At 57.3% G+C, this 50,797-nt stretch carries 38 protein-coding genes and 2 pseudogenes; 26 read left to right on the forward strand and 14 right to left on the reverse strand.

Going from position 1 to position 50,797, the window contains the following annotated elements; translation table 11 throughout:
• Positions 1–363: 363 nt before the first annotated feature.
• The gene (locus O9H32_RS31235; protein WP_269870002.1) at positions 364–1,320 is read right to left on the reverse strand and encodes an aldo/keto reductase; all 957 of its coding nucleotides are present in this window, start codon (positions 1,318–1,320) and stop codon (positions 364–366) included.
• Between the two features lie 566 nt (positions 1,321–1,886).
• Between O9H32_RS31235 and O9H32_RS31240 the strand changes: the two genes are divergently transcribed.
• The 6 genes from O9H32_RS31240 (at position 1,887) to O9H32_RS31265 (ending at position 10,014) form a co-directional block, all read left to right on the forward strand.
• Complete coding sequence (locus O9H32_RS31240) at positions 1,887–3,230, forward strand: lytic polysaccharide monooxygenase (protein ID WP_406627433.1); 1,344 nt, start codon at positions 1,887–1,889, stop codon at positions 3,228–3,230.
• Positions 3,231–3,398: 168 nt separating this feature from the next.
• Positions 3,399–5,213 carry a cache domain-containing sensor histidine kinase gene (locus tag O9H32_RS31245; protein WP_269870003.1) on the forward strand — a complete coding sequence of 605 codons (1,815 nt, stop codon included), beginning with the start codon at positions 3,399–3,401 and terminating at the stop codon, positions 5,211–5,213.
• Positions 5,191–6,750 carry a response regulator gene (locus O9H32_RS31250; RefSeq protein WP_269870004.1) on the forward strand — a complete coding sequence of 520 codons (1,560 nt, stop codon included), beginning with the start codon at positions 5,191–5,193 and terminating at the stop codon, positions 6,748–6,750. The genes O9H32_RS31245 and O9H32_RS31250 overlap by 23 nt, the downstream gene beginning before the upstream one ends.
• A gap of 99 nt (positions 6,751–6,849) precedes the next feature.
• Entirely contained in the window at positions 6,850–8,190 is a 1,341-nt protein-coding gene (locus tag O9H32_RS31255; RefSeq protein WP_269870005.1) for an ABC transporter substrate-binding protein, read from the forward strand.
• Between the two features lie 14 nt (positions 8,191–8,204).
• A complete protein-coding gene (locus O9H32_RS31260; protein ID WP_269870006.1) occupies positions 8,205–9,083 on the forward strand; it encodes a carbohydrate ABC transporter permease in 879 nt (292 codons plus the stop codon).
• A 28-nt stretch (positions 9,084–9,111) separates the two neighbouring features.
• Complete coding sequence (locus tag O9H32_RS31265) at positions 9,112–10,014, forward strand: carbohydrate ABC transporter permease (RefSeq protein ID WP_269870007.1); 903 nt, start codon at positions 9,112–9,114, stop codon at positions 10,012–10,014.
• A 95-nt stretch (positions 10,015–10,109) separates the two neighbouring features.
• Here O9H32_RS31265 and O9H32_RS31270 read toward each other — a convergent pair whose 3' ends face one another.
• A complete protein-coding gene (locus O9H32_RS31270) occupies positions 10,110–11,810 on the reverse strand; it encodes an alpha-amylase family protein (protein ID WP_269870008.1) in 1,701 nt (566 codons plus the stop codon).
• A 457-nt stretch (positions 11,811–12,267) separates the two neighbouring features.
• Here O9H32_RS31270 and O9H32_RS31275 point away from each other — a divergent pair, with 457 nt between their 5' ends.
• Genes O9H32_RS31275 through O9H32_RS31285 form a run of 3 tightly spaced genes read left to right on the forward strand, consistent with a single transcriptional unit; the run spans position 12,268 to position 16,649 of the window.
• Positions 12,268–14,529 (forward strand): EAL domain-containing protein, encoded by a 2,262-nt coding sequence (locus tag O9H32_RS31275; RefSeq protein WP_269870009.1) that lies wholly within the window; start codon positions 12,268–12,270, stop codon positions 14,527–14,529.
• A gap of 28 nt (positions 14,530–14,557) precedes the next feature.
• Entirely contained in the window at positions 14,558–16,207 is a 1,650-nt protein-coding gene (locus tag O9H32_RS31280; protein ID WP_269870010.1) for a thiamine pyrophosphate-binding protein, read from the forward strand.
• Positions 16,208–16,244: 37 nt separating this feature from the next.
• Positions 16,245–16,649, forward strand: coding sequence for a carboxymuconolactone decarboxylase family protein (locus O9H32_RS31285; protein ID WP_269870011.1), 405 nt, complete (start codon positions 16,245–16,247; stop codon positions 16,647–16,649).
• Positions 16,650–16,825: 176 nt separating this feature from the next.
• On the opposite strand, the gene O9H32_RS31290 is transcribed toward O9H32_RS31285, so the two are convergent.
• The 4 genes and pseudogenes from O9H32_RS31290 to O9H32_RS31305 all read right to left on the reverse strand — a co-directional run.
• On the reverse strand, positions 16,826–17,218 hold the full coding sequence (locus O9H32_RS31290; RefSeq protein WP_269870012.1) for a carboxymuconolactone decarboxylase family protein: 393 nt from the start codon (positions 17,216–17,218) through the stop codon (positions 16,826–16,828).
• A gap of 11 nt (positions 17,219–17,229) precedes the next feature.
• Positions 17,230–18,903 (reverse strand): thiamine pyrophosphate-binding protein, encoded by a 1,674-nt coding sequence (locus O9H32_RS31295; RefSeq protein ID WP_269870013.1) that lies wholly within the window; start codon positions 18,901–18,903, stop codon positions 17,230–17,232.
• A 37-nt stretch (positions 18,904–18,940) separates the two neighbouring features.
• Complete coding sequence (locus O9H32_RS31300) at positions 18,941–20,536, reverse strand: ATP-binding protein (protein WP_269870014.1); 1,596 nt, start codon at positions 20,534–20,536, stop codon at positions 18,941–18,943.
• Positions 20,537–21,091: 555 nt separating this feature from the next.
• A pseudogene (locus O9H32_RS31305) lies at positions 21,092–22,273 on the reverse strand (transposase); the annotation flags it as partial.
• A gap of 220 nt (positions 22,274–22,493) precedes the next feature.
• On the opposite strand from O9H32_RS31305, the gene O9H32_RS31310 reads away from it, so the two are divergent.
• The 6 genes from O9H32_RS31310 to O9H32_RS31335 all read left to right on the forward strand — a co-directional run bounded on the left by O9H32_RS31310 (position 22,494) and on the right by O9H32_RS31335 (position 27,321).
• Positions 22,494–24,425 (forward strand): methyl-accepting chemotaxis protein, encoded by a 1,932-nt coding sequence (locus O9H32_RS31310; protein WP_269870015.1) that lies wholly within the window; start codon positions 22,494–22,496, stop codon positions 24,423–24,425.
• A 177-nt stretch (positions 24,426–24,602) separates the two neighbouring features.
• Complete coding sequence (locus O9H32_RS31315) at positions 24,603–24,965, forward strand: PadR family transcriptional regulator (protein WP_269870016.1); 363 nt, start codon at positions 24,603–24,605, stop codon at positions 24,963–24,965.
• Entirely contained in the window at positions 24,928–25,752 is an 825-nt protein-coding gene (locus O9H32_RS31320; RefSeq protein WP_269870017.1) for a permease prefix domain 1-containing protein, read from the forward strand. The genes O9H32_RS31315 and O9H32_RS31320 overlap by 38 nt, the downstream gene beginning before the upstream one ends.
• 1 nt (position 25,753) lies before the next feature.
• Positions 25,754–26,473 carry a hypothetical protein gene (locus O9H32_RS31325; RefSeq protein WP_269870018.1) on the forward strand — a complete coding sequence of 240 codons (720 nt, stop codon included), beginning with the start codon at positions 25,754–25,756 and terminating at the stop codon, positions 26,471–26,473.
• Positions 26,474–26,500: 27 nt separating this feature from the next.
• Positions 26,501–26,776 (forward strand): hypothetical protein, encoded by a 276-nt coding sequence (locus O9H32_RS31330; protein WP_269870019.1) that lies wholly within the window; start codon positions 26,501–26,503, stop codon positions 26,774–26,776.
• Positions 26,777–26,829: 53 nt separating this feature from the next.
• Positions 26,830–27,321, forward strand: a complete 492-nt coding sequence (locus O9H32_RS31335) for a hypothetical protein (protein ID WP_269870020.1) — start codon at positions 26,830–26,832, stop codon at positions 27,319–27,321.
• A 113-nt stretch (positions 27,322–27,434) separates the two neighbouring features.
• On the opposite strand, the gene O9H32_RS31340 is transcribed toward O9H32_RS31335, so the two are convergent.
• Both O9H32_RS31340 and O9H32_RS31345 read right to left on the reverse strand, forming a co-directional pair.
• The gene (locus O9H32_RS31340; protein ID WP_406627434.1) at positions 27,435–28,367 is read right to left on the reverse strand and encodes a glycoside hydrolase family 43 protein; all 933 of its coding nucleotides are present in this window, start codon (positions 28,365–28,367) and stop codon (positions 27,435–27,437) included.
• 322 nt (positions 28,368–28,689) lie between these two features.
• On the reverse strand, positions 28,690–29,136 hold the full coding sequence (locus O9H32_RS31345; RefSeq protein ID WP_269870022.1) for a GNAT family N-acetyltransferase: 447 nt from the start codon (positions 29,134–29,136) through the stop codon (positions 28,690–28,692).
• 363 nt (positions 29,137–29,499) lie between these two features.
• Between O9H32_RS31345 and O9H32_RS31350 the strand changes: the two genes are divergently transcribed.
• From O9H32_RS31350 to O9H32_RS31370, 5 genes are all read left to right on the forward strand, one after another.
• Complete coding sequence (locus tag O9H32_RS31350; protein ID WP_269870023.1) at positions 29,500–30,456, forward strand: ABC transporter permease; 957 nt, start codon at positions 29,500–29,502, stop codon at positions 30,454–30,456.
• A gap of 55 nt (positions 30,457–30,511) precedes the next feature.
• Positions 30,512–31,408, forward strand: coding sequence for a carbohydrate ABC transporter permease (locus tag O9H32_RS31355; RefSeq protein WP_269870024.1), 897 nt, complete (start codon positions 30,512–30,514; stop codon positions 31,406–31,408).
• An 85-nt stretch (positions 31,409–31,493) separates the two neighbouring features.
• On the forward strand, positions 31,494–33,149 hold the full coding sequence (locus tag O9H32_RS31360) for an extracellular solute-binding protein (RefSeq protein WP_269870025.1): 1,656 nt from the start codon (positions 31,494–31,496) through the stop codon (positions 33,147–33,149).
• A gap of 329 nt (positions 33,150–33,478) precedes the next feature.
• On the forward strand, positions 33,479–35,044 hold the full coding sequence (locus tag O9H32_RS31365; protein WP_269870026.1) for a response regulator: 1,566 nt from the start codon (positions 33,479–33,481) through the stop codon (positions 35,042–35,044).
• A gap of 28 nt (positions 35,045–35,072) precedes the next feature.
• Positions 35,073–36,860, forward strand: coding sequence for a sensor histidine kinase (locus O9H32_RS31370; RefSeq protein WP_269870027.1), 1,788 nt, complete (start codon positions 35,073–35,075; stop codon positions 36,858–36,860).
• Positions 36,861–37,084: 224 nt separating this feature from the next.
• On the opposite strand, the gene O9H32_RS31375 is transcribed toward O9H32_RS31370, so the two are convergent.
• On the reverse strand, positions 37,085–37,972 hold the full coding sequence (locus O9H32_RS31375) for a LysR family transcriptional regulator (RefSeq protein ID WP_269870028.1): 888 nt from the start codon (positions 37,970–37,972) through the stop codon (positions 37,085–37,087).
• A gap of 122 nt (positions 37,973–38,094) precedes the next feature.
• Here O9H32_RS31375 and O9H32_RS31380 point away from each other — a divergent pair, with 122 nt between their 5' ends.
• The 5 genes from O9H32_RS31380 (at position 38,095) to O9H32_RS31400 (ending at position 44,514) form a co-directional block, all read left to right on the forward strand.
• The gene (locus tag O9H32_RS31380; protein ID WP_269870029.1) at positions 38,095–39,180 is read left to right on the forward strand and encodes a branched-chain amino acid aminotransferase; all 1,086 of its coding nucleotides are present in this window, start codon (positions 38,095–38,097) and stop codon (positions 39,178–39,180) included.
• 504 nt (positions 39,181–39,684) lie between these two features.
• On the forward strand, positions 39,685–41,301 hold the full coding sequence (locus O9H32_RS31385) for a copper amine oxidase N-terminal domain-containing protein (RefSeq protein ID WP_269870030.1): 1,617 nt from the start codon (positions 39,685–39,687) through the stop codon (positions 41,299–41,301).
• A gap of 261 nt (positions 41,302–41,562) precedes the next feature.
• Positions 41,563–42,870: a homocysteine synthase gene (locus O9H32_RS31390; protein ID WP_269870031.1), complete on the forward strand. Its 1,308-nt coding sequence runs from the start codon at positions 41,563–41,565 to the stop codon at positions 42,868–42,870.
• A gap of 196 nt (positions 42,871–43,066) precedes the next feature.
• Positions 43,067–43,957, forward strand: a complete 891-nt coding sequence (locus O9H32_RS31395; RefSeq protein ID WP_269870032.1) for an alpha/beta hydrolase family protein — start codon at positions 43,067–43,069, stop codon at positions 43,955–43,957.
• Between the two features lie 305 nt (positions 43,958–44,262).
• Positions 44,263–44,514, forward strand: a complete 252-nt coding sequence (locus tag O9H32_RS31400; RefSeq protein ID WP_269870033.1) for a hypothetical protein — start codon at positions 44,263–44,265, stop codon at positions 44,512–44,514.
• 86 nt (positions 44,515–44,600) lie between these two features.
• On the opposite strand, the gene O9H32_RS31405 is transcribed toward O9H32_RS31400, so the two are convergent.
• The 5 genes from O9H32_RS31405 to O9H32_RS31425 form a co-directional block, all read right to left on the reverse strand.
• A complete protein-coding gene (locus O9H32_RS31405; protein ID WP_269870034.1) occupies positions 44,601–45,839 on the reverse strand; it encodes a hypothetical protein in 1,239 nt (412 codons plus the stop codon).
• A 14-nt stretch (positions 45,840–45,853) separates the two neighbouring features.
• Positions 45,854–46,651 carry a hypothetical protein gene (locus O9H32_RS31410; protein WP_269870035.1) on the reverse strand — a complete coding sequence of 266 codons (798 nt, stop codon included), beginning with the start codon at positions 46,649–46,651 and terminating at the stop codon, positions 45,854–45,856.
• Positions 46,648–47,337 (reverse strand): ABC transporter ATP-binding protein, encoded by a 690-nt coding sequence (locus tag O9H32_RS31415; RefSeq protein WP_269870036.1) that lies wholly within the window; start codon positions 47,335–47,337, stop codon positions 46,648–46,650. Before O9H32_RS31415 ends, O9H32_RS31410 begins: the two co-directional genes overlap by 4 nt.
• Before the next feature lie 12 nt (positions 47,338–47,349).
• A complete protein-coding gene (locus tag O9H32_RS31420) occupies positions 47,350–47,727 on the reverse strand; it encodes a GntR family transcriptional regulator (RefSeq protein ID WP_269870037.1) in 378 nt (125 codons plus the stop codon).
• A gap of 349 nt (positions 47,728–48,076) precedes the next feature.
• Positions 48,077–49,753: a ribonuclease J gene (locus tag O9H32_RS31425; RefSeq protein ID WP_269870038.1), complete on the reverse strand. Its 1,677-nt coding sequence runs from the start codon at positions 49,751–49,753 to the stop codon at positions 48,077–48,079.
• A 158-nt stretch (positions 49,754–49,911) separates the two neighbouring features.
• Here O9H32_RS31425 and O9H32_RS31430 point away from each other — a divergent pair.
• Positions 49,912–50,619: pseudogene (locus O9H32_RS31430) on the forward strand (manganese catalase family protein); the annotation flags it as partial.
• Positions 50,620–50,797: the final 178 nt, after the last annotated feature.

Genomic DNA, 50,797 nt, shown 5'->3' on the forward strand with positions numbered 1-50,797 from the left:
TCGGGCAAACCCATTTTGAGCCATTAAAAAAGACATCTGCTCCCTAAAAAATGGAGGCAGATGTCTTTTTTGTAACTTCTATGAGACTCCCGATGAAAAAGCGTTAGTTCTTCAGTGGCCTCCGTGTGCGGCGGGCTCCTTTTTTTGCGTAATTGCGCGCCTAGCCAAGGTAGGCACGTTCGAGCCGGTGCAAGTCCGGTCGAGGGAAGAACCTAGTCGCCTCCCAGCTGCGCGAAGGCTATGGTATGCGTGAAGACCTCGGAATCGCAGGGCGGAAGAACCTGCGGTATAAGGGGGAGCTCTCAAGCGCCTCCACACCAACCGTTCCCCCGATACAGCCTATCGAACTGCTGCGGCTGGTGGTCAGGTGCGGCCGGGAAAACGGGAGCCCGCAGCGATGCCTTTCGGCGAGATGCGCTCGATCTCCGCCAGATCGTCTGGCGTGAGGGAGATCTGCAGCGCACCGAGGTTCTCCTGCACCCGATCAAGCCTCTTCGTTCCAGGAATAGGAACGATTTGCTCGCCTTGCGACAGAAGCCACGCCAAGGCGAGCTGGGCAGGGGTGCAGTTCTTGCCTGCAGCCAGCTCTTCGATCAGGGAGACGACCTCCAGGTTTTTGGCAAAATTCTCGCTTTGAAACCGCGGGTAGAGGCGGCGGTAATCGTCCTCCGGCAGATCGTCGAACTTCTTGATCTGCCCGGTCAGGAAGCCCCGGCCCAAGGGACTGTAAGGCACGAAGCCGATACCCAGCTCCTGCACAACCGGCAGGACTTCATCTTCCACTTCCCGGCTCCATAAGGAATATTCGGTCTGGACGGCCGTAACCGGGTGGACCGCATGCGCGCGCCGGATCACTTGGGCGGGAGCTTCCGACAGGCCGATATACCGGATCTTCCCTTCCTTGACGAGATCGGCCATCGTGCCGACGGTCTCTTCGATCGGGGTGTTCGGATCCACCCGGTGCTGGTAATACAGGTCGATATAATCGATCCCGAGATGGTAGAGGCTCGCATCCACGGATTTTTTGATGTAAGCCGGATCTCCCTTGGGGCCCTGGGTGTGTGTGACCCCGAATTTGGTTGCAATCACGGCCTCATCCCGGCGGCCCTTGAGCGCCCGGCCGACCAGTTTCTCATTGCCTCCGAACCGCTGCAGCGCGTATTCTTCGCCGTACAGATCGGCTGTGTCGAACAGCGTGATGCCGAGATCCAGCGCTCCGTGTATCGTACGCACCGATTCATCGGTATCGGGCATCATCATCGTGCCGAGCCCGAGGGCCGACACTTCGAGTCCGGCATGTCCCAGTGTCCTCTTTTGCATGGTAAAGCACCTCGTTTCTCTAGAATGATGAAGGGTGGAGCATTAGCCCATTCTAATCTCCCCGCCGGGAGTCAGCCACAGTATGTTTATACTAGTATTCGGATTACCCGGAATAAGGAGAGGACGTCCGTCCGGCGGAGGACATTGGCAAGGCCGCGTTTAGAGAACAGCGGAGCAGAATTTGAATATTATATATTTTACGTTGTCTAATTTGTTGTATTATGTATAATATGAATTATGTTACAGTAAGTACAATGTCAATGTTATTATTATAATACAGTGTAAGCATTTTTGGAATCGCTTTCCTACAATGCCTCCTGCATGCAGTCAAGGTATAAGCTCCACCGGAGTTTATATATCGATACCCCTGGAAGAAAGGAGGCGTACGTAGACGGCCGGTTCAGCAGTAGAAGCTGCAGGTTCCGGTCCTTGTTTGGAATGAAGGGTTTGCCGCGGATAAGGGGTGGACCTGCGGATAAGGGAGGTGATGCGGGTATTGGCTGCCATTCGTTTTGGCGTAAGGGGTTTAGGGATCTCATTTATTCATTAAAAGGAGGAAGTTTACATTGACTACACTGCGTTTGTCTTCATTATCAAGCGGGGCACGTGCCCTGGCTGCCGGCGGCATCATGACGGTAGCCGCTGTTGCTGTGCTATTGGGATTCGGGGATCGGGCTTCCGCCCATGGCTACATCGATAATCCATCCAGCCGGGCCGCGCTGTGCGCCAGCGGTACGAACAAAAATTGCGGATTGATCATCTACGAGCCTTACAGCCTGGAGGCGGCTAAAGGGTTCCCGGCAGCGGGACCAGCCGACGGTAAAATTGCAAGCGCTAACGGCTTGTTCGCCCCGCTGGACGAGCAGTCGGCTTCCCGTTGGACCAAGGTGAATGTGAAGCCGGGACCGACCACATTCCACTGGACGCTGAAGGTTCCCCATGCCACCGCCTCCTGGAAGTATTACATGACGAAGCAGGATTGGAATCCGAATGCTGCGCTTACCCGCGCTTCCTTTGACCTGACGCCGTTCTGCAATGTGCCTTACCGAGGACAACCCGGCAATTCTTACTCGGATACGTGCAATATTCCAGCCCGCACAGGCTACCAGGTGATTCTCGCCGTATGGGAAATCTCGGACACGGGCAATGCGTTCTATAATGTCATTGATGTGAATTTCGGCGGCGACGTGGACAGCTCGGCTCCGACGGCTCCCTCCGGCGTGACGGCTTCCAATGTCGCGGCAACCAGCGCCACCGTGACATGGAAGGCAGCCACGGATAATGTAGGCGTCACCGGCTACCGTATATTCAACGGGACTACGCAGATCGCTTCGACGAACGGTGCGCTCAGCGCCAATCTGACGGGCCTGACCGCAGCTACGGCTTACAATATTACGGTCAAAGCGGTAGATGCCGCAGGCAACGTATCGGCTGCGAGCAATGCGGCTTCGTTCACGACGCCGAATGTGACGGGGCCGGATACCGCCGCACCAAGCGCCCCGACAGGTCTGCACGTGATGGGCGCGACGACGTCCACTTCCGTGCCCCTGATGTGGAGCGCTTCCACGGATAATGTGGGAGTGACCGGCTACCAAGTTTACCGCGGGACCACGCTGGTCGCTACCGTCTCCGGCTCGACGCTCGATTATGTTGTGACCGGACTGACGGCGAATACGGCGTACGCCTTCACCGTCAAAGCGGTGGATGCCGCAGGCAATGTGTCGGGGGCAAGCTCCACGGTGAACGTGACGACGCCTGCCGCTCCTGCGTCTTATCCGGCATGGAACGCGTCCACCGCTTATGTGGGCGGCAGCAAAGTGACGTACAACGGCGTGAACTACGAAGCGAAGTGGTGGACGCAAGGCGAGACGCCTGGATCCGGCTCCGATGTATGGAAAGTGATCCCTTAATCGATTGTACTTTATCCTCTCTGGAGAGGGCTGCCGTGTGCAGCCCTCTTTGCCGTGCTCATCAGGGGTTGGACATCGTTCATCACCTTACTGTCAAGCAGGAGTTTGGGGGCTTTCATCCGAATCCAAGTTACATTCAGTTACATTCTATACATATGGAGGGAAAGCATGCCAACTCCCCGATACTCCGAAGTCAAGCCCCTGTTCCGCCGGTATGTCAAAGGCTTTCATTCCATTGCCGTACAGCTGTATCTGCTCTTCTTCATCTCGATCCTGATTCCGGTGCTGATCGGCGGGTATCTGTCTTACCAGAAGTCGGCGCGGATGATCGAGGAGCAGGTGAATCATGTGGCCACGCTTACGATCAAGCAGGTACGGGATAACCTGGACTTCGTGTTCAAGCGGCTCGACGACACGTCCATGCGGCTGTTCAGCTCCCGGACGATCCAGGAGGCGCTGCAGGCCGAAGCATCCGAGCCCTTCGAGCTCTATAAGAAGAATGACGAAGCGAAGCAGTTTCTCTACCAGCTCATCATGAACATGCCGGAGATTATGGATATTTACATCCTCGATGTGAACCGCCAGAACTCAGTCATCTCCTCTTCGATCCAGAGCTTGACGGACCCGTGGACATCGGAGTGGTACAGGAGGGTGGTGGCCGCGGACGGGATGACGGTGTGGTTCGGGCTCTCCAACACCTCTTATCTCAAGGGCATCGATATGGGCATTCCGGTCTTCGGGCTGGGACGGGCGATCAAAGAGGTGGACACCGGCCGGATTATCGGGGTTATGTTCATCGAGGTCCGGGGCAAGATGCTCACCGATACGCTGGATGAGCTGCGGTTCGGCCGAACCGGGTATACCTTCCTTGTAGACGAAGGAAACCGGTTCGTCTACCATGGGGACGCATCCCTGTATGGACAGCCGTCGGATCTGCGGCTGCCTTCGCAGACGGAGGTGCTCGAGGTGAAGGGCCGGGAGCAGATGGTCATTCCTGCCGTTCTCGGCAACGGGTGGAAGGTGACCGGTATCGTACCGCTCGAGGAGCTGGTGGCCGGCACCGTGGAGATCCGGGATCTTACGGTGTGGATCGCCCTGGGGTCGGGACTGACGGCCCTCATCATGGGCTACTATGTCGCCCAGCGCATCGGCCGGCCGCTGGTGCATCTGAGCCAGCTCATGCACCGCGGGGAAGCGGGAGACCTCACGGTCCGCTCCCCGATCCAGGGCAAGAATGAGATCGGACGGCTCAGCCGAAGCTTCAACAAGATGATCGCACGGATCCAGCAGCTCATCGAGCGGATTGCCGAAGAGGAGAGCGAGAAGAAGAAGGCGGAGATCCGGGCCCTCCGCTACCAGATCAACCCGCATTTTCTGTACAACACGCTCAATACCATCCGGTGGATGGCCAAGCTGCAGCGCACCGACGATGTGGAGAGCACCATCTCGACGCTGGTCCATATTCTCGAGGCGAGTCTGGAGCGGACCGGACCGATCGTGACGCTGGGAGACGAGCTTCAGCTGCTCGAGAAGTATATGGTTATCCAGCAGTACCGTTACAACAACGGGATCACGCTGAGCGTGCAGTGCCCGCCGGAACTCTCCGGCTTGACGATGCCCCGGATGCTGCTGCAGCCGGTGGTGGAGAATGCAATCTTCCACGGCATCGCGCCCCGGGACGACAGGGGGGCGGTAGGGATCACGGTGTACCGGGATGGGGGAGACGCGGTCGTGGTGATCGAAGACGACGGGGTGGGCATTCCCGCTGAGAAGCTGCCTTACCTGCTCGGAGGGGCGGTAGGGAGCCGGACGGGCGGCATGACGCGTATCGGCTTGTCCCACGTTCACCAGACGCTGCAGCTGTATTACGGAAAGAAGTACGGCGTACAGGTGGAGAGCCGCGAGGGCTGCGGAACGCGCGTACATCTTACATTTCCGATCCAAAAAAAGGAGGATGCTTATGTACAGAGTGCTGTTGGTTGACGATGAGCCTCTGGCGAGGATGGGACTTCGGGAGACCTTCGACTGGGAAGGCCACGGCTACCGGGTCGTCGGCGAAGCGTCGAACGGCCGCAGTGCGCTGGCCTGGATCGAGCGGGGCGAAGTCGATATTCTCATCACGGATATCGCGATGCCGGTTATGGACGGGATGGAACTGATGCGGGAGGCCCGCGGGCGGTTTCCCTCGGTCAAAATCATTCTGCTCAGCTGCCACAGCGACTTTGCCTATGTCCGTGAAGGCATGCGGATGGGGGCCACTGACTATCTGCTGAAGCCTACCATGCAGCCCGAGGACCTGAAGGAGGTGCTCGGGAAGGCCCGGAGCCAGGCGGAGGAAGAGCGGGGGATCCGGGAGCTCATGGAGAGCCGGGAGCAGGCCCGGCGCCGGGAGGAGCTGGAGAAGAGCTTCACGCGGCTGCTCCTGGGGGAAGCGGCGGATGTGCCGCCTTCTGCCGGGCTCTCCTGGTTCGCGGAGAGCTACCGGGCTGTCGTCGCCGAGCTGGACGGGGCGACGAAGCTGCGGTCGGAGGAGGGAGGAATCTATACCGAGATCATGCTGGAGGAGCTGCAGGAGAGCTGGTACGAGGTCTGCGGGGAGGAAGGCATCGCGCTGCGGGCCGGTGCCGAACAGCTCATCCTGGTCGTGCGCAGCATCGACCGGCTGGAGCGGTTCCAGGCGGGGGCGGCCGGGCGAGGCTGCTCGCTGACCCTCGGCGTAAGCGGGCCGGCTTCCGGGAGCGGGGCATTCCGCCAAGCGGTCCGGGAGGCCAGGGCGGCGGCCCGCCTGCGGTTCTACGAGGGTCCCGGGGCCATCCGGCATTACGGGGAAGCGGATGCCGTGAACCCGGGGAGCGGGACGGCGGCCCAAGAAGCGGCCCTGACCCGGCTGGAGGCTGCCTATGCCGCGGGCCGGCCGGAGGAAGCGCAGGCCTTGCTCGAGGAGCTGGCCGCCTCCTGGGCGCGGCACCGGACGGCGCCCTCCGAAGTGAGGCGGCAGGCCCGGTGCCTGCTGGCGGGACTGCGCAGCCCGGCGGAAGCGGGGAGCAGGGCCGCCGAGCGCATCGAATCGATCCCGGGGCTGGAATCGGTCGAGGAAGTGCGGCAGCTGCTTCGCCAGGCCCTCGAGCCGCTCCGGGAACCGGAGGCTCAAGCGGGAGGGGCCGAGGAGGCCGGGCTCCACCGGCGGATTGTCGCGCAGGCGCTCACCTACCTGAAGAGCCACTATACAGGCAATATCTCGCTGCAGGATGTAGCAGACCATGTGGCGGTGAGCCGCAATTATTTTAGCGAGCTCTTTAAGAAGGTGACGGGACACAATTTCATCGACCACTTGATCCATCTGCGGCTCGAGCATGCGTGCGGGCTGCTCAGAACCACAACGCTGCGGGTGTATGAAGTGGCGGAGCTCTCCGGCTTTAATGACGTCAAATATTTCAGCAAGGCGTTCAAGAAGGTGATGAAGGTGTCGCCGGCGGATTACCGGGAGAAGGGGCAGGGGGGCGGGGAAGGCGCCTCCTAATCTAAGGAAATCAAGACACCATTTCGGAATAAAAGAAGTTACATGCAAGAGGACCGGAGGGATATACTGAAAGCGTATTCAAAAACAGGGGTCGAAAGGATGATCGGGATGAAATGGAATGCACGCGTACCGTTTGTGATGGGGGCAGCCGTTCTGGCTCTACTTCCGCTGCTGCAGGCTTGCGGCACCGAAGGAGGTTCGGGAGGCCAGGCGGATTCGGGCTCGGGCTCCGGTTCGAAGGTCAAGATCAAGTGGTCGACTTGGGGCAATCCGGGCGAGCTCGGACGGTTCCAGGAATTCACCAAGGACTATAACGCCAAGCATCCGAACGTCGAGGTCGAGCTCATTCCGATTCCGGCGGATTACGACCAGAAGATCCTGACGCAGCTCAGCGGCGGCGCGGCTCCGGATGTGTTCTATGCCGGGGATGCGGCCATCGTCAAGATGATCGATAACGGGACGGTCGCGGATCTTACTACATATATGAAAGAAGATAGCAGCAAAATCAAGCCGGAGTCCTTCTTCCCTGGTCTGTGGGGGGCGGCAAAGAAAGGGGAACAGATCTACGGGGTCCCCGTCGACTGTAACCCGATCATCCTGTGGTACAACAAGAAGCTGCTGCAGGATTCGGGCGTCAGCGTTCTTCCGGCCGACCTGCACGAGAAGGGGGAATGGACCTGGGCGGCCTTCCAGGAGGTGCTGGGGAAACTGCGCGCGGCAGGCAAGCACGGCTTCGTACTCGATAATTCTTGGACGAACTACTACAGCTTCGCCACCTCCAACGGCGGTTCGATCTACAACGAGAAGGGGGAGTTCGTCGCGGACAAGGATCCGAAGACGGTGGAGGCGTTCAAGTTCCTGTATGATAACGTCAAACAGAAGAACATGACCTTCGCAGGCACACTGCCCAAAGGCCAGGGCGGGGATGCGATGTTCATGTCGAACCAGGTGGGCTTCGTCACAGCCGGCCGCTGGTACCTGCCGATCTTCAAGCAGAACAAGGACCTGCAGTTCGATATTGTGCCGTACCCGACCAACACGGGCAAGAAGATCGAGCCGGCTGCGGTAGCCGCAGCTTACATGGTCATGAACAAGAGCACGAAGCACCCGAAGGAAGCCTTCGACTTCATCAACGAATATATCGCCAAGGAAGGCCAGACCTTCCGTCTGCAGGGTGGCGGCAATGCGGTGCCATCCGTAGAGGGAGCCGACGAGGTGGTCATGGAGGGCAACCTGCCGGAGCATGCCAAGTACTTCCTTGACACGCGGGGGATCGGCTATGCCCTTATGCCGGCCGAAGCGGGGGTACCGGGCCTCAGCAAGGTCATCACCGATGAGATGGAGACGCTGTGGCTCAAGGACGGCAGCTTGGACGGAACGCTGAAGTCTCTCGGTACGAAGGCGAACCAGAAGATCCAAGAATACAAGTCGGGCAAGTAACGGAGGATGAGGCTATGAACAAACGCGTATCGGAAGGGCTGTGGGGATATCTGTTCATTCTCCCCCAGTCCCTCGGCCTCCTGGTGTTTGCCCTGATCCCCCTTGTCTCCGCTTTTATGCTCAGCCTGATGAAATGGGACGGCTTCGGGAGCAAGCAGTTTGTCGGCCTCGATAACTTTGCCGCCCAGTTCGCTTCCGAGGATTTTCGGCTCTCGCTCTTCAATACGCTGTGGTATACGGTGCTAGTCGTCCCGACGGGCATTCTCCTGGCGATCCTCGTCGCCGTAGCCCTGAACAAGGTGCGGGGGAAGGTGATCTACCGGCTGTTCTATTATATGCCGGTGGTCACCGGCTCCATCGCCGTCTCGATGGTATGGCTGTGGCTGCTCAATTCGGAGTTCGGCATCATCAATGTGTATCTCAAAGCGTGGTTCGGCATCCAGGGGCCGAATTGGCTGACCGACCGGGCGATGGTGATCCCGTCGATCGCTCTGCTCAGCGTCTGGTGGGGCCTCGGGGGCAACATGGTACTCTTCCTCGCCGGGCTGCAGGGCATCTCGTCGAGCTACTACGAAGCGGCCCAGATCGATGGGGCCGGCAAGTTCCGCCAGTTCTGGCATATCACGCTGCCGCTCTTGTCGCCGACCACGTTCTTCGCGACGATCATGACGATCATCGGTTCATTCCAGGTGTTCGACCAATCGTTCGTCATGACCGGCGGGGGTCCGGCCAAGGCCAGTTATACGATGGTATACCATATCTACCAGTTGGGCTTCGTCGACTTCACCTTCGGCAAGAGTGCGGCCGCGGCCGTCCTGCTCTTCCTGCTGATTCTGACGCTGACGCTGATCCAGATGTATACCTCGAAGCGCTGGGTACATTACGGCGATTAACGAACCGGAGAGGAGGAGATGATTACTAATGGAAGCCAATATGGAAATGCAATCGCCGCGCAAAAGCAAAACCGCTTCCGCCGGCCTGCTCCGGACGGACCGCAGCGGGGCGAGCCCGCTGGCCGGCCTCCTGCTGCATGCGGTGCTGATCGCCGGAGCCGTGCTCATGACCGGGCCGTTCATCTGGATGATTCTCAGCTCGCTGAAGCAGTTCCACCAGATTTTCTTAATCCCGCCCCAGTGGATACCGGATCCTTGGGAGTGGGGGAATTACAAGCGCTCCTGGGAGGCGCTGCCATTCGGGCGCGCGTACTTTAACAGCACGTACATCGCCGTCATCTCGGTGGCCGGCAAGCTCCTTACCTGCTCGATGGCGGCCTATGCGTTCGCGAAGATCCGGTTTCCGCTGCGCGAGCCGATCTTCGTCCTCTTCCTGGCCACGATGATGGTGCCGGGACAGGTGACGATCATTCCGCTCTATCTCATGATGAAGAGCATCGGCTGGATCGACAGCCATCTGTCGATCATCGTGCCGGAGACGCTGTTCAGCGCCTTCGGGGTGTTCATGCTCCGCCAGTTCATGAAGAGTGTTCCGGACGAGCTGGCCGAAGCGGCCGTCATGGACGGCGCGAACCGCTGGACGATCTACTGGCGCGTCATCCTCCCGCTGGTGCGGCCGGCGCTGGCAGCCCTCGGTATCTTCACCTTCCTCGGGCTGTGGAACAATTTCTTCGGCCCGCTGATCTTCCTGAACACGCCGGAGCAATTCACCGTGCCGCTGCTGCTCAACATGTTCCGCGGCATGTACATCACCGACTGGACGCTGATGATGGCCGGCTCGGCGATCGCCGTCGTTCCGGTACTTGTGGTCTATATCATCGGCCAGCGGTATATTATCGAAGGCGTGACGCTGACCGGAATCAAGGGGTAGCGCAGCGCAGACAAGCTGAATATCAGCACAAACAAGAGGCGAACCGGCACTGCTGCCGGTCCGCCTCTTTGCTATGGGCACTTCCTGCCGAACGGCTATTTCCCCTTAGCCTCCGCCGCGAGGAACGGGGCCTCGTAAGGTGCCTGTTTGCCGAGCAGAATGGAGTAGATGTTCTTGTGGGTCTCCATCACACCGGACAGGAAGGTCTTATATGGCCGGTCCGTCACGTTGAGCAGCCCGAAGTTATAGCTCTCGCCGCTGGGTCCTTCGAACCAGCGGCCTGTAGCCGGCTGGTCGAGATAAGAGAACCAGTGGGTGCCCACCACATATCCGAGAGAGGCTGCTTCCTCCACATAGGAGCGGTAGAGCTGGGCACGCTGCTCCTCGTCGCTGGCGAGCAGCGGAGCAGTGAGGCCTTGTTCCCGGGTGCCGTAGCCGAATTCCGTCAAGAGGATCGGCCTTCCGCCGGACTTGTCATACACATCCCGGAGCATCTCCCGGTCGAGCTGCCTTGCATAATGATTGATCGAGATGACATCCATATACTTCCCGGCGGCCTCGGCGAGCATACCCCGGATCTTCGGATGGTTCGACGGTGTGGTCAGCCAGCGGTCCCCCAGCAGCAGATGGTTGGGATCATATTTGCGGAATACCCGCTCGACCGTACCGTAATAGGTATCGAGATACAGCTTCATGAAGTCATCCATATCGCTGCGCGCCTGAGTTGACGAAAGCGGGAGGGACGCTTCATAGAGGGCGTCGAAGCCGTTGTACTCCGTTTTCCAGGCGGTATTGAACCGGTCTATGCTTCCGTACCGGGACTTGAGCAGTTCCACCAGCTTGCGTTTGGAGGGGGCCTGGCTGCCCTTCAGCTTGGGCAGCTCGTTGATGATGAGATGGTAATCGGATTCATTGCCAAGGAAATAACCGACAATGTACGGGTTATCCTTGTTCTGGGGCAGGTTCTTGGCGAAGAGAGCATCGATCTTGGCTTCGGCCCCCTCGGCGAAAATATCGAAGATCTTCAGTCCGTCCACCTGGGCTTCGGGAATCTCCGAGAGCGGGAGGAACGGGAAGTGAGGCACCTTGAACTCTTGGGCATAGTTGGCCGGTGACCAGCCGCCTGCGCTGTTGAATCCCCACTTGCGGATGCGGGAGATGCTCTCCTCGTAGAATTCGCGGGAGGAATACGGTTGACCGGTTTTGCGGATGCGGTTCGCCACATAGAAGGAGAAGGTGTCTTTGGAGTTCAAAAAGGCGGAGCGGTACTCCCCTTCGTAAGGGGGCATCCATTCGAAGCGATCTTCCTGTCCTTTCAGCTGGGTATAGGTATCGTTCGCGGTCAAGCCGTTCACGCCCAGAGAGAAATACAGCGTTCCGGCCGGCGTCACCATGACTTTGCGGTTCTGCAGCGCTTCGATGTGGTAATAGCCCGTCGCCTTCAGCCCGTAGGTTTCGCTGCTGCCCTTCAGTCCGCCGTACGCGTCCCAGCCCGGGGCCTTCAGGCTTCCGTAATAAGCGTCATCGGGCTGCGTGTCCCCCTTCAGCGACGCCTCGCCGGCTACCTTGCCGCTGAAGGTGACTCCGGCGACCTGGCCGAACCGATCAACGTGTATGGGGCCTGTCTGCTCCTTGGCGCCGGGGTCTTTTTTGCCGTCATCGTCAGAGACCGCTGCCCCCGGTGCTCCGCCGCCGGGCAAGCCGGGGGGCGAGGTGAGCAGGCCGGCGGCTACCGCAATAGCTGCAAGGGTAACGACGCCGGCGGTAAACCCGACGGCCGGTAATTTGAATGGCATATAGGCTTTGGATAATGATGCTCTTATTAAAGACACTTTCGATAACGCCCTTTCTCGCTGCATGGAGTAGTGACTCCATTTTACCAAAAAAGATCCGTAATGTTCCAAAAAATTAGGGGGGTACGGGGAGTCGGAACCCATGAAAATCAGATAACGCTCACATCGGGTGATAGGAAAAGAAATGTGCAGCAGTGAAAGGTCTCCCCACTCGGAGAGAGCAGTTGTTAGTCGTCTAGGACCAGCAGGTATAGTTTAACAACGAAAACAAGACCAATTTCCTACTTTCTCGATGTTTTCATCCTGATATGGGAAAAAATTCTTGGAAAATAGACAATTCCAATATTTGATCATAAAAAAATACACGTTTTTGCGACAAAAACAGTCATTTGGTCTATAATATACCCAAAGAGATGGCGAAATAGTAGAGAGAAACGTCACATGAAGGTAGGACTATATGATGAGCGGCATACCTAAAGATTACAGTACAGCATCCAAGCGATTCTGCGCAGAAGCCGGCATGGACTCCAAGGTTATCCCTGCACCTGCCGTGGTGATGACGCAGGAAGAACTTGAAACCAAGCGCAAAGAATACGACGAGATTCTTTCCGTCGTCCAGTTTTTTGGCAACAAGGTGCTCCACTCCCTGAAAGGGACGCCGCTGCTGCTTTCGGTAGCCGACGAGAAGGGTTTTATCCTTCATATGATGGGGGACGAAACGATCCGGAGCATGGTGAGCGAGCTGGGGATCCGTCCGGGGGTGCAGTTTACCGAGGAAACGATGGGCACCAATGTGGTGAGCCTCTCTCTCAAGCACAGCGGGCAGCCCATCGAGCTGATCGGTCCCGACCACTACCACGAATATCTGCATGCAAGCGCTTGTTATGCTGTGGCCTTCCGGTATACGGATAATAACAATCTTCTGGGCTCTGTCTCGATTATGACGGCCATTGAGCTTCAGAATCCCCTGATGATCACGATGCTGACGACCACGATTGATTCGATTGAAAGGGAGCTGCTGCTGCGCAAACAGAACCGGAAGCTGAACATCATGAATCAGGTCATGCTTCAGAATACCCGCAACGGAATCATTATCACAGATAAAGAGGGTGTTATAACGGATTTCAATCAGTTTGCCAGAGAGCTTACCGGCCTTACGCTCGAAGAGACGGTGGACAGGCCGGTTCTGTTCCTGGATCCCATGGGAGGCTTCATCCACTCGGTCATCCAGGAAGGCAGACAGTACGAGGATATCCAGATTGAATTCGGAGGCAGGGACGGAAAGCGCAAGACGGTCTGTCTCTTCGATGCCTTCCCGATCTATGACGAGTATCGCCGGATTGTCGGCGCGTTCGGCCAATTCCGCAATATTACCGACCGTTATGAAGCGGAGGAGCGGTACAATTACCTGGCCAATCACGACGATCTGACGGATATTCCGAACCGGCGGTATTACAAGACCAAGCTGAATACGATGCTCGAGCAGGCTAACCAAGACCTTCATCCCTACCGGATTGCGGTTCTCTATCTCGATCTGGACCGGTTCAAGCTTGTGAACGACACGCTGGGCCATACTCATGGCGATCTGCTGCTGAAGCTGGTCGTCGAACGGCTGACGGCCCTGCTCGGTCCCGAGGATGTCATTGCCCGGATGGGCGGGGACGAGTTTATGTTCATGTTCCCCCGCATCCGGGACGCGGAAGATGTAACCCTCCGGGTGGAAGAGATTCTGAAGATCTTCCATCAGCCTTTCAATATGAACGGCTATGAATTCCATATTACGGCGAGCATCGGGATCTCCATGTATCCGAGCGACGGTCTGGACAGCGACAAGCTGATGATCCACGCGGACACGGCGATGTACAAGGCCAAGGAGCGCGGCAAAAACCAGTATCTCCTGTATTCTGCAGAGATGCAGACCAAATCGCATGAGAAAATCCGCATGGAAACCTCGCTGCGGAAGGCCATCGAGAACGAAGAATTCGTCCTCTATTACCAGCCCCAGATCGACCTGCGCTCCGGCGGGGTCAAAGGGGTAGAAGCGCTGATCCGCTGGCAGCATCCGGAGCGGGGCATCGTGTCGCCGTATGAATTCATCCCGCTGGCGGAAGAGACAGGGCTTATTATTCCGCTGGATCAATGGGTTCTCCGCACCGCCTGCCACCAGAACAAAAAGTGGCAGGACATGGGGCTCCCGCCGCTGCGGATCGCCGTGAACCTGTCTTCCCAGCAGTTCGCCAAGGATTCGCTGGTCGATATCGTCCGCCATGCCCTTGAAGAAAGCGGGCTGGCCCCCGAATATCTGGAGCTGGAGATCACCGAGACGATGACGATGGATGTGGAACACACCATTCCTACGCTGGAGAAGCTGCATGCGCTGGGGGTTCAGATTTCCATCGACGATTTTGGCACCGGCTACAGCTCGTTGAATTACCTCAAGAAATTTTCCATCGACCGCTTGAAGATTGACCAATCCTTCGTACGCGATATCATGTTTGATGCCCATGATTCCGATATAGTCGGTACCATTATTGCAATGGCTCACGGAATGGGGCTGGAGGTAATTGCGGAGGGCGTCGAAGAAGCGGGGCAGCTTCAGTTCCTAAGAGAACAGAAGTGCAACGAAGTTCAAGGATACTATTACAGCAAGCCGATCCCCGCAGAAGAGTTTGAAGCGAAATATGAACACCTGCAGCTCATGTCGGAGTCGAATAACGGATAAAGGCATCTTAGAAGAAGGAGTACAACTTATGCAGACCGTGGCGCAACTGATAGTGACGCATCTTGCGGCTTGGGGGGTAACCCATGTATTCGGGATCCCGGGCAAGCCCGTGACTCCGCTGGTGGCCGAACTGGACCGCCAGGGAATCATGTTCGTTCTTAGCAAGCATGAGGGAGGGGCAGGGCTCTCCGCTGCTGGGTATGCGTACGGCGGGAGGACCCTCGGGGTGGCAATCGGTACGGCGGGACCGGGAGGCGTGAATATGCTGACGGCCGCCGGCCAAGCCATGGCGTCCCATCTTCCGGTATTGTTCCTGACCGGACAGCCTCCGATCCGCGAGATCGGCAAGGTGCTCGGGCAGGACAGTACGATATTCGGAACCGATCTTGTGAAAATGTTCGAACCTGTAACCAAATTCAGCAGCCGTGTGGAACGGGGCGACCTCCTGAGGACTTACCTTCAGCATGCGGTGGAGCAGGCATTCACCGGAGTCAAAGGGCCAGTCCACCTGTCCATCCCGGCCGATGTACTCATGGAAGAGACGGAGGAGTTCACTCTGGCGCTGCCGACCCATTACCCGGCGGTACTCTCCTCCAACCTGCCGCAGGCCGCCGAGCTGCTGCGGCATGCACAGCGCCCGCTGCTCCTATTGGGCGGCGGCGTGCACAATCAAGGGGCATATGACGAAATTCAAGTGTTCGCGGAGCGGTGGAATCTTCCGGTGGTCACGACGCCGGGAGGCAAAGGGGCATTCCCTTCGGTTCATCCGCTGTCCATCGGGCCCTTCGGACTGGGTGGAACAGACGCTGCCCGTGACTATCTTGCGCGGGGCGTCGATGTCCTGGTCACCGTAGGCACGCAGCTCAGCGATATGGAGACCGCAGGCATGACCTCCGCGATGTATCCGGGGCAGCTCATTCAGTTTGATTATGATGCCCGATTTGTAGGCAAATCATTACCTGTGGCGACGCTCGCGGTGTTGGGCGATCTCACAGCGAACCTCCGCAAGCTGGTGGAACTAGGCGCAGAGCGCGGGGCGCAGAGCCAGCTCGAAGCCGCAGCAAGGGAGGCCGTGGCAGCCACGCAGGAAGCGGTCCCGGCCCTCGAAGGGCAGGAAGGGATGCTCAGCGGAGAGCAGGTCATGAAGCTGCTTCGGGAAGGGCTGCCGGCCGGCAGTCAGATGTTCGGGGATGCAGGGAGCCATTCGTTCTATGCTGTGAGGCACTTTGAAATCCTGGAGGCAGGTACGTTCCACTTCGAGGAGGTCTATGCCACGATGGGCCGTGCGATCGGCTACGCGATCGGCGCACAGCTGGCGGAGCCGGAGCGTGTTGTCGTCTGTCTGACCGGCGACGGATGCATGTTCATGAACGGAACCGAGGTATCCACCGCAGTGAACTACGGTGCTCCTGTGCTGTTCGTTGTGTTGAACAACGAGCGTTTGGACATGGTAGATAAAGGGATGGCTCGCCATCTCGGACGGGCGATTGGAACGGTCTACGAGACACCTCTGCAGGCGGCTCTCTTCGGGGAGTCCATGGGAGCTAAGTCTTTCCGCTGCCGTACGGCGGAGGAGCTGCGGGCAGCCGTGGCGTCGGCCCTGGCTTCGCGGGAGACCGCAGTCATCGAAGTGATGGTTGACCCGCTTGAGATTCCGCCGACCATGGCCCGGGGATAAGAACGGGCGTCAGCACGAACAGGAGTGAGGGAATACGATGAGCAATCCAATGCAAACCAATGAAGACCGCTACCGTCAAGGGCGGGAAACCCTTGTGAAGATGGTGGGCGAGGAAGGGACGAAGACGATCGAGGGCCTGCGGGAGTTCTTTCCTGATTTCGGCGAGATGCTGGTTTCCTTCGGATTCGGAGACTTGTACTCGCGCAAACGGCTGGACCTGAGACAGCGGGAGATTATCACGCTGACCTCCCTGATCACCCAAGGCGCTACGGACCAGCTGGGCTTTCATGTCCACGCTGCGCTCAATGTGGGCCTCGAGCCCGAGGATATTCTCGAGGTCGTCATGCACTGTGCCGGGTATGCAGGGTTCCCTAAGGCATGCGGGGCCCTCAATGTCGTCATGGGCGTCTTCCGCGAGCGTTCGATAGAACTTACGCTGTGATCGGGCATTCCGCCGGCAGCACAAAGAAGGTCCGTACCTCTTGGGGCGGGCCTTTTTTGTGCATATCTAAGAATTTCTTGTGTGTGATTAGGCGGCTGCAGTGCCGGCATAGGCCAAAGGCCGGGGCCCTGGGGAGGGCGCTTCGCCGGCATCCGCTTGCCGGAAGGCTGGAGATGTTACGGCGAAGATTCCATGGCCCTGCGTTCTTCTTGGACGGCGGCGAGTATACGGAAGCCGTTCATCACGCGCGGAATCCCGACATGGGGAATGCAGTGGAGCAGAATTTCGGTGAGTTCCTGTGCGGTCAAGCCTACATGCTGTGCCGCGTGAAAGTGGAAGTGCAGCTGGTTGGCGGTATCCCCCTGGCCGAGGAGCACGGCGATCGTCAGCATCTCCTTCTGATGCAGGCTGAGTCCTTCTCTGGCGTAGATTTCACCAAAACCGAAGCCGACTACGTATTCTGCCAGCTCCGGCATTTCCTGCTTCAGCTTGTCCACGATCTGGCTGCCGAGCGTTCCGGCCATCAGCGAGAGCTGTTCTTGTCCTTTGTTCATCTGTTCATGGTTCATATCTGCATCCCCTATCCGCGGGCTAGAGTGGGAGGAATCTCCTCCGGATCGACCAATACTTCAATAACGGCGGGACCGCCGGGCTTCAGGGCCTCTTGCAGCGTCCGTTCCAGCTCCTGGCGGGTCGAAGCGGTATAAGCGCGGGCACCTAACGCGCGGGCCAGCAGGGTGACTTCCAGCGGCGTTTCGTAGACCGTCCCATCGCTTCGTCCGGTAGCATGGCGCATGCCTTTGTTCACCATGTCGAGCCGTCCGTTGTTAAGAACGATGAATACGACATCCGCTCCGTTGTTCACGGCTGTCGAAATCTCGGTGCCGTGCATGAACATGCAGCCGTCACCCGTCAAGCAGACGACGGTCCGCTCCGGCGACGCCATCTTCGCCCCGATCGAGAAGCCGATCGCATGGCCCATCGCCGCGAACACATCATCGAATCGGAAGGAGCCGGGCTGGTGGATTTCCAAGTGGCGGATGGCATGGTAGCTGTGGCTGCCGTCATCCCCGAACAAGATCGCCTCGGGCGGCAGGCAGCGGCTCAGGACATCCATGACTTCCACGGCCGTGATGAGTCCGCTGTGCTCCAAAATTACCATTGATTTCGCTTTCATAATCATATTCTCCGATGCCCGGGGGCTCTCCAGCGCGGCGGCGGATTCGGCGAACCCGCCCTCCCGGGGAAGCCGTTCGGCCGCAAGTTCCAGGAGGGTCTCCAGGTTGGCCCGCGCGTCCCCTTGAACGAACAGAACCGGTGCCGGGAGGCTTTTGCCGACGAAGGTTCCGTCGACATCGAAGTGAAGCACGGCCTGCGGGATCATTTCGTCCGTCACGGTCGGGAGGGACATATCGCTGAGTTTGGTGCCGATGGCGATGAAGAGGTCGATCCCGCTCTTCATGTACTCGGATGCTTCCGGGCAGCCTCCCAGACCATAGGGGCCGATATGAAGAGGATGGCGTGAACGGAAGGCTCCTTTGCCGCCGGGCGTCGTAATGACGGGCAGCTGCCATCTCTCGGCGAACGCTTCTACCGCTTCATAAGCGCCGGAGATGTGCACGCCCTTGCCCAGCAGGAGAACGGGCCTGCGGGCCTGCTCAAGCAGCTCGGCGGCTTCCTTCAATCGGGGGGAGCGCATGAGCGGGTAGGGGTCCGGCAGCTCGAGCTGGAACGGAGCGACCGGCTCCATGAGGACATCTTGCGGGATGGAGAGGTGAACGGGGCCTCGAAGGCCGGTGAGGGCTTTTTCGACCGCATGCTGCAAATACATAGGGAATTGTTCGCTGCGCTCCACTCTGGCGCTGAACAAGGTCACCGCTTCGAACATGCGGGCCAGGTCGGCTGCGAAGAAGGTGGAGTCTTGGCCCAGCGGACGGCCGCTGTCCTTGCTTGACGCGTGTCCGGTAATGAACAGCACGGGCAGATGGTAGGCTTTGGCCTGCCCGGCAGCGGTCAGCATGTTGGTGCCTCCGGGTCCGGAGGTGCCGACAGCGACGCCGAGACTGCGGTTCATCAGCGCATAGCCTGCGGCTGCGAAACCGGCGCCGCCTTCATGGCGGCTCAGGACGAATTCGACTTCCTGATTGCCCAGCTCCAGAATGAGCGGAACGATAGCTTTGCCCGGCACGCCGAAAGCGTGCCGGATTCCCCAGTTATGAAGATGGCGGACGAGCGATGATGCGACAGTTTCCATGGATTACCTCCTCGGCGGGACGAATACCCCGATCTCCTTATATGGGAAGATCTATGGTAAATTTCGTGCCTCTTCCTTTTTGGGATGTGAATGACAAGATGCCTTTGTGATTCTCGATGATCCGGTAGCAGGTCGATAAGCCCAGGCCGAGCCCAGCTTCTTTAGTAGTAAAGAATGGGTTCATCACCTCTCTCATTTCGTCATCGGTCATGCCAGTTCCTTCATCCGAAATGGTAATTAAGTAACGATTCTTGGGATGAATCAGGAGCCTCGACTCCACTTTAACGTCCCCCCCGTCGGGCATGGCTTCCAAAGCGTTCTGGACAAGGTTGATCAGCACCTGTTTGATCTGGACCGGATCGATCCGCATCTGGGTGCCCTCTGTCTGAATCGCGTCTGTGATGGTGGATGAATTCAGCTTGGCCTGGCTTTCCATAAAACGAACGGTGTCCCGCAGCAAATCTTCGATAATGACATCCTTGCGGTCGGGCGAGCCGGGCTTGGCCATCATGACGAAGTCCGATACGAGATGCTTCATGGATTCGAGCTCAGCATAGATCAAATCGAGATAGCCGAGCTCCGACTCCGATGTGGACCGCTCCCGGAGCAGGTAGATGAACCCCATAACCGACGTCAGCGGATTGCGGATTTCGTGGGCCAGCCCCGCGGCAAGCTTGCCGATCGCCGAGAATTTCTCCGACGTGATGATCTGCTTCTCCAGATCATACCGCTCCGTAATGTCGCGGAACTGGGCATAAGCTCCGATCAGGCTTCCCCGGTCGCCGAAGATCGGCATGGCGTCGAAGAGGCAGATAGTCCGGTGATCCAGCGAATTCGTGAAAGTCAGCTCGATATCCTGGAACCGCTGCTTGTTCTTCAGCACATTATAGATATAATTGCCGAACTGCTCGAAGGCGAAGATCGGGTTGCCGATGACGTGATCCCGGGAGCGGTTCGTAATCTTCTCGGCGAACGAGTTGAACTCCTGGATGTTGCCTTTGGCATCGGTGATGATAACCCCGTTGTTCATCGTGTTGATCATAAGGTCGTTGATAATGGTCTGGTCCCGGCTGGCCTGACGGAGCAGAAGCTCGCGTTCCATGGAGTCCACCATGCTGGTAAGCAGGGGGAGGATGAACGGAGAGTGATACTCGGTCGCCGTCATGATGGCGATCGTACCGGACAGATTATTGACTTTGTTGAATTGAAAAGGAACGCAGTAGCAGGCGGTCTGCCACAAGACCTCGTGAAAATGCTGGGGGCCGACTAACTGAATGCTCTTGTTGTGGAGCATGGCCATGTGGACGACGTTCGTTCCCATCTCCTTCTCGCTGAACTGGATGCCTTCGTTAATGCCAAGCTGGTTCATCATCTGGCGGATATTCTCATCGCCGAAGAGCGAGAGGACGAATCCCTCGTGATTCGCAATCAGAATCATGATGGGGGGACCGTCGAGAAGCTTGACGAGCTTCTTGCCAAAATATTCGACCACCGAAAGAATCGCATGGTATTTATCCTGGCTCCGTTTCAGTTCCTGCGTGGTAAGGACCGTGACGGGAACTGGGATTTCATGCGGCTTCATGCCCCATTCGATACACCGCTGTTTCGATTCGGTAACGATATCTATGCTCATGAGACGTCTCCCTTGCTATGAACGATTCAGATTTTACACTACTATACATCGGTACCAAGGATTGGTTTGTTTAACGTCTCCCTGCCCGTTGCCGGGGGAGGAGGGATACATAAGTAGGTGTCCCTATTATTTTACATTGTTTTGAGGCGTTTGACACATAAAGAATCGGGCGCTTCGTGCTTAGCATACGGGATCGTACGTTACATGGGCTTCCCGTGCCATGGGGGCTACGTCGCGGCAGGGCATGCCCATCTGCGGGGACCTGCATGCGAACGGCAAGGACGGAGTGATTCCCTTAAGAGAAATGTCTTGGCTGCAACATCGTAACTGGCGTAACAAAAGGTCTGCGGCGGTTAGCCGCAGACCTCATTAGAGTTGAGTAAGCTTGCAGGAGGTATAAGTAATCTTTTTTGAAAATAATGAAATGGGTTTGCGAAAAAAACTGTCGAATCTTATATTACTTTGCCGATATATATAGCATACTGAATCAATTTCATAATGATCTTTGTTTAAGGTTGTAGATTCAGGAAATCAGGGTTCTATTTCAAAAAAAGATTACGCAGCAACGTTACCAGAACGACGGAGCTTCACTCGATCAATGGTTAATTTACAAGCTGTATACACCAAACAAGATAACTGAAAATCGACTTTAGCTAGCTTTCCACGATGACGAATATTGGCAAGTTGAAAGTATTCCTTCAAATAGGCGTTTACTCGTTCCACTGCCGTTCGCTTCTTGTACAACTCATGGTAACGATCGCTGCCGCGAGCCGGAACCGTATATTTCCGAACATCGGATGCCACTTTCACCTTATGAACTTTCTGGCACTCTCCATCGTTAAAGGGGCGGGTGGCACATTCTTTAGGTGTTGTGTACTTGAGCGTTTCGTATTGGGGATCGAAGCTATCGTAGCGATAGCTATGACCTTCCTTGCAGACAGGACGGAAATACTTGTCCTTCCCTTCTTTGGGTTGTTCGTTGCGACGGTTGTAATCAATAAGTGCCCTGGCCCCGAGAGTTTGCGACTGCTGGTAAACCGGAACCAGGTCGTATCCGGCATCCGCAAGCACATAATCAATCTTCAGATATGAATGGTGCTCGGCCAACGATTTTAGTAAGGGAATGGCCAGCTTTGCATCATTGACATTACCGGAAGACAGCAATGCGGTCAGTATATACTGGCTTTTACAATCGACGAGCAGATGTCCTTTAAAGCCATACCAGAACACGTTCTTACCTTCCGAGTTTTTCTTTACGCCCCATTCCGGCGCAAGGGGAATCTGTTCGGACAGTTCAGCGAATGAATATGGAAGCTGCGCTTCGACCTTTTTCTCAAATAAAGACCGATTTGCCTCCAACTCCATTTGCTCTTGCAGCCACTGATCTCGTTCTGCTTTAGATTTGCGACCGCGCTTCTTCTTCGGAAGTTCAGCAGGCAGTGCATTGGAGTTTTCCGTTGCTTGTTTTTTGGGCTGACGGTCTCTTGCCTCGATATGTGTAGCATCCATAGCAACAGCCGTCGCATCAATAAAGCCTTCTTGGAACGCCTGATGGATCAAGCGGCTATGCGTTTCTTGAAACACAGAAGATCCCTGCAGTTTCCGGATCATTCTGCTGTAAGAAGCCTCGCTTGGAATACGATCCGAGCCCAGGAACCCGCATTGTAAACTGAATTCCACACTTCGGGTTAATCGTCTAATGAGATCTTTCATTGTGGGAATTCGCTCCATAACCCTGTACATAGGGAGTTCATCCTTTCATCTCTATGTGTGGTTGTGGTGACCTAACACTTCGAGATTTGGGGAGGTACTCCTTTTTTGATGCCTCAAAAACTCAAGCCTAGCAAGACTTAGGGATTATGAAATTCATTCATACTATAAAAAAATGCGAGGGTATCCTATGAAACAGAAAAATACAGGGCACTCCAGGAGCGTATGGAGCCTGAAAACGAAATTTATGACGGTATTTGCAGGCATTCTGCTGCTTCCGAGCTTGACGATCGGTATTTTGTCTTATACCAGCGCGAAGAATGAGATCAACACCAAGATTCATGGAAGCGCCATGGACAACCTGCAAATGCTGAACTCGACGATCGACAACAGTATGAAGGCCAAGGTTCATGATATGAATTATTTTGCGAAGACTCTGGATGCTTCGCTCTACACCCCGGCGCAGCTTCCTCAGCTTGAAACAAATTTAACACAGTATGTGGCCCTGCATCCGGATATCATAGCTGCTTATGTCGGTACCGAACAGGGCAAGATGTACGTCTCGCCCAAAGAAGATCTGCCGCCTGACTTCGATCCCCGGCAACGGCCTTGGTACCAAGACGCGATGAAACAGGGGGGCAAGGTTGTCATCACCGATCCGTACGTAACAGCTTCCACCGGCGATGTGGTCGTCAGCATAGTGCAAATGCTCGCCGATAAGTCCGGCGTCATCGGGATCGATATCAATCTGAAGAACATCATGGAGTTCACAAAGCTGGCCAAAATCGGCGACGAGGGCTACTCGTTCATTCTGGATAAAAACCGCAAGACGGTTGTCCATCCCGTAATCAAGAGCGGAACGGAGTCCAAAGAAGCCTACTTTGACCAGGTGTATACCGGGCAGCAGGGCGAATTCACTTATATGTACGAAGGCGCCGAGAAGAACATGGTCTACTACACGAATGAGCTGACAGGCTGGAAGCTCTTGGGGTCGATGTTCAAGTCGGAGGTGGAGAAGTCCACGCAAGGAATCTTTAACACGACCGTGCTTGTTGTAGTAAGTGCGCTTCTCTTAGGATTTCTTGTCGCCTTCTTCTTTATCCGCTCCATTCTCGGGCCGATCCGCGTCATGCGTGCCGCTGCCCAGAAGATCAGCGACGGCGATCTGACCGAGACGATCACGATTCGCAGCAGCGACGAACTTGGCGAACTGGCCTCCGCGTTCAACCGCATGTCGGCGAACCTGCGTGAAGTCATCTCCCGGGTCAGCGGGAATATGGAGCTGCTGGCTTCTTCGGCCGAACAGCTCACTGTGGGGGCCAATGAGACCGGCACGGCTACCGAACAGATCGTGACGATCATTCAAGAAGTCGCTACAGGCTCCGATAAGCAGGTGCAGTCCGTAGAGTCCAGCGCTCATGCGATGAAAGAAATGACCTTGTCCGTCCAGCATGTAGCTGCCAACACTTCCGATGCGGCAGCTTCGGCCGTACAGACGCTGGAGAAGTCCCGCGAAGGCAACAAGGTCGTCAGCTCGGCCGTGGATCAGATGAAGTCCATCCGGGAAACGGTAGGCGGCTTGGCAGGAGCGGTGCAGGGGCTCGGCGCCCGTTCCGACGAGATCGGCAAGATCAGCGGCATGATCTCGGGCCTGGCGAACCAGACGAACCTGCTTGCGCTCAACGCCGCCATCGAAGCGGCACGGGTAGGCGAGCAGGGCAAGGGCTTCGCCGTAGTAGCCAGTGAGGTGCGCAAGCTGGCCGAGCAGTCGGCCGCTTCCAGCAAGCAGATCGCCGAGCTCGTGTCCTTGATTCAGGCCGAGACGAAGATGGCTATCGGCAGCATGGACGTCGCCGTGCAGGAAGTGGCGGACGGGATTGTGGCCGTGCAGACGGCCGGCGAGAAATTCGAAGATATCGATCTTTCCGTCAACGATGTAGCGGGCCAGATCGAGCAGGTCTCGGCAGCTATCCAGCAGATTGCCGCCAGCGTCGAGCAGGTATCCCACTCCATCGACCAAGTCGCCGGCATTGCGGATGCAACGGCTGCCGGAACCGAGACGGTATCCGCAGCGACGGAAGAGCAGCTGGCCTCCATGCAGGAGATGTCCCATTCCGCGTCTTCCCTCCACAAGATGGCGCAGGAACTCAAGTCGATTACTTCGAAGTTTCAAGTGTAAAACGGCACAAACCCAATAAACACATAGCATGTGCTGTGCCTCCATTCTAAGGAATGGGGGCCTTTTCTGTTGTCCAGGTACTTTTTCCCTTGTATAAAAATGGATATTTAGCCTCATGCTTTGCATTTTATACCAAGCTATTCTGTATACATAGAATAACATAGTAGGAGGCGGGTCATGCGCAACGAGATGATCAAAGGCTATATCGATGCGATCATCCTCTCTGTCCTGCAGAACGGGGATGCCTATGGGTACGAGATTACCAAGATCGTGAATGCCTCGACCGAGGGTGCCTTCGAACTGAAAGAAGGTACGCTTTATCCTGCGCTGAAACGTCTGGAGGCGAACGGCTTTATAGAAGGCTACTGGGACGAGCGGGAAGCGGGACCGCGGCGGAGGTATTACCGGATTACGGAGGAAGGGCAGGGGAAGCTTGCCGGGAGCAGGGAATCCTGGGTACGCAATACGCAGATCATTAACCAATTTCTTGGAGGGCTGAGGCATGGACAAGGCGGACCGCTATCTGAACCGAATCCTTAGGGGAACCTTTCTGACGGCAGGGGAGAAGGCGGAGTGGAAGGCGGAGATGCGGACCCATATCGACTGTACTGTCGAAGAACTGGCTGCTGAAGGAGCCACCGGGGATGAAGCGCTGGAGCGGACGCTGCGGCAGTTCGGCGATCCGCGCATGCTGCGCCGGGATCTGACCCGGCAGACGTACGGGGCGAGCGTGGATGTCATCCTGCAGGTATCCTTGCTGCTTCTGGCCTCGTTCGTCGCGTGCTATCTTCAGAACCAGTTTCGATTGTACGACGATACCTTGGTGCTGCCGCTTATTCCGCTTACGCTCCTGGCTCCTGTCTTGTTTCTGCTGGCGACCCGCAGCCGCATCGACCGGATTGGCCTGCTGGCCGCGCTCCTGCCCTATGGGTTCCTGCATGTATGCCTTGCGATCGGGCTGCCCGAAGCCGTGCAATGGTTCGGCTCAATGATGAGCAGCTACGCTCCGGATTGGAGGAGTTATCAGGTGTTCCTCGCGCTGATGTTCCTGTGGGGCCTTCTGCTGCTGAAGATGACGAAGAACATCGGCGTCTCCGCGCTTCCTTTGTTCCTTGCTCTACTGTACGTTACTTTTGGGATGTTCAAAAGCTTGAATGTATACGGGTTCTCCGTCATGGATGGAGTTCACCCCCCTGCTTGGGGCGAATTGCTGAATTGGCTCGAGGGAGTCTTGATCCGTCTCTTCGTCCTGGCGTGCTTCCTTGCCTTCGCGCATCTATACGTGCAGTTGCAGAATCACAAGCCGGTACGGACAAGAGGGGATTGACATGGGAAAGGTGACGCTTCGGCTGCATCGTCTGCAGATGAGCATGATGTTTTACTTTCGGATTGCCGGGTTATTCGGCGCCCTGCAAGGGGCGCGCATTCTGATTCAAAAGGCCGAGGGGAGTGAGGCCGGCTACGGGAGGCTGGGCATTCTTACGCCTGTGACGGATGAGGGAGCGTTGGCCTATGCTGCTTTGCTGCTAGTGGCAGGTATAGGCTGCGCGGCAGTTGTTCCGTACATCCTCAGCCGGAGGTCCCTGGGGGCGAGCCTCCTTTCGGGAACGGTGCTCTCGCTCGGTCTGGGTCTGCTCTGCGCCAGGGCGGCCGTCGATCTTCCTCATCTGCCCGGTGTGGACGTGTCTCTTTTTGGCATGCTGGCGCTGAATAGCACGGAGGAGCAGGCACGCTATGGCTGGATCATGGGAGGACTGGCCGTGGTGTGGCTGGTCATTCTTCCGGCCGTCTTCTTGAACAGATGGCATGCATTGGCACCTCCACTCCACCGCAAGGCGGCATGTGCGCTTATGGTGTGCGCTGCGGGAATGGTCTGGTGGGCAGGAGAATGGAGTCCTGCTGATGCAGAAATGGAATTGAAGAGCGTGGTTCGCGGGTATGCAGCTGCTTTGCTGCAAGGGGACCCGGAGGAGGCTGCCAAGTATGCCGAGAGCCGGCTAGTCCCCAGCAAACAAGCTCAGATTCAGGAAGACAAGCGCATTGCCTAGATGTACGCGGAGGCTGCAATCCTATCTGTGCAGCCGCTCGGGAAGGGGGTAGCGGAAGTGAAGCTGCATACGGTCTCGGAGGGCAGGCCATATGACTATACGTATCCGGCCGTTCGCAAAGGGGGCCGGTGGGTTCTTATAGTGGGAACGATGATCTCAGCGGAGGACTATAGGCGGATGAGCCAAATTGTGAAGGATGTGAGGGCAGCGAAGCTGCCTGCGGAAGCCTTGCGGGACGCGCAGCCTTTGCTCGACCGGATTCCTTATGCAGAGCGTGCAAGATACACGGGAGGGAGTTCGTAGGCACAGTGCACGCAGGAACGAAGTGCTTAGAGGCTCGGGGAGAGGTGATTATCGTGTTCGGTCAAACCGGACAGGTTCTTGTTCTTATGATGATTCTGCTCGCCTCCCTGGGGGCGGCTGTCTTCGGCGCGGAATATTGGAAAAGCACCCAAACGCCCGAAGAACGAACAAGCCGGCCTGCAGAAGCTGTGGCAGCAGATCCGGAGGAACAGGGAGAAGCCATCGTCCGTGACTATTTCACGGCGATGATGAACGACGAGACGCAGGAGGGGCTGGCGTTAACCTCGCTCGAGATCGGAAAGGCGGATGCCTCCGATCCGGACCGGATACGCGTATCCGTAACGGCTCACTATTCGGATGGAACGGAGTGGCCTCCCATAGACTACTTTGTCATCCGTAAGGGGGACCGCTATAAGGTGCTTAAGCGGCTCTGTATACTGGATGCCGATCCGAATTCACCGGGGAGAGGCACAGCGCGCTGCACATCGGACTATACCGAGCAGAGCGACGGCACGATATCCGTGCCGGGAAGCGGGAATCCGTGAGAGGAGCCGGATGTCCATGCTAAAAGGGCGTACAAAGGGGCAGAGCCCGATTGTACGCCTTTTTGGCATAGGAGGACTTCATCCATCCGGAGCGAGTCGAGCCTCCATGCGGATTAATACGTCGGCCAGCCGGCGGAATCCCACAGCAGGTCGTTGATCAGCAGCTTCGGCGCGCCGTTGTCGTTCGCGTCGTATGCATGTCTGACGATGATATTGTTATTATACACATCTTGATGGCCGGGGCCTTTCCACCTGGTGTTGCCGCTGTCCAGAACCGTGCCGCCGTTGTTCAACATAGAGACGCCGTTCTTGTCGACATACGGGCCGGTGATGGAAGTCGAGCGGCTGTACACCATCTTGTAGGTGCTGTCCACGCCGCGGCAGCAGTAGTCGATGGAAGCGAACAGGTAGTAGTATCCGTTGCGGTACGTGATAGTAGGAGCCTCGATGGCTCCGCCGTTGGTTGTGCGCTTCGCGATGGTCGTGATGCTGCCGGTCGGCTTCATCGTGGCCTTATCGATCTTCACCAGCTTCAGTCCGCTGCCGAACGAGCCGAAGGACAGCCACGGCTGGCCGCTCGCGTCGATCGTCAGGTTCGGATCGATGGCGTTGTAATCATTGCCTTCCTGCGTAGTGCGGATGACGAGGCCGTCGTCGCGCCATTGCCCGGAGGTGATGCTGGCTGTCGACGTCAGACCGATCAGGGACGTGCGGGAGCCGAAGGTCGAGATCGAATAGTAGAGCCAGTAACGGCCGTTGAAGTAGTGGATGTCCGGCGCCCAGACGTCATTGTTCGTGTTGCCCGGCACATAGGTCTTCCACCATGATAGCGGTTGCAAGAAAATCTGCGGCGTGCGGTACCAGCTCGTGCCGTTATCGGAGCGCAGCACCTGCAGACCCTTGCCGGTCGAGAAAGTATAATAGGAGCTGCCTTCTTTGATGATGGACGGGTCATGTACGCCGATGTCGCCGGTCAGATTCCAGAAGGCCGCACTGGCCGGAACGACGGAGGTCAGGAGCATCGTGCAGCCGAGAACGGCGGACATCAGCCATTTTTTCTTTGTTTTGTTTTTGTTCATGAGTATCGCTTCCTTTCGGGATGGGATAATGGGGAATGCGGTTGAACGGGCCAGCGGGCGGGAGACTTCACCTTCTTTGTGGATAAGAATGAAAGAGAAAGGATGGATGCGCTGAGGTGTAGAAAGTAAATTCATTAACCTGTAAGCGCATCCATTCTTAAATATATGTTAATTAATTCATATTATTTTGTCAATATTTACTTTTATTAGTTTATATATTTATAAACATATGTAAAATGGCTGCAAAGGAGCTCTGCAGCCTGTCCATCGCGTCTTCATGCGACATGCCTCAGGGGATGGAATAAGAGACCCAATTCCCCCTCCTGCCGCCCCATTCATCAAACCGCTGCTGGGCGCGCACGTTCCCGGGAGCCGTAATCCAGGTCATCGAGGCATAGCCCTGTTCGATGGTATAGTCGCGGCACGCGGCGAAAAGCAGCGATTCCGCCTCCGCTTCACGGTACGGCTCCCTTACGAACAGGTCGTTCATGACGGTAATGGGTTTCGCTTTCATGGTACTCATGGAGAAGTACAGCGTGGCGAACCCGATCAGCCGGCCCTCCTGCTCCGCGACAAACTGCACGCCGGCCTCCTCCTTCAACAGCCTCTCCGCCAAAGCTTGGATGGTCTCCTGTCCGGGCCAAGGGTTTTGATAAAAACCAACAATATACTCATACATCAGCCCGGTGATGTCGGATACATCTTCCCGAGCCGCTCTTCGAATGCTAACGGACATGCGTTATCCCTCGCTTGCTATTTTATTATAATTATACATAATTATGAATAAAAATACAATAAATTCACGACTAAAACGTGTTTTAGCAGGGAAAAGCGGGGCCTTATACGTATAGCATCCCAATAAGGGGAGCGTCCGGAATAATAACCGACGGTTTAGGAGCAGCAACCTCAATTATGAAATATTTTATTACTATATGCGTTACATAATCTTACATTTAAACGTGATATTCATCATTGAAAAGTATCATTTTTAGTTGATTAGACAGATAGATGGCGGGGGAGCAGACGGATACAATTAAGACATGGAAACGGCAGTGGATCAAGGCAAGAAACCAGCCCATTGCAGGAAGGAGGCGTAGAAGTGGCAGAACTTACGGTAAGCGGCGAAGCCGCCAAACCCCGCTCCAAGCAGGGACCGCTGAAGCGGTTCATGGGGCAGCTGGATATCCAGCTCATGGTGTGGCCCCCACTGCTCCTGATCTTTGTCTTCAGCTACATTCCGATGTACGGCGTGCTGATGGCTTTTCAGGATTACAACATCTTTGGCGGCATGAACGACAGTCCCTGGGTAGGGCTGAAGCACTTCAACATGTTCTTCCAATCTCCGGAGTTCATGACGGTCATGCGCAATACGCTCGTGATCTCGCTCCTCAAGCTCATCGTTGGCTTCCCGGCACCGATCCTGCTCGCCTTGATGCTCAATGAAGTGAAGCATGCGATGTTCAAGAGGGTCGTGCAGACGGTATCCTATCTGCCGCACTTTCTCTCTTGGGTTATCGTGGCAGGCTTCGTCATGTCGATGCTCTCGACGGATAACGGAAGCGTTAACATTGCTCTGGTAGCGGCCGGATTGATCGATGAGCCGGTGAATTTCCTCTCGCTGCCCCAATACTTCTGGACGGTGCTTGTGGCGACCGGCGTGTGGAAGGAGATTGGGTTCGCCTCGATCGTATACCTGGCGGCCATCGCCGGCATCGATCCGCATCTGTATGAAGCTGCGGAGATGGACGGGGCGGGCAAGCTCAAGCAGATGTTCCTGATTACGATCCCGTGCATGATGCCGGTCATCATCATTTTCCTGATCCTCGCCATCGGCAACCTGCTCAACGCGGGCTTCGAGGATATCCTCCTCATCGGCGTCAACCCTGTGCTGCGGGAAGTGTCGGACGTCATCGACACGTATGTCTACCGCGTGGGGATTCAGAACTCCCGGTATTCATACGCAACCGCCGTCGGATTGTTCAAAGCCGTGATCTCTGTAGGACTGCTCGCCGTGGCGAACTATGCGGCTCGCCGTTCGGGGAATTCCCTGTGGTAGGAAGCCCCGGCCGGCTGCCCATGTCCTACACGAATATGGAGAGGAGAGAGGTCATATGATCCGGCACAGCACTTCGGACCGCATCGTGCTCGGCTTGATTTATGCGATGCTGGCCCTGCTGGCTTTTACTACATTCTATCCGTTCTGGAACGCGGCCGTCATCTCGGTCAACAAAGGCGCGGATACCATGCTCGGCGGCGTAACGTTCTGGCCACGGGCCTTCACCTGGGAGAATTACGACGTCGTCTTCAATGATAAGCGCATTCTGAATGCCTTCGGCGTCTCGGTGCTGCGTACGGCAGCGGGAACCGTATTATCGGTCCTGGCCACGGCTCTGTTCGCCTACGGGCTCTCCAAGCGGGAGCTGATGGGCCGCCAATACTATATGGTCATCTGCATTGTCACCATGTATTTCAGCGGGGGGCTCATCCCGACCTTCCTGCTCATCCGCGGTCTCGGCATGATGAATTCCTTCTGGGTCTTCATTATCCCGTCGCTGATCTCCGTGTGGAATATGATCATCTTCCGCACCTTCTTCCAGGAGCTGCCGGCAGGTCTCGAAGAATCGGCGAAGATCGACGGCTGCGGCAACTGGGGTACCTTCCTCCGTATCGTCATGCCGCTCTCCGGTCCGGTTGTGGCGACACTGGGTCTCTTCACGGCAGTGTACCACTGGAACGAATGGTTCTTGCCGAGCATCTATATCACCAAGCAGGAGCTGTTCCCGATCCAGACGATGCTGAGGCAGATTCTGAACTCCAATATCATGAGCGAACAGATGGCGCAGATGGATTCGGCGGCCCAAGGGCGGATCGGCCAGATGCAGACTGTCACGACGAAGTCCTTGTCGATGGCTACGATGATGGTGGCGACCGTTCCGATTATGCTCGTGTACCCGTTTGTGCAGAAGTATTTCGTCAAGGGCGTACTGGTCGGCTCGCTCAAAGGCTGAGAATGCTGTCGCCCCGCGTGGCTCCGGTTTTACAAGCAAGTGCTGTTCACATATAATTCCGAATGATGGAGAGGGGTTAACGGCAATGAACAAACAAAAAACCTGTGCAGCCGTGAATGCGGCGGTGCTTACCGTGGTATCACTGCTGGCCGGATGCAGCGGCAGCGGGAGCCAGACGCCTCCGGCAGCGAGTCCGGAGACGGGCAAGGCGGGGGCGGCCGTAGAAGTAGGCGGGAAACCGCTGGAGTTTACCTTCTACGGGCACTATGACTGGTACACGATGCCGCCGTGGGGCGAGGATGCCGCTTCGAAGTGGATCAAGGAGAACAAGAAGGTCACCGTGACCGCCGTGAATTCGGGCGGCGCAGCCAAGCAGAAGCTCAATACGATGATCGCGTCGAACGAGCTCCCCGATGTGATCTGGGCGGACCGGGGGGCGGAAGTGGAGAAGCTGCGCGAAGCCGGCATGCTGGTGGCGTTCGACGATTATCTCGCGAAGTACCCGAACCTGAAGAAGTGGATGGGCGAAGAGGGACTGAATATGCTCCGTTCCCCGGACGGCAAGATCTACCAGTTCCCGAACTGGTACACGAACCAGCCGAACGGCAACGCGGGCTATATCGTCAACAAGAAGATCTACAAGGAACTCGGCTCGCCGAAGCTCGAGACGACGGACGACCTGTACGTCTACCTCAAGGCAGTCAAAGAGAAGTACCCGAATGTCATCCCGTTCGAGACGCATCTGGCCAAGGACGGACAAGGACTCAATGCCTTGTACACGGCCTTCGGGGAGAATCACCTGTACGATTATCCGGGTCTTGCCGTACGTGGCGTGCCAAGGGGCGATAAACTGACCTCGATCTTCGCCGATCCCGTGTTCCGCGAATCGACGCAGTATGCGAGCAAGCTCTTCCGTGAGAAGCTCATGACCCAAGATGCCATGACCCAGACGCTCGACCAGATTACGGAGAAAATCATGAACGGCAACGTGGCGGTGTTCGCCGGATCCAGTCCGACCGATATCGGGCTGAAAGCCCACACGGCGCTGAAGGCCAAAGACCCCGAAGCCGGCTATTTCATGATCTGGCCGATCCACAAGCCGGGCCTCGACAAGAACAAAATCTTCCCTGGCACGTATACCCAGCTCGGCTGGAACGTATCGCTGATCACCAAAGCGGCTAAGGACCCGGAAGCGATCTTCGCCTTCCTCGACTGGTACACCGGTCCGGAAGGCCAGCGCATCCAGATGTGGGGACCTCCGGGAACGTACTGGGACGGTGTCGAAGCGGACGGCATCACGCCTAAGTTCACCGAGAAGTATGCGACCGATGTGGCAGGCTTGACGAAGCTGCAAGGCGTGACGACCAACCTGATGTGGAACGGCAACACGGTCTATATCGATTCGACCAAAGCAAAGTACGAGAACACGCTGCCGGAAGAGAAGCGCAACTGGGCAACCCGCTGGCAGTCCGAGATCGCCTGGAAGACGCAGGCGAATGCGACCGAGTTCATCAACCTCAGACCGTCTCCGGATTCCCCGGAAGGGATTCTCGACCAGACGATCAGCGACCTGTTCCTGGAAGTGCGGGCCAAAGCCCTCTTCGCGAAGAGCGATGAGGAAGTGACCGCGATCCTGGACAAGGCGGAGAAGGATGCGATGGCGGCAGGCTACCAGAAGCTGCTTGACTACAGAACGCAGAAGTGGCAGGACAACCTGAAGAAGATGAAGGGCGGCAAGTAAGCGTTAGCCGATATTGCCAAACCGCAACGGAAGGGTATACTGAAAAGTATATCCTTCTTTTGTATGAATACTAGAATTTATATCCCGCCAGAGCTCGATACCGTAATCTTGTATTTCTTATAAACGCGCATCGTCCCTCAAAGACGGCGAAACCTTTTATCATGGTATAATAGAATTTATAGCAGTTCGGCGTGCAGCTTTAGATTAGAGAGGGAATAAGTGGAACCCCATGCCCATTCCCTACGGTGCACCAACAGTATGGACTGGCACGCAGAGATCTTAAAGGACGCCGACAGGCGGGATATCGGATCCGGAGGAGGTGGATGAGGATGTACAGAGTGCTGCTCGCGGATGACGAAAACCTCGATCTCGAAGGAATGAAGACCTTCATTCCCTGGAAGGACCTCGGGATGGAAGTCGTGGATGCCGTAACGAACGGCTTCGCCGCCTGCAAAGTGCTCGAGACCGAGAGCGTCGATATTCTGGTGACGGATGTCCGGATGCCGAATATGTCGGGCCTGGAGCTCGCCAAGCGGGCGATCGAGAAGCAGGGGGAGCTTCGCGTCATCTTTGTAAGCGGATACCAGGATTTCCATTATGTAAAACAGGCGATCGCGCTCAATGCGTGCAGCTATGTGCTGAAGCCGATGGATGACCAAGAGCTGATCGATTCCCTGGTGAAGGTCCGGGGGCAGCTCGACCAGGAGCGGGCTAGGCAGGCGGCGGATCTTGCTTATAAGCAGCTGATTCCGGTCGCGAAGAACGAGTACATGGTCCGGCTGCTCGAAGGCAGTCCGGGAGCGGAAGTGCTGCAGACGCTCGGAAAGGACTATGGCATGAGCGGCTGGGAGTGGCCGGGACGTGCGGCCGTACTGGAGATAGACGACCTCGCATGGAAGCTGGGTCTGCCTGACGGCCTCGACACTGCCGGGGAGCTGCAGCTCTTCTTCTCGGAGGTCATGGAGCTGAGCGGCCGGCTCGGGATCGAGCACGTATGCAAGGTAGGACGGCAGCGGATCATGCTGCTGCTGCCGGAGCGGGGGCCGGATCTGGCGGAGCAGGTGCTTCGGCACTTCGACGACGACAGCGCCTTCACGGTCACGGTAGGCCTTGGAGATCCGGCCCTGTCGCTCACGGCCCTGCAGGCTTCGTATGCACAGGCTTCCGAGGCGCTGGATTACAAGATGTTCTACGGCAAAGGCCGGGTGATCCCGTATGGCCAGCTCCGGGTGGCGCAGCGCGAGGATTCGCGTAAGCTCGACCTCCAGCTTGATGCCCTGTTCGAGGCGATGGCCAATTACGATCTCGTCCGGATCCACGACGAGCTGCAGCGCTTCTTCCAGGTGGCGATGAACCTCAAGTCCCGCTTCACGATCCATAACTTTGCGCTGGCGCTTCTGCTGAAGCTCGATGAGCGGCTCCGGACGATGAACGAAGACCTGTACTCCCTGCTCGGCATGGAGCTGCAGGATCTCGATATCCTGCACCGCTTCGAGACGATCTCGGATATTCATTCGTGGCTGCGCCGGCGGGTGTTCGAAATCTCCGAGCGGCTGCAGCTGAGGCGGCAGAACAAGAACTGGAAGCTGGCCAGCGAAGTGAAGGACTACCTGCGGACGCACCTGGCGGAGAATATCACGCTGAAGGATGTGGCGGAGCAGTTCTCGTTCTCACCGAACTATCTCGGCCATCTCTTCAAGGAGGAGACGGGGCGGGGCTTCAGCGAATACCTGATCGCACTGCGGATGGAGAAGGCCTGTGAGCTGCTCCGGGAGAGCAAGCTCAAGATCTATGAGATTGCCGAGAGTGTGGGCTACCGCTATCTGCCGTATTTCTCCCGGCAGTTCAAGGAAACGTACGGCATGACGCCGCTCGAATACAGGCGCAAGCATTAGCCCGCGCGATGCGGCTGGGGGGACAATCATGAGAACATGGCGGCAATCGAAGTATCTGCCCTTCGGCTATAAGCTTATGCTGAGCTTCTGCGTGCTGATCCTGATTCCCGTGATGCTCGTCGGCTACACGGCCAACTCCATCTTCGTGAGTTCGATCCGGGAGCAGACGCGGGAGAATATCCAGGGTACGCTTCAGCAGATGAAGGATAATATCGGCTACAAGATGGAGGACACGAAGCGCATCTCGGACCTGCTGTACTTCGACACTACGCTCGCCGCCCACCTTCGGCATTATCAAGATGGGTGGGTGAGCTACGAGGCGACCACGAAATTCCTGCTCCCGAAGCTCCGCTCGACGCTCGAGACGTCCTCGGGCCGGCTCTGGCTGTCCGTTTATCTTCATAATGAGACGCTGCCGGAGGTGTATTTGAACTATGGCGGGGCGGACCCGCTGTCGATGAAGAACCAGCTGTTCGATCTCTATCACATCAGGAGAATCACGGATAAGCCTTGGTACCAAGCCTATCCGGCCGAGAAGTATGGGGTGACGATGAAGTGGCAGCAGGTGGAAGATGATGCGCAGTACGGACGGATCTCGCTGCTGCGGCGCCTGGTCGATACGAGGAATCCGGTGGACCTGAAGGAGATGGGGTTCATCCGCGTCTCCGTCCGGCTGGCGGATCTGTTCAAGAGCGTCGATTATACCAAAATCGGCCAAGGGACGACGCTGCTCGTGGCGGATGAAGAACGGCATTCCGTCGTGATTTCTTCGGGAAGCGATGCGGCGCAGGGGGACGACTTGTGGAGCGGGGAACCTTCGGGCCGTCTGCTCATCGGGGAGGAGCTTCCCGGGCTTCCCTGGAAGCTTACGGCGGTTGTCCCTCCGGACATTACGGAGCGGGATACGGAGAGGGTGCGGACCCTGACGCTGCTCACCTGCCTTGGATGCATCATCGTCTTTTTCTTCATCGGGTTCTTCATCTCTCGCTACTTCTCGCGCCGGGTGTCGAAGATCGTGAAGGTGCTCGACTCGTTCCAGGAAGGGGAGTTCGACCGGCGGATTCACTTCAAGGGCAAGGATGAGTTCACCCAGATCTCGGAAGCGCTGAACGAGATGGGGCAGCACACGGGCAATCTCATCCAAGAGGTGTATCTGACCCGGATCGAGAAGAAAGAGGCGGAGCTCGAGTCGCTGCAGGCGCAAATCAATCCGCACTTCCTGTACAACACCCTCTCGTCCATCTCCCGGCTGGCCAAGTTCGGCCAAACGGACAAGCTGCAGCAGATGGTGCTCGACCTGGCGAAGTTCTACCGGCTCTCGCTCAACGAGGGGCGTACGGTGATCCCGGTGAGCGACGAGCTCACCCAGGCGCAGGCTTACCTGAACATCCAGAAGATCAAGTATGAGGAGCGGCTGCGCATCCTCTTCGACATCGAGCCGGACATCCTGCCGTTCACGACCGTGAAGCTGATCCTGCAGCCGTTCATCGAGAATGCGTTGGAGCATGCGTGGTGCGGGGATCACATCCACATCCGCATCGTCGGAAGGCTGGAGGAGGGGGCGGTGGCGTTCAAAATTATCGATGACGGCATCGGCATGGACCCCGGGCTCATCCGGCAAATTCTCGACCCGGTGCAGGGCCAGAACGTGGGGTACGGCATCCGCAATGTCGACCAGCGCATCCGGCTGCATTACGGCGCGGAGTACGGCGTGTCGATCGCGAGCCGCCCCGGGATGGGAACCGGGGTGCTGATCCGCATACCGGCACTGGCGGGGGAAGCAGCCGGTGCACAGGAGCCGGGTCAGGCGTCGTAAGCTGCTGCGCCCCGCCGGAAGGGCGGTTCGTACGGGGGGGGGGGGGGGGGGGGGGGGGGGGGGGGGGGGGGGGGGGGGGGACCGGTCCCGTCCGCCAGGCTCCCGCGGGGAGAGCCGCAGGCAGCAGTGGGGCCTGCGCGTCCGAGTCCGGCGGAGAGGCAAGGGCTCCGGGGCTCCTAGGCGGAGCAGTGCAGCCGGTCTGGCAGGGAAGCCCTTGTCCCGTGTCACGTCGCGAACATCTGGATGAACCGGCGGGCGGTCTTGGATAAGTACCGGTCCGTCAGCCACAGGATGCCGACATCGGATTGGACATCGGTATCCGCGACCCTCAGCGTACGGATTTGCGGCAGCGGGAAGGAAGCCATGACCGATGCCGGAAATACGGTGGCGCCGATCCCTGCCGCAACCAGCGCGATAATAATGGCCACGCTGGAGCATTCGCCAATGACCCGGGGCTCGAAGCCGTGCAGCCGGCACTCTTTCATCACTTTCTCGTGCATGCCGGTCGTCTTCTCCGTCTTAAGGCTGAGGAACGGAACGTCCGCGAGCTCCTGCATGCGGATGCTCTCCCCCGAGAAGCGGTCGCTCCAGTGAGGGGGAATGACAGCGACGAACGGGTCAGAGGGCAGGCGCAGCACGGCATGCTCGGTATCTCCCGCCCCTTCGAAGGGAAGACGCGCGAGGATCAGGTCGATGCTGCGCTTCTGAAGCTGCTCTCCCAGCTGGTAATGGTCCCCTTCTTGGATCTTGAAGGTGATATCGGGATGAAGCTCCCGGAACACCTCGATCTTCGGCGGCAGAAGCGAGATGCAGGAGACGACCGAGCCGATGGATAGCACGCCTCTTACACCGTCCTCGAGCTCCTTCACTTCCTGCAGCGTCTCGTGAAACTGCAGCAGCAGGCCCTGCGCCCGGTGCCTGAGCCGCTCGCCGGCCGGCGTCAGCTTCAGACGTCCCCCGCTGCGGTCGAACAGGGTGACGCCGAGCTCCTGTTCCATCTGCTTGAGCTGGCGGCTGAGCGGCGGCTGTTCGATATTGAGCACTTTAGCCGCCCGGGTAATGCCCCCTTCTTCTGCAATGGCCATAAAGTAGCGCAGCTGCCGGATATCCATGGTACACGCTCCTCTTCCATACCTTTTGGGTATGATTATCCCATAAAACAGATCCTTTTCATATGGGTCGCCTAGTGGTATTATACAACTCAACCAAACCAATTCGAGAGGGACGTTAACTTATGACCTACACGATAAAGATCGAACGCAGCACCGCGCCGAAAGCGAAACCGCAGGAAGACCAGCTGGGCTTCGGCAAGCACTTCACAGACCATATGTTCGTAGTGGATTACGAAACGGGCAAAGGCTGGCACAGCCCCCGTATTGTCCCGTACCAGGGGATTACGCTGGATCCGGCAGCGAAGGTGTTCCACTACGGGCAGACCGTCTTCGAAGGGATGAAGGCTTACCGCGCGGAAGGGGAGCGGCTGCTGCTGTTCCGTCCGCAGGACAACTTCGAGCGGCTTAACCTGTCGAACGACCGCATGCATATCCCGCAGATCGACGGGCAGCTTGCCCTGGAAGGACTCGAGGAATTGATCCGTGTGGACCATGACTGGATCCCGTCTGCACCGGGCACCTCCCTGTATATCCGCCCATTCGTGATAGCGACGGAGGCGTCGCTGGGCGTCGCCCCCTCCGCCAAGTACCAGTTCATCATCATTATGTCGCCTGTGGGAGCGTACTACGCCGAAGGCATCAATCCCGTGAAGATCTACGTGGAATCCGGCTATGTGCGTGCGGTGAAGGGCGGCGTAGGAACGGCGAAGACGGCAGGCAACTACGCGGCCGGACTCAAAGCCCAGGAGGAAGCGGCCAAGAGAGGCTGTGCCCAGGTACTCTGGCTGGACGGTGTCCACCGCAAGTATGTGGAGGAGGTCGGAAGCATGAACGTCTTCTTCCACATCGACGGCAAAGTGGTCACGCCGGCGCTCAGCGGTAGCATCCTGGACGGGATCACCCGGCGTTCGGCCATCGCCCTGCTGCGGGAGTGGAACGTCCCTGTAGAGGAGCGGGCGCTTAGCATCGACGAATTGTTCGAAGCGTCCCGGAGCGGGAAGCTGACGGAAGCGTTCGGTACGGGGACGGCGGCGGTGATTTCACCGATCGGCGGCTTGTATTCGGCAGATGGCGACATCGTCATCGGCGGAGGGAAGACGGGTGAGCTCGCGTCGAAGCTCTACGACACGCTGACCGGTATCCAGCTCGGGAAGGTTGCCGACCCGTTCGGCTGGACTAGCGAACTGCAGCTCGTGCCAGCGAAATAATAGAACGCTGCCGCGGCTCACAAGAGGCCGCGGCAGCGCAGGTTAGAGGGCCGCTGGCGGCATGCCGGCGGTTTTTTCTTACTGTTTTAGAATTTTAAAATTTCGGGGTGGAGCTTGTTTTCCGCGTTGTTCTTGTTCTTCTGGGTAAGGTAGGAGCCAAGCAGAGAGTAGATTAGAGAGGAAAAGGGTATGGGGTGGAAGAGCGTAGCGGCCGCCTTTACAGTCATGTGACTACCGCTAGAAAACAGATTCATGTCCACAGGACTTTAGCAGCGGCTGGAACCCCATACCCATCTCTCCCCACGCACCAACGTTTGGACAAGCACGCGAAAGGACCGTACGGACATCCGGCTGGTTTTTCTTAACCGGGACTGATTTCTCATGCCGGGCAGCGGAGTGTGGCAGCAATTGGAAGTGGGGATTATGCGAGATTAGGCTTGTCAGCCGGCTCGATCCCCCCTTATAGTGATAGAGACAGTTACATAGAGGAGAGGTTACTACTAGATGAACAAACGTTGGTTAGCTTCCTGCTTGGCCGGTTCGCTTATGGTCGTATCGGGATGCGGTACGGTGGGCGGATTTGATCCGAAGAGCATGTTCGAGAAAGAAAAGCAGGTTGTGTCGTATGAAGGCGCCATGTCGCTGTCCTTTGCATTCGATATGGATGCGCCGCCAGCGGCCAATTCCAGCTCTTCCGAAGAGGAGGGCTGGGAGGCTGAGCAGCGCGAGAAGCGGCTGGAATCTTATCGGACACTGAACGGATTGAAGCTTAGCGTCACTTCCTTTGCTCTGAATCATGCTGACGGCAAGGTGTCGGCCAAAGGGACCTTGGAGAAAGCGGACCGAGTGATTCCCTTCGAGCTTTCGGCCGATCAGAGAACCGTAGTCGTGAAGGTGGAGGGGCTGAACCGTCCGCTCGTCATGGATACCTTCGGAGAAGCTTCGGCGATTCCTGCGGATCTCGCCGAGGTGGCTGCCAAAGCGACTGCGGCGTCGAACGAACTCGGCAGCTATCTGCTCGCCAATCTGCCCAATAGCGCAGACATCAAAGCGGAGAAGAAAGGCGAGAAGCTGCAGGGCGGCGACGTGCAGGGAACCGCTATATCGCTGTCCGTGCGTGACGACGAGTTTCGGGTGCTGCTGCAGAAGTATCTCAAGAACATGACGTTGGACGATACCGGGCTGCATAAGCTGGCCGAGAAGGTCTACGAAGTGGCCGAGATGGCAGCGGCCTCCGAAGGGTTCAAGCGGCTGCAGGCCGAGCGCGAAGAGCAGGGAGACGAGGGAACTGCTGTACCGGACGAGTCGGTGCGGCCGGTCGTCGAGAGCTTCTTCTTCGACAAGGAAGTGACCGTGGAAGGGCTGTACGGCTTCGGCAAGGCCATCTTCGCTGTGGCAGCCGCTTCTTCCTCGCAGTGGAAGAAAGAGGATGCGCCGAAGGATACGAAGGCTGTCGTGTCCCTGTTCGCGGATGAAGCGCAGCAGTGGAGAAAAGCCGGCTTCGAGCTCGAGAGCAAAGATGCCCGGTTCCTGACGGACGGCGTGAAGAGCGGCAAGGTCTCCTTCTCCATCGAGCGCTGGAATGTGAACGGGAACGTGAATACGTCCGGGCTCTCGGCCGAGAACGGTATTGATCTTGAAGAGTTCGAAGGCAAGGAAGAGATCCTGGGCGCCCTCGACGAGCGTTCGCAGCTCCATCGTTTCCTCAAAGAAGACCTGAAGTACATGCGCCAAGAACTGAGCCTTTATCGAATGGAGAAATCCAAGCTGGAGGCGCGGATGGCTGGCGATACGGATCCCGCCTACTTTCAAGATATGTATTACATCACCGATGGTACCGGCTACGGATCGGTGAGAGAGATGGCTGAAGCCTTCGGCGGTCAAGTCACCTGGATTGAATCGGATCGCACAGTACGGATCGAATCGAATGGCAAAGTTATGATCTTGACACCGGGCAGCTCCACGGCGCAGGTGGACGGAGCCTCTGTCGAGATGAATGGCAAGGCCGAGTGGACCGGTTCCCTGTTATTCGCGCCGATCCGGTTCCTTGCGCAACAGCTGGGTGCCGAGATTAAGCCTCAGCACAGCGAGTACCGCAACCTCACGATTACGAAAGATTAAAGGATAAATCGTGCCGGAGTCCTCTTTTCTTAGGCTGGTATTGACAGTGTGCAGCACGGATGGTAGGATACGATTAAGTTTAAAGAATATTTCATCGGAATAATCGGATTATTGTTCTTACACCAAGACCCGGTTGACCGGTACCCCGGAGACCCACGCCCGCAAGGAGCATGGAGTCTCCTTTTTTGTATAATCCGCCGGGCTGCACGCGCTAACATGAGCTGCGACCGGTCGTACACCACAACTGGGAGGCTGAACTTTATGTCCACGAACGAAAGAGTGCTTAGACCCGAAACGCTGGCTGTCCATGCCGGCCAAGAGATTGATCCCGCTACGCTGTCGAGGGCTGTGCCGATCTACCAAACGACCTCTTACGGCTTCAAAGATACGGAGCATGCCGCGAATCTGTTCGGGCTCAAGGAGTTCGGGAATATCTACACCCGGATCATGAATCCGACGACCGATGTGTTCGAGAAGCGGATCACCGCCCTGGAAGGCGGGGCCGGTGCGCTGGGATTGGCTTCCGGCCAGGCGGCCATAACTTTCTCCATCCTGAACATCGCCGAGGCGGGGGATGAGATCGTGTCCTCGACAAGCTTGTACGGCGGCACGTATAACCTCTTCGCGCATTCGCTCAAAAAGCTTGGCATTACGGTCAAGTTCGTCGATTCGAGCGATCCCGAGAACTTCCGGGCGGCCATCACGGAGAAGACGAAAGCGCTGTATGCCGAGACGATCGGCAATCCCAAGGGCGACGTCCTCGATGTTGAAGCGGTGGCGGCCATTGCGCACGAGAACGGGATCCCGCTCATCGTCGACAATACGTTCCCGAGCCCGTACCTGCTCCGCCCGATCGAGCACGGAGCGGACATTGTCGTGCATTCCGCGACGAAGTTCATCGGCGGGCACGGTACCTCGATCGGCGGCGTCATCGTGGACAGCGGCAAGTTCGATTGGGCGGCCAGCGGCAAGTTCCCGGGACTGACGGAGCCGGATCCGAGCTATCACGGCGTCGTGTACACCGAAGCCGTCGGCCCGATCGCCTATATCATCAAGGCGCGCGTCCAACTGCTGCGCGACCTTGGAGCATCGCTCTCGCCGTTCAACTCGTTCCTGCTGCTGCAGGGCCTCGAAACGCTTCATCTGCGCCTGGAGCGCCACAGCACCAACGCGCTGGCGGCCGCCCGCTTCCTGGAAGCGCACGAAGCGGTCGAGTGGGTGAGCTACCCGGGGCTGGAGAGCCATCCGTCGCACGGGCTGGCACAGAAATATTTGCCGAAGGGCCAAGGCGCCATCCTCAGCTTCGGCATCAAGGGCGGGATCGAATCCGGCAAGCGTCTGATCCACGCGGTGAAGCTGTTCTCGCACCTGGCGAACGTGGGCGACTCGAAGTCGCTGATCATTCACCCGGCGAGCACGACGCACCAGCAGCTCTCCGAGGAGGAGCAGCGCTCCGCCGGGGTTACTCCGGGGCTCATCCGTCTGTCGATCGGGACCGAGGCAATCGAAGACATTCTCTATGATCTGGAGCAGGCCATAGCAGCGAGTCAAGCTGCGGTGACGGCCTAAGGCAGGGGCGCCGCTCGGTCTTCCGCGTGTTCTGCGCACTATAGCAAGAGGCCGGCCTTTCGGGGCCGGCTCTTTTTTGGACAGTGCGTGTTCCGCAGGGAGGAATTTGCAGGCTGGACAGGGAACTTAGGTATGAGGAACGTAAGGCCGGTCTAGTGAAAGAATGCGAATCCAATAGGAAACGGAGTGTGAAGTCATGAGCGAGGCAACGTTGGAGCTGCCGTTCATTCTGGAAGCCGGGGAGCTGGAGCCGCAGAAGCCGCTTCGAATCCGCGGAGAGGTGCGGGTGAAGCCTCTCGGGCAGGAGAAGCAGCCTGTTCTGCTCATCTGTCACGGGTTCAAGGGATTCAAGGATTGGGGATTCTTCCCTTACGCCGCCGAGCGGTTCGCTGCGGAAGGATACTATACCGTAACCTTTAATTTCTCCTGCAACGGCGTGGGCGAGCGGGACTTCGACGAGCTGGACAAGTTCGCGGTGAACACTTACTCGAGGGAGCAGGAAGATCTCGGCTTGGTGCTGCAGGCCCTGAGGGAAGGAAGCTTGCCGGAGGCCGCGCAGGCGGACCTCTCCCAGGTGTACCTGCTCGGCCACAGCAAAGGGGGAGGCACCAGCCTGATCTTCGCGGCGGATCATCCGGAGGAGATCGCGGGAGTCATTACGTGGAACGGCATCGCCCGCACGGATCTCTTCGGCGATGACTTCAAGAAGGAGATCGGAGAGCACGGCGTCGCTTACGTGGCGAATGTGCGGACGAAGCAGGAGATGCCGATTCGCGCCGTGTTCTATGAAGATCTGCGGGCGAACGAGGAGCGCTTCGATGTGGCCGTAAGGCTTGCGGGGCTGACCCGGCCTGTGCTGCAGGTGCAGGGCGACCAGGATTCGGCGAGGCTCCGGGAGGGCTTCCAGCGGTTGAGAGAAGCGGCTCCGCAGCATCAAGCGCTGACGGTGGAAGGCGGCAATCACACCTTCGGGGCGGTGCATCCCTTCGCCGGGACGACGCCTTATCTCGAGACGGCGCTGCGGGTATCGCTGCAATTCCTCGAAGGACTGCGGCGCGGGCGCCGACAGGAGCAGGCGGCCGAGTAAGAGGCAAGTATGGTGAGGTGTTGCAGACCGGATTAGGGGCGTGTGTGCATCTAAGAGTCCAAATGCAAACTCCACCGAATGGAAGGAAACCGGGCAACGCGCGGATCAGAACTGCCCCGCCCTCAGACAGGCTGCCCGGGCGCAGGTTATTCTGCGGGCGGGGCAGATCGGGCAGCCGTTCCCGCAGAGCCTTCGCCATAGGGTTCACATGTGCCCGATTTTGCTATATACTTTCCTTCGTAAGGGGGGACGGTTTGTCCCGTACCCACCGCTGAAGCTTCGTACGAAAGGAAAGAGAATGCCTGATGAAATTCGCCGATTTTATGCTGACCGAACCGTTCAGCCGCTTCAATAATGTGGACACGCCTGCGGACCGCCCCAAATCCCAGATGGACGATTGGGACAAGGAGCGGCTGCTCGATACGCTCGGCAAGCTGAACCGGGAGCTCCTGCGAAGAGATACGTACGGCACAGCCGACAGTCCGTTCGAGGAGAGCAACGCCCAGCTGCATGTGATCTCCTACGCGCTGCTGACCATTTTGAAGTCGAAGATGTAGAGAGGCCGGTTCGGCCAAAACGAAAAGCGCTGCCTGTCTCCGCGAGGAGGGGCAGCGCTTCTTGTTATGATTTTTACCTGAGTCAGCTATTGTACAATGATTTCGCTTGCCCGAACGTGCCGTAACCCTACATCATCTTCACTCGATACAGCACCTTCGTAGACGATCTTGCCCTGCTCCAGCTCGGCGATGGCCACCCCTGGAGGCGCTGTCGTGGGCATGTCCGCATTCAGCAGCATATAGAGGCGGTTGTTGGTTATGAAGCCATAATGGAGGATTGCATCTGCCGGCAGAGGCAGTCCTGCTAGGGAAACCGGCAGATCATGGGTAACCTTCTTCTGCTGGATGTTGTAGCGCAGGACCCGTGGCGCCAAGCCATCGGCCCAGGAGGTGAGGAAGATCTCTTCATCGCTTGAGCTGAGGCTAATCTCCGCTGTGCCCTTCAAGAGCCCGGCCATAGGTTCGGCCGACACCTGCTCCAATACGCTCGTCTGCAGGTCGTAGACGAACAGTTCGCGATAGTCAGATACCAAGAGGCCCGTGGTGGAATCTATAGTGGAATGTCTCTTCTCAAAGGCGGCATAGCGGCTTGGCTTGGTAGGATCGATTGCACTCAGGTGGTTAACTTGGATGGATGTGCGCTCCTGTTCGTCGCTGGAGAGGAGAATGCGGTCATCCATCAGCTGCTTGGACCCAAGGTCCACACGGTACAGATGAATTTCCGTATGGGTGCCGCGCCCCTCTGTGCGTTGATAATTAGAGGTGAGCAGGCTCATGGTCTGCCCGCCGGATTGCACGTCCATCTGCACGTCGATCAGGTTGATATCATGGAAGAAAGCTTCACTCGGAATGGAGACCTCGAAGGACGTCTTCTTAGCCGCGTGCTTATCCCTAGAAGCTATGTAACAACGGAACTGGTTACCTTCTCGCATTCCTGCACCACGGACCGGTTCGGATTTGATCTCCGCATACCCGAGTCTGTTCGCATCTTCATAGATTCCGTGCAGGCTGCTGACACCGCGCATGAAGCTGCGGTTTTCTTGAATTAATTTTTTCCACGTTTCGTTCATATAGGAAGGGTATCTCCCATTGAGTATCACTTCCCAGAGCGGCTTGTCGGAACTGTACTTGCTTCCTGAGGCAGAGATATGGACATCGCCTTCTTCCGAATAAGCTCGTATGGCGACAGGCGCGGCTTCTTTGGTATCTCCCATCAAGGGATGAAGTACATATACAGGATTGCCTGCGGACGCATTCGCGTAATAGATGCCGATCGTGAGCAGGATGAGCGGAACGAACACGACAGGTTTCCAGTAACGCAGCATGGTGTTTCTCCTCCTCAGACCGTGATTTTGCGGCGGATTAAATAGGAACTGAGCCAAAGGGAACCACAGACGATCAGCAAACCGATAACGCATGTCATCCAATTCAGTTCATCGAAATAGAAAAAGTAAGGGTAAACCTCATGGATGACCGAAGGGGTCACTAGGAGGAACACGACACATAGAATATAGAGAATCCCGGCGATCAAGCCTCTGATCCGGTAGCTCCTCTCGAGCAATATGACTGTAAAAGCAACGATCAATCCTGCCAAGCCGAGTCCATAGAAGAAGATATAATCAGAAGCGTAACGGGGGATAAGCAAGATGAAAAGGTCGTTCTTCCTTATCACTGCAGCGACATCTGCCGCTGTCCGGTACTCTTCCGGCACGATCGCTTGAAACGTATAGAGGTGCAGCGGAAGCGTGGCCAATTGGAGTGCGATGAGCCCCAGGACAAACAGGAAGATGGCGCTGAGTTTGGCCCAATAGACGTTCATACGGGAGGAAGGCAGAAGAAGCAGGCGGTAGATGAACGTGTGCCGGCCGAACCAGTCCCTGTACCAGATCAAGAAGACATAGAGAATGAGGGCTGCCGCGCATAAGGCGACCGGAGCAAGGAAGAGCGGGTTCGTGCTGAAGGTTGTGAAGCTGTGGCCCGAACCGGCGATGAGTCCGTCCCGAATCCGGTTCACCAGGCTTCTGGCCAACCAGGCGGCAGCGGCCGACTGCAGGAGCAGGGTCAGGATCGCCATCGCCCCATAGATCCGGCTGAACCGGTCGATCTCATAATTCAGGAGTTTCCAGTAAGCGTTCATGCCCCATACACCTCTCTCATCACATCGACAACGGATTTGCCTTCCTGCATCCGGATCTCCTCCGCGCCGAACTCCCGGAGCACCCGGCCTTCACCGAGCAGGACAACCTTGTCGATGAGATGCTCGATATCGTGAATCTCATGGGTCGTTATGATCACGCCCCGGTCCTCGATGAGACGGGAGGTGAAGACGCTCGCAATCTGTTCTCTGCTGAAGATGTCGATCCCAGAGAAGGGCTCGTCCATCAATACATACTTCGCATCCAAAGCAAGACAGAGGGTCAGGTTTACCTTGGCTGCTGTTCCTTTGGACAAGTTACGAATACGTTCTTTCCCGTCCAACTTGAAGAAGTCGAGCAGCTCTTCCGCGCGTCGGGCGTTCCAGTTCGAATAGAAATCCGCCATGAACCGCAAGGCCTCTGCGATCCGCATGGAGGCAGGCATCGTCAGGGAGTCGGGGATGAAAGAAACCTTCTCATAGAGCCCGGGACGGAGCTGCTCGCCGTCGATGCGGATCACTCCGCTGCCGGTGGGGGTGAGCCCCATGATGGCCTTCAGGATGGTGGACTTGCCTGCTCCATTGAGGCCGATGAGACAGGTAATCTGACCTGGTTCCGCTGTGAAGGATACCTCCTGCAGCACTTTTTTTCTGCCGAATTTTTTGCTGATTCGTTGGACCTCGATCATGGGCGTGACCTCCTACTTCATTCGCTGTTTCTCTTCATAGGCATCCCGGACGAGGGGAAGCAGTTCCTCTACCGGCACCGAGATACGGCTGACTGATTCGACGAAAGCCTGGACGGCTTCGCGGAGCAGCTCCTCCCGAAGCAGGGCCAACAGCTGTTCGTCCATCGTAATTCGGCTCGGAGAGTTGCCTTCCGTTGTTATCAACCGCTGTTCCTCCATTTCTTTGTAGGCCCGCTGAGCCGTATTGGGATTGATCTGCATAAGGGACGCCAGTTCCCGGCGCGAGGGGATTTCCTGTCCTGCAGCGAGCCTGCCGGTGACAATCTCTTCCTTGAAGTAACGCGCCACCTGCAGGTATACCGGATCACGGTTGTTGAAGAGTACATTCATGGGTTGATCTCCTATGTGGTGTTCTGGCATTGCCGGCCGCGGACTGAAGTGTGTGTATTACGTGGTTCATACACAAACTGTACTATAACCCTGGCACGCAAAATTTGTCAACAAAAAATGGAAAATTAAATACAGATACCCAGTTGCAGCGCCATCATCATGGGGAGATTCCGCACCCGATACGATACAGCATCCTTGAGCGGTCGGGGCCTCCCCTGCTCCAACTCCAGCTTGGCGATGGCCCCCCCTGGCGGCGCTGTCGTCGGCATCTCCGCATGGAGGGCAGCCCACCACCCAAATAAGCGCCCCGCTTCATCGCGGGACGCTTGCATTAACGCCAGAGCCTCATCTACACTTCCACAATAATCGGGAGAATCATCGGGCGGCGCTTCGTTTGGTCGTAGAGAAACTTGCCGAGGCTGTCCTTGATCTTCTGCTTGAGAATGTTCCACTGGTTGACATTCTCCTCCTGCAGCTTCGCCAAGGTGCGTACCACGATCTGGTTGGCCTGATCCATGAGCGCTTCGGATTCTCGGACATAGACGAATCCGCGGGAGACGATATCGGGCCCAGACAGGATGGTGCCGAGCGATTTGCTCATCGTGATGACGACGATCAGGATGCCGTCCTGGGAGAGGGACTTGCGGTCGCGGAGCACCATGTGCCCGATATCGCCGATCCCGAGCCCATCCACGAACGTGCTTCCGGCGGAGATCTTTCCGGCTTTGCGGCCCATGCCGTTCTGGAATTCCACCACATCGCCGTTGTCGACGATGAAGATATTCTCGCCCTCGACGCCGACCGCTTCGGCCAGCAGCCGGTGCTGGTGCAGCATGCGGAATTCGCCGTGAATCGGGACAAAATACTGCGGACGCATCAGGTGGAGCATCAGCTTCAACTCTTCCTGGGAGGCGTGCCCGGAGACGTGCATGCCGGTAACGGAGCCCGGGCCGTAGATGACGTGCGCGCCGAGCTTGTACAGGTCATCTACGGTCCGGGAGACGTTGCGCTCGTTGCCGGGAATCGGCGTGGCAGAGACGATGACCGTATCGCCGCGCAGCACCTCCACCTGGCGGTGGTTATTGCGGGCGAGACGGGAGAGGGCGGCCATCGGCTCCCCCTGGCTGCCCGTGCAGAGGACGGCGACCCGGTCCAGCGCATACTGCCCGACGTCCCCCGGGTCGATCAGCATGCCGTCCGGGATGTTCAGATAGCCGAGTTCGGCGGCGATTGTAACTACGTTGACCATGCTGCGTCCGATGAGCGCCAGCTTCCGGCCCGTGGCGTGCGCCGCGTCGATCACCTGCTGCAGCCGGTGCACATTAGAAGCGAAGGTGGCGATGAACACCTTCTGGCGCGCCTTGCGGAACACCTCTTCGAGGTGGAAGCCGACATTGCGCTCCGACGGCGTGAAGCCCGGCCGCTCCGCGTTCGTGCTCTCCGACAAGAGGGCGAGCACGCCGCCCTTGCCGATCTCCGCCATCCGGTGGAGGTCGGCGGATTCCTCGTTGACCGGGGTCAGGTCGAATTTGAAATCCCCGGTATGCACGACCCTGCCTTCCGGCGTGTCGAAGACGACGCCGATACAGTCCGGGATGCTGTGGTTCGTCCGGAAGAACGAGACGCCGATCGAGCCGAGTACCAGCGTCGATTCATCGGTAACCACGTGCATCTTGGTGGAGCCGAGCAGGCCCTGCTCCTTGAGCTTGCCCTCGATTAACCCGAGGGTCAGCCGGGTGCCGAAGACAGGCATGTCCATCTGCTTTAGGATATAAGGGAGCCCGCCAATATGGTCTTCATGGCCGTGCGTAATGATAATACCCCGGACTTTGTCCCGGTTCTCAAGTAAGTAAGCGATATCGGGTACGATCAGATCGATGCCGGGCAGGCTCTCGTCGGGGAACTTCGAACCGCAGTCGATCGCTATGATGTCATCCTTGTATCGAACCACATACATGTTTTTTCCAATCTCGCCAACTCCCCCTAAGGCGACTATGGATAAGGCGCTGCCCTGACCGTTGCTCATGAATGGAATCCTCCCTTATGGGTTTGGAAGTTCGGCATAACGTTACTTTTTCCCATACCCGGGATAATTATGAATAGGGGGCCATCAGGCTTCTTGCGATTCAAATTTGTGCCGGCAGTGGGCATGGTAGAGGGAGTCTGCCAGAAGCCCGAATACATAATTTCAGAGGGCCGTCCACGCAGTACCGTGATCTCATCCGCGGCATTTTTCTGGAGGAGATTTCCCATGTGGAGCTCGTCCATATGACGATCAACCAGCTGCTCGACGGATCCGGCAGCAAGGGGCCGGACACGGGGGAGGCTCCGCTGCTTGCGGAGGCACCGGGGGACGGATTGACTTACCATTACATCATCGGCGCGCAGAGCTCTCTGCCGGTCGACTCGTCGGGCAACCCGTGGAACGGCTCTTGGGTCTACGACCACGGGAACCTGGTCAGCAACCTGCTCGATAACCTGGTGCTCGAAGCGACAGGCACGCTGCAGAAGTCTCGGATCTACGAGATGAGCTCCAACCGGACCTTCCGCGAGACGCTGGCGTTCCTCATGGTGCGTGACAGTGCCCGCCAGAATGCGTATGCCAAAGCGCTGGAAACCCTAGGGGGCAACTGGGGCAAAGTGCTGCCGGTGCCGGAGTACGACCTGTTGCAGTATCCGGAATGCCGCAAGTATATCGACCGTGCCTGGCACAACGTCCAGTTCAACTTCAGCCTGGACCCTACACACATCGGCGAGATCTTCCAAGGCGAAGCGCCGGGACGGCATGGCGGTACCTTGAGCGTGGAGCCGCCGCCGGCGGGCTTCCCGGTGCCGGTCCTGCCGGAGAGGGAGCGGTCCGAGCACAGCCGGGGCATTCCCCGGTCCTTGTAGGAAGGTGCAGCGCCGGAATCGGTACAGACAACAACAAAAAACCGGAGGCCTCGGGCCGAGGCCACTGAAAAAGTCCGTCCTATAAAAAAGCACAGCACTTCAAGAAAATTGAAGTGGCTGTGCTTTTTTTGACGTATAATTGAGTCATCACGAAAAGTGGGTGAGACGGATGATCCAA

Source organism: Paenibacillus caseinilyticus (assembly GCF_027533645.1).
In the GTDB taxonomy this organism is placed as follows: Bacteria; Bacillota; Bacilli; order Paenibacillales; family NBRC-103111; genus Paenibacillus_G; species Paenibacillus_G caseinilyticus.

Bases quoted from the DNA above. Each gene is read 5' to 3' on its own strand.
- O9H32_RS31235 (WP_269870002.1), bottom strand. From the start codon at position 1,320: ATGCAAAAGAGGACACTGGGACATGCCGGACTCGAAGTGTCGGCCCTC.
- O9H32_RS31245 (WP_269870003.1), top strand. From the start codon at position 3,399: ATGCCAACTCCCCGATACTCCGAAGTCAAGCCCCTGTTCCGCCGGTAT.
- O9H32_RS31250 (WP_269870004.1), top strand. From the start codon at position 5,191: ATGTACAGAGTGCTGTTGGTTGACGATGAGCCTCTGGCGAGGATGGGA.
- O9H32_RS31255 (WP_269870005.1), top strand. From the start codon at position 6,850: ATGATCGGGATGAAATGGAATGCACGCGTACCGTTTGTGATGGGGGCA.
- O9H32_RS31260 (WP_269870006.1), top strand. From the start codon at position 8,205: ATGAACAAACGCGTATCGGAAGGGCTGTGGGGATATCTGTTCATTCTC.
- O9H32_RS31265 (WP_269870007.1), top strand. From the start codon at position 9,112: ATGGAAGCCAATATGGAAATGCAATCGCCGCGCAAAAGCAAAACCGCT.
- O9H32_RS31270 (WP_269870008.1), bottom strand. From the start codon at position 11,810: ATGCCATTCAAATTACCGGCCGTCGGGTTTACCGCCGGCGTCGTTACC.
- O9H32_RS31275 (WP_269870009.1), top strand. From the start codon at position 12,268: ATGAGCGGCATACCTAAAGATTACAGTACAGCATCCAAGCGATTCTGC.
- O9H32_RS31280 (WP_269870010.1), top strand. From the start codon at position 14,558: ATGCAGACCGTGGCGCAACTGATAGTGACGCATCTTGCGGCTTGGGGG.
- O9H32_RS31285 (WP_269870011.1), top strand. From the start codon at position 16,245: ATGAGCAATCCAATGCAAACCAATGAAGACCGCTACCGTCAAGGGCGG.
- O9H32_RS31290 (WP_269870012.1), bottom strand. From the start codon at position 17,218: ATGAACCATGAACAGATGAACAAAGGACAAGAACAGCTCTCGCTGATG.
- O9H32_RS31295 (WP_269870013.1), bottom strand. From the start codon at position 18,903: ATGGAAACTGTCGCATCATCGCTCGTCCGCCATCTTCATAACTGGGGA.
- O9H32_RS31300 (WP_269870014.1), bottom strand. From the start codon at position 20,536: ATGAGCATAGATATCGTTACCGAATCGAAACAGCGGTGTATCGAATGG.
- O9H32_RS31310 (WP_269870015.1), top strand. From the start codon at position 22,494: ATGACGGTATTTGCAGGCATTCTGCTGCTTCCGAGCTTGACGATCGGT.
- O9H32_RS31315 (WP_269870016.1), top strand. From the start codon at position 24,603: ATGCGCAACGAGATGATCAAAGGCTATATCGATGCGATCATCCTCTCT.
- O9H32_RS31320 (WP_269870017.1), top strand. From the start codon at position 24,928: ATGGACAAGGCGGACCGCTATCTGAACCGAATCCTTAGGGGAACCTTT.
- O9H32_RS31325 (WP_269870018.1), top strand. From the start codon at position 25,754: ATGGGAAAGGTGACGCTTCGGCTGCATCGTCTGCAGATGAGCATGATG.
- O9H32_RS31340 (WP_406627434.1), bottom strand. From the start codon at position 28,367: ATGTCCGCCGTTCTCGGCTGCACGATGCTCCTGACCTCCGTCGTTCCG.
- O9H32_RS31345 (WP_269870022.1), bottom strand. From the start codon at position 29,136: ATGTCCGTTAGCATTCGAAGAGCGGCTCGGGAAGATGTATCCGACATC.
- O9H32_RS31355 (WP_269870024.1), top strand. From the start codon at position 30,512: ATGATCCGGCACAGCACTTCGGACCGCATCGTGCTCGGCTTGATTTAT.
- O9H32_RS31360 (WP_269870025.1), top strand. From the start codon at position 31,494: ATGAACAAACAAAAAACCTGTGCAGCCGTGAATGCGGCGGTGCTTACC.
- O9H32_RS31365 (WP_269870026.1), top strand. From the start codon at position 33,479: ATGTACAGAGTGCTGCTCGCGGATGACGAAAACCTCGATCTCGAAGGA.
- O9H32_RS31370 (WP_269870027.1), top strand. From the start codon at position 35,073: ATGAGAACATGGCGGCAATCGAAGTATCTGCCCTTCGGCTATAAGCTT.
- O9H32_RS31375 (WP_269870028.1), bottom strand. From the start codon at position 37,972: ATGGATATCCGGCAGCTGCGCTACTTTATGGCCATTGCAGAAGAAGGG.
- O9H32_RS31380 (WP_269870029.1), top strand. From the start codon at position 38,095: ATGACCTACACGATAAAGATCGAACGCAGCACCGCGCCGAAAGCGAAA.
- O9H32_RS31385 (WP_269870030.1), top strand. From the start codon at position 39,685: ATGAACAAACGTTGGTTAGCTTCCTGCTTGGCCGGTTCGCTTATGGTC.
- O9H32_RS31390 (WP_269870031.1), top strand. From the start codon at position 41,563: ATGTCCACGAACGAAAGAGTGCTTAGACCCGAAACGCTGGCTGTCCAT.
- O9H32_RS31395 (WP_269870032.1), top strand. From the start codon at position 43,067: ATGAGCGAGGCAACGTTGGAGCTGCCGTTCATTCTGGAAGCCGGGGAG.
- O9H32_RS31400 (WP_269870033.1), top strand. From the start codon at position 44,263: ATGAAATTCGCCGATTTTATGCTGACCGAACCGTTCAGCCGCTTCAAT.
- O9H32_RS31405 (WP_269870034.1), bottom strand. From the start codon at position 45,839: ATGCTGCGTTACTGGAAACCTGTCGTGTTCGTTCCGCTCATCCTGCTC.
- O9H32_RS31410 (WP_269870035.1), bottom strand. From the start codon at position 46,651: ATGAACGCTTACTGGAAACTCCTGAATTATGAGATCGACCGGTTCAGC.
- O9H32_RS31415 (WP_269870036.1), bottom strand. From the start codon at position 47,337: ATGATCGAGGTCCAACGAATCAGCAAAAAATTCGGCAGAAAAAAAGTG.
- O9H32_RS31420 (WP_269870037.1), bottom strand. From the start codon at position 47,727: ATGAATGTACTCTTCAACAACCGTGATCCGGTATACCTGCAGGTGGCG.
- O9H32_RS31425 (WP_269870038.1), bottom strand. From the start codon at position 49,753: ATGAGCAACGGTCAGGGCAGCGCCTTATCCATAGTCGCCTTAGGGGGA.